Raw genomic sequence first — 57,671 nt, 5'->3', positions numbered from 1 at the left:
TACTGGGGACTATAAATTTTACATTGAAAATGTAGGTGCCGGAAATGCCTATATTACCATCACTTCTGCACAAGAAGCTTCTATTACTATTGACTATCTTGATGAGGGCAAACTTATAGGCCGGCTTAAAGGAACCGGCAGCTATATTGACCTTAATACACTAAAGTTTGACGTCCGGACTGAAAGCTATAGCGCTGTTTTCAAAAGCTCAAAATCTACATCAGGTACCCTTGAATTGACTGCCAAAGAAGGGAAACAATTTACCGGCTCCTTAAACGAATACGGCGAGAAAACAACTGCTGTGCGCCTAGTTAAACAATAGAGAACTGATTTTTTACAACTACTTTCTACACTAATATAGTATTAAACAAATATTCATTAAAATCATTTAGCACAGATGATAACTGTCTGATTTTTATGTATTTATATTTTATATAAATAAGTTTTTTCTATAAAAAATGTAATCTAAAAAAACATTTTTGAAAAGGTAAAATTATAAAAATTATGTGTTTTAAACACATAAGTATTTAAGTATAAATAAATACTTTTAAAGAAATGAAAATAACTTTAATTAAAAGTTTTTACTTAAAAAGTATATATGAAAAAAATTATAGTTCCATTCTTACTTTTTTGTTTTTTATTTTATTTCAAAACACAGGCTCAATCTCTTCAGCCCCAGGTATTCTCAACATCAGGAGAACAATACAAAAATCCATCCTTATTAATAAGCTGGACGATTGGGGAACCTTTTATTGAAACTCTAAAAGACACTAATAACAATTACATTTTAACGCAAGGGTTTCAACAGCCCGGAAACCCGCTCATGGTAGAAGCTATTGTAGAAAACATAGGATGTGAAGGGGGGGCTTCAGGACGTATCACACTCATCGCAAGTGGAGGCATTCCTCCATATTCTTATAGTTGGACTACAAATAGCATCCCTATTGGGGGTAATACCCCTTTTATCGAAAACCTTACAGCAGGTATTTATGATGTCCTTGTAACGGATGCATTAGGTGCTCCGTATACAAACACTTTCAATATTACTAACAATGATGATATCAGCAATGCCGTTCTTATTCCTGATATTCGTAATTGGTGTTCTTCTTTACGTGCTTTTTGCAACATTGGTGCTACCATTGAAGCCAATAACCCTGCCCCTTCCTGTTGGGTAAATGGAAATAATAGCCCTATAGGGCCTAATGCTGACAAATGGTTCAAGTTTACCGCTACTGCTACTGGAAAAGTAGAAGTCATCCTTAAAACCAACTATGTTGATGGAATACAATACGGAATGCTTGCTTTATGGGACAATACGCTTACCAATATTATTACATGTACCCCGCCACAAGGCCAATTAATCAATGTAAGAATTGCCACTAATAATCTAACGGAAGGAGAAACCTATTATATTCAGGTAGATAACAATAACAGGAAATCCTTCTACACAGGTTTTTTTGGTATATGTGTCAGCGAAACTATTAGTCACGACTTTATAGAGGGGGCTATTGACCTTACTAATAATATTGCAGCAGAGGGGGGCACTTGGTGTTCAGATGTAAGGGCATATACTACAGAAGATGGTACTATCGAACCCAATAACCCGGAACCTGCTTGTTGGGTACAAGGAACTACACGGATAGGTCCCAAAAATGATAAATGGTTCAAATTTACTGCTACGGCTACAGGAGAAATAGAGGCCGTTCTTAAAACCAATTTTAATGATGGAATACAATATGGGATGCTTGCTCTATGGGACAGTACGTTTACCAATATGATAGCATGTACTTCCCCACAAGGCCAATTGGTAGATACGAAACTTACTGCCAATAACCTAGTGGAGGGAGAAACCTATTTTATTCAGGTAGATAGTAGTAATCAAAAAAAGGGAGGTACAGGGCCTTTTGGTCTATGCGTCAGTGAAACTATCTCTCCTATGGTAGTATCACAAACGTTAAACGAATCGTCTGTAGCAGTAGAAACCAATATAAAAATAGTCCCTAACCCCAACAATGGCCGTTTCAATCTTATCTTGCACGGACTACCCCAACAAGAGTACTTCAAAATTGAAATTGTAAGTACATTAGGCACTTTGGTTTATAGCGAACAGGTTTATCTAGGCAAGGGCATTACCTCCTATCAAAAAAACATCAACTTGCAACAGCATGCCCAAGGCATTTATGAAGTGCGGATAGACATCCCCGGTGAGCCCCTTAGCTATCAAAAAGTAATCATCAAAAAGTAACCGTATTATTTCATGAAAATGATTAAAACCCTAAAAAATAAGTCATTTCGGATTCCCAAAATGGTAAAAGTGAGAAATCTGGCATATCAATAAAACATTATAAGATTTCTTTCCATCTACCTTATTAATAAGAAAATTCAAAAAAAACATCTTTTAGAAGTCACTAAAAAAACAAAAAAATGAATACAAAACATACTTTTTCTATCTTCTTTATACTCATAGCATTCTCTCTTTGGGGACAGTCCCCACAAAAAATCAATTATCAAGCAGTTGCAAGGGACAACAATGGTGTACCACTTACCAATCAAAACATTGGAGTCCAAATTAACATCCTACAAGGAAGCCCCTCCGGAACACCTACCTATACCGAAACACATGCTATAACTACCAATGAATTGGGGATCTTCACCCTTCAAATTGGTTCTGGTAACCCTACCCAGTTCACACAAATAGATTGGAGTCAAACACCATACTATACCCAGATAGGGTTAGATGCTAATATAAGTGGAAGTTTCACCAATATGGGAGCTTTTGAACTACTTTCCGTACCCTATGCCCTCTATGCACAGGATGCAGGTACTGCTGCAACGTTAGGAAATATGGGGGCTAATGACGGACAAATCCTTAAATGGAACGACACTGCCGGAGCCTGGATAGCTGTAGATGACGTTGACACTGTCAATGATGCAGACCCAGACCCTAATAATGAAATCCAGGACTTGAACCTCACCGGGAATGTCCTTAACATTACCAACAACCCTTTGGCTACCGATATAAACCTTACACCTTATCTCGACAATACCGATGCACAAACACTTTCATTAACCGGAAATGACCTATCCATAGCAAATGGAAATACCGTCACCCTGCCGGTAGATCAGGTTAATGACGCAGACCCAGACCCTAATAATGAAATCCAGGACTTGAACCTCACCGGGAATGTCCTTAACATTACCAACAACCCTTTGGCTACCGATATAAACCTTACACCTTATCTCGACAATACCGATGCACAAACACTTTCATTAACCGGAAATGACCTATCCATAGCAAATGGAAATACCGTCACCCTGCCGGTAGATCAGGTTAATGACGCAGACCCAGACCCTAATAATGAAATCCAGGACTTGAACCTCACCGGGAATGTCCTTAACATTACCAACAACCCTTTGGCTACCGATATAAACCTTGCACCCTATCTCGACAATACCGATGCACAAACACTTTCATTAACCGGAAATGACCTATCCATAACAAATGGAAATACCGTCACCCTGCCGGTAGATCAGGTTAATGATGCAGACCCGGATCCCAATAATGAAATCCAGAGTTTAAGTAGTATTGCCTCAGGCACAAACCGAACTATAAATATTACCGGAGGTACAGGGACTACCATTAGTGTAGCAGATAATGATAATAATGCTTCGAATGAGTTACAAACAATCAGTAAGTTGGGTAATACAGTGACCTTGTCAAACGGAGGAGGCTCTTTTACCGATGCTGTAAACGATGCCGATGCAAGTCCAACCAACGAACTACAAAACCTATCTTCTGTATTAGGACGTGGAAACAGTGCCGGTAATTTGAAAATTACCAACTTGGCTACCCCGACTGTTGCACAGGATGCCACTACCAAAGCATATGTAGATAATTTAGAATCCAATAATATTAATACTGGTACTACGGCCGGAGGTGACCTAAGGGGTACTTATCCTAATCCTATAGTAGATGGGCTACAAAATCGCCCGGTAGCTACCACAGCACCTGCAACCAATCAAGTCCTTAAATGGAACGGAAGTGCCTGGACACCCGCCAACGATGCAACAGGGGGTAATGGTGATATTACCGGGGTAACTGCCGGTAGTGGCCTTACCGGCGGCGGAAGCTCCGGCAGTGTTACCTTAAATGCCAATGTAGGCAACGGGCTTAACATTGCCTCTGACCAGATACGTTTAGGGGGGAGTTTAGTAGCCAATACCACCATTACACAAGGAGCTAACAATATGATTTTTAACTTAAACAGCACAGGTGATTTTAACATTCAGGATAATGGGACTTCTGCTTTCTATGTAAGGGATAATGGACGGGTAGGGATTGGCACTACCGCCCCTTCACAAAAGCTGCAGGTGAGTGGAAACATTGCATGGGGGACAACAGGTTCTTTGTTATCCACAAACCAAGGAGGTTCCATCGAATTAAAAGGGTCAGGTACAGTACCTCTCATTGACTTTTCTAATAGCCCTAGTGATGATTTTGATATGCGGATTATTCTTGGAGGAAATGACCAATTGAACATTACCGGAGGTAATCTGGGCATGACCAATAACCGCATTGTAAATGTTGCAAATCCTGTTAACAATCAAGACGCTGCTACCAAGGCGTATGTAGATACCCTTGTAGGAGGTAATAGCTCATTGGGAGTTAATGGATATACTGTTATTGGTGAGTTGATGATTCAATGGGGGCGTATAGCAGTTGGCGGAAATGGTACAGCAACAGTGATTTTTCCAAGAGCTTTTAGTGCTGTCTATAACGCACAAGCTACAATAACAAACACTCAAAAACCTAATGATGTAGGCGATACCCACAATATCACGCTTCTAAATAACACACAATTAAATATAAGAAATGGTATAAACGATTCCATGAGTTTTTATTGGTTAGCTATTGGTAGAAGATAGCCAGAACCCTGATTTTCCAAATAGCAATATGGTACTTACACCATAGATTTTTTTACATAGCCTATTTTCTTTATATGCAACAGGCATTCATTTTATACTGCCTGTTCAACCTTTTACAATATTGTAAAATATGATTTACAAGAAATGAACATAGAATTTTTTCTATATTAAATATTACTATTCTTCAATTTTAAACGCACAAAAACATAAATAATATGCGGAAAAACCACAGCGTTTTATTCTAACTCTTTTATAAGTTTACAACGACATAAAGTATGCACCCATCAAACATGAAAAAACACTATTTGCTACTACTTCCTTTAATACTGCTTATACAGGCATGCCCGAAAAAAGTAGCGTTTACCAAAAAGGAATTCATTATCAAAAATTCTGATCCGGTGCAAAAAATAACATTGGATGTCCCTGAATCCTGTGAAAACTTTAATACTGGAGTAAAAGTAAATATTGATGCCATGGTAAAATATGCCGGACAGGAAGCTTCGCTTCAAGCTAATTTTGAAAAAATATCTTTGATTAGCGAATTTAGCGACCGACTAAGAGCCATTACGGCTGCACAATGTCGAATCGTACAAACTTCCACAGTTATAGACCCTTCTACTTCTGACCAAACTTTTTATAACGATATTGTTAAAAATTATACCGAGTACCAGAAGGTACGAGATCTTATTGCTTCTTCGCCCACCGAGGGCCAGAAAGATGAGATCACCAAGACCATTTTATCTGTTTACGAGACCATGTACGCCAACAAAAAAGATGAATTAATCAACTACATCGAGAACCTTGAGGTTGAAATTGAGGTTGAAATGGGCGCACAGGTTGCTATCTACGTAAATGATGAGCGTATTGGGGGTCTCAGCGGTGGGCTGGAATCTCCACTAAAGTATGTAATAGATAAGAAATACCTTCTTCCCAAACCGGATGAAACTATTAACATCCGGTTTGTGGCCTCGGTTACGGGTTACAAAGATGTACAGAAAGAGTTTACACTTGCTAAATTGCAATTAGAAAAACAGGACAAAGGAAAAGCTACCATTGTGCTAATAGGAGAATACGACTGACTATATAACTTATGAGGCCTATTCATATCCAATACCAGCTATTATGTGCTATTAGTATATTACTAATTCTCACAAGCTGTAAAAACAATAAGCCAAAATATATTCCCGGCACATTAACACATTACATCCATAAAACAGGATTAAAAGGGGTTACTGTAAATAGCCAATTTATTGCTAACGTTGATAAGAACAATATAGACAAATGGGCAGCAAAAGTAGTAGACCATGCTGCTGGAATATCGATCATAGATAGTATTAACTTTCAAGTATTCAAAGTAGCTGATCAGGCTGGTTTCCAGAATAAAAGAGATCGTATTATTGAAGATTTTAAAAAACGGAACCATATAAAAGTTGGGGATAACATAATTAAAACTGTTTGGTTCCGAAACAATGCATCTTTCCTAGAAACCTACAGTACTGAACGGGCAGACGGAACTTCTTTTGAACCTGTGATTCATTTTCATATAGATGATATAGAATCGGTATATGTGCCAGCTAAAAAAGGTAGCTGGAGTATTAAAGACAGAGAGCTTTATGTAAAAAATGGCTATGGAATAAAAGTGGCAAGAGGGATATGGGATATCATCATTCGTTGTGGCGATAAATGTGATATTGTTGGCCCACCCATAAAAGTAATTAACACCTTATGTGATGAAGCATGGCTATGGGCCGCGGCATGTAATGATGGTTTCAGGGTCTATACGGAGCCTAAGAAAAGCTGCCCTGATGGCAAACAAGAATGCATGCAATGGGTAATTCAGTTAGGATATACAAGACCGGACAATGTCTCTGTTGAGGTAGGAGCTTCAGCAACATTATATGGTGTTACCCTCAGGGGCAAAATTGACAGCAATGATATTGCCTGGGGAGGCACAAAAGCAGATTGGGGAATTTTATGTGCCGAATCGGGGGATATAACCAGCCCAACTACTGAGGTAGCTATCGGAAACACTTCTATTGGAGGTACTGTAGTAGGTTATAGAGAAGATCAAAACCGCCCTGTAATTGGCAATAATCATGGTGCATGGAAAAATTTGAGCGAGTTTAGAACCTTTATTAAGGATGTTATAAACGACCCGGATGCAGGTATGGATACAAGATGTTGGGAAATCAGAGGGGAATTAGTAAGTGATGACGGAACACCCGACGGGCTCACTATAAAAGTTACTGCTGTTAAAGAAATTCCCTGTATCGAATAAAATACTATTTATTACGTTTCCGTTCATTCTCATCTAAAAATATCTTTCGTAAACGTAACGATTGAGGTGTTACCTCTACATATTCATCTTTTTGGATGTATTCTAGTGCTTCTTCTAATGAAAATTTAATTGCCGGTGCCAGTTTTACCTTATCATCCGATCCGGCTGCACGTACATTCGTCAACTTCTTTGTTTTCGTTACATTGACCACCATATCATCCCCACGCGTGTTTTCGCCAATAACTTGCCCGGTATAAACTTCTTCCCCCGGATCTATAAAAAACTTGCCTCGGTCTTGCAACTTGTCTAAGGAATAAGGAATTGCTGTACCTTTTTCCATAGAAATAAGTGATCCCGAAATACGTCCAGCAATATCTCCTTTATACGGTTGAAACTCTAAAAAACGATGGTTCATAATGGCTTCCCCGGCGGTAGCTGTAAGCAACTGGTTCCGCAACCCGATAATCCCCCTAGAAGGGATTAAAAACTTAATGAGCATCCGCTCCCCTTTGGGTTCCATACTTAACAATTCCCCTTTTCGAATTGTGGCCATATCTACTGCACGGCCACTCAAGTTTTCAGGTAGATCAATCGTCAGTTCTTCAATCGGCTCACATTTCACACCATCAATTTCTTTTATAATTACCTGTGGTTGCCCTATTTGGAGTTCGTAGCCTTCTCTGCGCATGGTCTCTATCAATACACTCAAATGCAGTACCCCACGCCCGAATACCATGAATTTATCAGAGCTATTGGTAGGCTCTACACGAAGGGCTAGGTTTTTTTCTGTTTCTTTTTCCAGACGTTCTTTGATATGTCGAGACGTTACATATTTGCCTTCTTTTCCAAAAAACGGAGAATCGTTGATCGTGAAAAGCATGCTCATGGTTGGTTCATCAATTGCAATGGTTGGCAAACCTTCCGGGCTTTCAAAATCGGCAATAGTATCACCAATATCAAAACCATCCAATCCGGCAATTGCACATATATCGCCTGGCTGTACTCCGGAAACCTTCTTTCTCCCTAAACCATCAAAAACATGCAGCTCTTTTATTTTAGATTTCACAATACTCCCGTCTCGTTTTACCAATGAAATATTCATGTTTTCCGTGAGAGTTCCCCGTTGCAGGCGGCCAATAGCAATTCGGCCGGTATAGGATGAGTAATCCAAAGAGGTGATGAGCATTTGGGTGTTGCCCTCCGCTATTTTTGGTGATGGAATGTATTTTACGACCGTATCTAGTAGGGGTTCTATCGAACCGGTCTTGTCCTGCCAGTCTTCCGACATCCAGTTTTGTTTGGCCGAGCCATAGACTACCGGAAAATCCAGCTGCCATTCTTCAGCTCCCAATTCAAACATCAAGTCAAAAACTGCCTCATGTACTTCTTCCGGTGTACAGTTTTCTTTATCTACTTTATTGATGACCACAATGGGCTTCAGTTTTAAAGAAATCGCTTTCTGCAACACAAAACGGGTTTGCGGCATAGGGCCTTCAAAAGCATCTACCAACAACAGCACACCGTCGGCCATATTGAGTACACGCTCTACTTCCCCACCAAAATCGGCGTGACCGGGCGTGTCTATGATATTGATCTTGGTATCTTTATAGCGCACGGAAACATTTTTGGACAGAATAGTAATGCCTCGCTCACGTTCTAGGTCATTATTGTCTAAGATAAGCTCGCCTGTTTCCTGGTTGTCCCTGAACAGCTCGCAATGGTGCAATATCTTGTCTACTAACGTTGTTTTTCCGTGGTCAACGTGTGCAATAATGGCTATGTTTTTTATGGTTTCCATCTGTCCTTCATTTTAAGCGTGCAAAAGTACTGTTTATTTTACCAAAAGATGATAAAAAGACTATTTTTTTAAATAGCTGATTATTAGCAAGTTCTATATCATATAACTTTATATTGTATTTTTACAGGTAACAAATACCAGAATATGAAAAATACCTTCTTTTTGATCTTCTTGGCCTCTTTGTTTTTTGGTTGTAAAACTGAAAATAAAAAAAATGCTGAAACCGAAAAAGAACAATCTATTCTCGAAAAAGTTGCCCATGCTCACGGTTTTGATCATTGGAAAAAGGTGACAGAAATTCATTTTACATTTAATGTGGACAGGGACAGCACACACTTTGAACGAAGTTGGGTGTGGCACCCAAAAACGAACGATGTTGAGTACCGGCATAAAAACGATACTGTAATCTATAATCGACACCGTGTAGATAGCCTTTCAATGGTTGCTGACAAGGGGTTTATTAATGACAAGTATTGGCTCCTTTCGCCTTTTAACCTTATTTGGGACAAAGGTTTTACATATGAACACTCGGAAAAAGCCACTGCGCCTATTAGCATGAAAGAACTGCAAAAACTGACTATTGTGTATGGAAATGAGGGGGGCTATACGCCGGGCGATGCCTATGATTTCTATTTTGGTGATGACTATCTTATACAAGAGTGGACCTACCGAAAAGGAAACACGCCAGAGCCTTCTTTAACTACTACTTGGGAAGGGTATAAAGATTTGAACGGTATTAAGATAGCTACCGTACGGAATCGGGATACGGGCAACTGGAAATTATATTTTACGGAGCTTTCGGTGGAGGTGAAATGATATCTCTTCGCTCATTTCAAACTGAATTCTGCGTAAACGGAATAAGTGTGAGAAAGCTATCAAATAAGTATATCATGGAGAGATTTCTCAGTCATTGTATTCCTTCGAAAGGATGTATGTCTTTCTCTTGAATTAATCGTTTCTGTCATTTCTATTGAAAATAATATAGATTTGTAAATTATAATTAAGGGTAATTGAAACCATAATGAAATTATTAATCCGTATACTCAAAATCATTCTACTTGTTATTGGATTTCTGTTTGTTGCAATTCTAATTATACTGAGAATAGATGCTCATGGAACTAGCTACTTAAATGTTACGAATGAGCCTAATACATATTTAATTACTAATGTCAATATTGTCCCAATGAATCAAGATACTATTTTGGCTAACAAAATGGTACACATCAAAGACGGCATGATTCAAAATATTGCAAACAACATTGAAATTAATGATATCGAAATTATTGATGCAAAAAATAAATATTTAACTCCAGGGCTTATAGATATGCATGTTCATGTATGGGATAAGTATGAACTTGGCCTATACCTTTCTAATGGCGTAACGGCTGTTAGAAATTTATGGGGCATGCCAATGCATTTAAGGCTCAAAAAAGATATAAAAAATGATAAAATTATAGCTCCTATGTTTTTTACTACAGGGCCTAAACTTACAGGTCCGGAATTTATAGGAGACGATAATTTGCAATTAGTAAGTCAAGATGAAGCTAAAGAAAAAGTAATTTCTTATAAGAATAGAGGGTATGATTTTATTAAAACCTATTATGGGCTAACGGAAGACCTATTTGAGGCTATTATTGAACAAACAAAAGCCTCTGATATGGATATTGTTGCGCACCCTTCACAAAATGTACCATACTCATATCATTTTAACTCACAAATAAAATCTATAGAACATGCTGAGGATATTGTACAACAACCTTTAAACTATAAACTAGATACACTAAAATTAAAAGAAGTAATTGATGGTTTTGCAAATTCTAAACATAGTTCTTTTTGCCCAACTTTAACCGTCTACAACAACATATATCAAATGCTTATTGATGATAATATTTTAGCATCAGAGCAACTTCAATTTATGAACCCTTTAATTAAAAAAGTTGATAGTAAAGCTGAATTTGATAGGTGGCATAATACAAAAATAAATGACTCTTTAATTGTTAAGAATATAATGAGTCAGCACGATTTTCATCTAAAAATAATTAAAAATCTTAATGATGCTGGCATAAATATAATCTGCGGTACAGATGCCGGAATAGGCATAACTATTCCTGGTTTTTCAATTCATCAAGAACTTCTATTTTACAAAAAAGCTGGGCTTTCCAATTATGAAGTATTGAAAACAGCAACGGTAAATGCTTCAAAAACTCATTCAAGCATGGGTGGAATAGGAACCGTTGAGGTTGGGAAAATTGCAAATCTAATTTTAATAGATAACAATCCGTTAATAGACTTATCCGCATTACAGAACCCTAAAACTGTTTTTATAAAGGGAAGGAAATTAAATAGAAAAACCCTTGACAATTATAAAAAAGAAGCTAGAAATCGAAAGAACCTGATTGTATCTGCTATTAGATATGCAGAAAACTTGATAATTGAAAAATAGGATGTTGCAACAAAGGGTATTAAAAATATGACAATTATAAAAACACCACCAAAAGCCGTTGCCCTCCCTCACCATAAAAAAAACGGCCAAACCTATCTGGTCTTCATCAAGATCAAGCTTATTTTTTTATAGAAGGAATATAAATGGCCCATGTACCGAAAAGGATGTTCATGATCAAAAACACAACTGCTGAGACTAGGTATCGCGGGTTGGACACTACCAATTGTAATATTCTCATTTACAATTTATTAAAACCCAAAATTTATAGATTTTTACTTTGATAGTAACAAAGAGACTGTTCATTTTATAATTTCTTAATTTTATAGGGGTCATTATTCCATAATTCACAAAAAAGAACTATGAAAACTAGCATTCACAAAGCGAACACAAGAGGAAAAGCTAATCATGGATGGTTAAATAGCCATCATACATTTAGTTTTGGAGGGCATCATAATCCGGATCGAATGAATTTTGGGGTACTCCGTGTTTTAAATGATGATGTAGTAGCTCCCGGCATGGGTTTTCGGAAGCATCCACATGATAATATGGAGATCATATCCATTCCATTGTATGGAGATTTGGAACACAAGGACAGTATGGGCAACGAAAGTGTAATTCGTGAAGGTGATATACAGTCTATGACTGCAGGGACCGGTATTATTCATAGTGAATTTAACCGGAACAGGGATAAAGAAGTGCGGTTTTTACAAATATGGATCCTCCCAAAAGAAAGAAATGTACCTCCCCGATATGACCAAATTTCTATGAAATTAGAAGACCGGCATAACAAATTACAACAGATTGTTTCCCCGAACAGTGATGACGATGGGGTTACTATCAACCAAGATGCATGGTTTTACATAACAGAAATGGATGTGGATAAAGAGTTGGAGTACACACTTAAAAGTGTTGAGAATGGTGTATATCTATTCATGATAGAAGGAGCTATTTTAGCCAATGAGGAAAGTTTATCCAGACGGGATGGTATGGGTGTCTATGGTATAGACAAACTTCAATTAAAAGCAGTTTCACAAGCCAAGGTACTATTAATGGAAGTGCCAATGATAATCAATCAACTTTAAAATACTTGCATTAATTATCAATTATTCCTTCCTTTAAGATCTGACCAAAACGGTACATGTCTTCAAAGGAACAATACAAAGGTACCGGTGCTAAGCGGATAACATTGGGCTCACGCCAATCAGTAATCACACCCTTTTTCATCAAGTAATCAAACAATGAACGGCCTTCACCATGCAAAAAAACTGATAACTGGCACCCTCTTTCTTTAGGGGTGATGATTTCAAAAGATGAAGCTACTTGTTTGTCTATTTCATGCAATACAAACTCTAAATATGCCGTGAGAAGCTTACTTTTTTCTATCAGGTTTTCCATTCCTGCTTCTTCAAATATCTCAAGAGAAGCTAAGTAGGGAGCTAATGCCAACACAGGAGGATTGCTCAATTGCCATGCATCGGCAGTCTCCATAGCATCAAACTCCGGTTGCATTAAAAAGCGGGTTTCTTTTTTGGTACCCCACCAGCCTTCAAAACGGGAAATATCGGTTTTTTTTAAGTGTTTTTCGTTAATAAACACGCCCGAGGCGTTTCCCGGACCACTATTCATATATTTGTAACTGCACCAAGCTGCAAAATCTACGTTCCAATCATGCAATTTCAGTGCGATATTTCCAGTGGCATGTGCCAAGTCCCATCCTACCATAGCGCCCACTTTATGACCTGCTTCAGTAATGGTTTTCATATTAAACACTTGCCCATTGTAATAATTGACCCCTCCTATGAGCACCAATGCCAGTTCATTGCCAACCTCTTTAATCTTTACGAGAATATCTTCAGTACGCCAAAAATGTTCGCCTTCTCGTTTTTTAACTTCTACGATGACTTCTTTAGGGTCAAACCCATGAAAACGTGCCTGGCTTGCCAACATGTATTGATCGGAAGGAAAGGCTTTTTCTTCACATAGAATTTTAAATCGTTGTTTTGTAGGTCGGTAAAAAGACACCATCAGTAAATGTAAATTGACCGTGAGCGTATTCATTACCGTAATTTCTTCCGGTTTAGCACCTACAATTGTTGCTAGAGGTTTTGCCATCCGTTCATGATAATCCCACCAAGGTTTGTCTGCATAGAAATGGCCTTCTACTGCCAAGGTTTTCCAATCGGCCATTACCTCATCTATATATTTTTGGGTACGCTTGGGTTGCAGTCCCAATGAATTTCCGGTGAAATAGATAACTTGTTTGCCATTTACTTTTGGAAAATGAAATCCATCTCGATACTTCTTCAGTTTATCTTGTCCATCTAACTTTTGGGAAAATTCAAGTGTGTTTTCAAACTGCATGATTTAAAATTTTTACCAAAAATACACAATCAAAAAATAAGTAGTTTTGTATAAAACACAGGTATGCATTTTTTATCGGAAGTTATTGAAAAATATGTAGCGGAACATTCACAAGATGAGCCGGAATTGTTGAAAGAGCTCTCGCGGGAAACACATCTAAAAGTCATTCATCCAAGGATGTTGAGCGGCCATCTGCAAGGACGTATCCTAAGTTTGTTCTCTAAAATAGTCCGACCGAATAATATCTTGGAAATAGGGACTTACACTGGTTATTCTGCTATTTGTATGGCAGAAGGGCTGGCAAAAGATGGACAACTGTACACAATTGATATCAATGAGGAATTGTTTGATTTTCAAAGAGCGTATTTTGACCGTAGTGGTTACGGAAAGCAAATCGTTCAGCATGTAGGAGATGCATTGGATATTATTCCCACATTGGATATGCATTTTGATATGGTATTTATTGATGCGGATAAACCAAATTACAGTGCTTATTTTGATTTAGTTATTGATAGGATGACCCCGGGAGGAATTATTCTTTCTGACAATGTGCTTTGGAGCGGAAAAGTTATAGAAAACCCTATAGATGAAAACGATAAAAGTGCAGTAGCTTTGGTGGCTTATAATAAAAAGTTGAAAAACGACCCTCGTATTGAAACTGTGTTACTGCCTATTAGGGATGGGTTAACATTATCAAGAGTACTATAAAATATATTTAGCCATCCAATAGGATATTACTCCTATCAAACTCCCAACCAAAGCACCTACAAGAATATCTGAAGGGTAGTGTACCCCTATAATTATCCTACTCCAGCAAAACAGAACAGGCCATATAAAAAAGAGGTAGCTGAGTTTTAGGTGTTTTCTCAAAAATAATACAATTGTTACCGTTACCGCAAAAGAATTGGAAGCATGTCCGGAAAAAAAGCTATAGTTCACCGGCATTTTTAATACCCTGATAAAAGGGTTTATTGCCATGTCGTTGTTAGGCCGGACTCTTGCTATGTATTCTTTCATAAATTCCGTAAAAAGCAAGGTAACTACTAATGCACCAATAACTGTAAGAGATACAATAAGTGCGTCTCTTTTGGCGTAATATTTTAAAACAACTAAAAGAAACACTACAAAAAGGGGAATCCACGTAGTTGTATGTGTAATCAATAGCCAAAAAGGATCATGGCCTTCTATACCAAAACAGTTAAGGTAAATGAGCAACTCCCTATCATATTGTAAAAACTTGTCAAACATTAGAGTTTACGTTTTACGGAGCCTGTGAAATCATCAATGTCTTTTTTTACTTTGCTGATCTCTTCATTTATCTCTTTCGTAACACTCGTGTCAATTCCTTGATTTTCGGCACTTTTTTGAATTTCATGTTTTATCTCATTAGTGGCATTGCGAAGTTGCCGCATTCCCTTACCTAATCCCCGTGCAATTTCAGGAATCTTATCCGCACCAAACACCATCACTACTATAAAAAGGATGAAGAATATTTCTGCTCCGCTAATGAATAAAAACATAGGCATACTTCAAAAGATTGCTGCAAATATACGGAAGTTTGTTGTGCACATGATGACAAAATCCGGACCTATTCAGCGAGTTGGTTTATATTTTAAAGGCAAGTGCACTACTTTTTTAGTCTCGAAAAATGGTTCTTTAAAAAATGTAGTCAATGGAAATTGCTGTACATTCCTAAATTGTTTCAACTCTTCCTCTAAATCGCCCCCTTTCAAATATAAAATCCCGTTTTTGAGTTCATGTCTTGATGTTTTTTTTACCTTTTTTCGAACCCATGTTACAAAATCAGGCATATTCGTCACCGCCCTGCTTACAATAAAATCAAATTCTTCTTTTACTTTCTCTGCACGTATATGAGCCGTTCTTACATTTTTTAAGCCTAATGCTGAAACAACTTCATCTACTACTTTTATTTTTTTTGCAATTGCGTCAGTTAGGTAAAAGTAAGCTTCAGGAAAAAGAATTGCAAGGGGAATCCCCGGAAAACCACCCCCGGTACCTACATCAAGAATCTCTGTTTTAGGGAGAAAGGGCTGTACCTTAGCAATTCCCAGCGAATGGAGCACATGTCGTTCATAGAGTGCATCAATATCTTTTCGGGAAATCACATTGATCTTGGTATTCCATTCGCGATATAAGCCCTCCAGTTGTTCAAATTGTATTTTTTGCTCAAAAGTAAGGTCAGGAAAATAATAAAGTAGCTGCTCCATCAGTTATACTTAAAGAATAAAACAAAAGTACATTTTTTATCATTTTTTTAATACGTAATACGGGTTGTGTTCTATAAAGAAAGTGTATTTTTGGGAAATTATTGTTTTATTTTATAGAAAAAGAGAAGCATTCATGTCAAATACCATTCGATTTTCAAGAAAAGATACTACCCAATTTTTTCAAACCCTAAACAAAAGGGTAAATAGTTATTTTAAAGAACATAACATAAAGCGGTCAGGTAATTGGAAACTATATGTGAAGACATTTGTTATGTTCAGCCTGTTTTTAACTCCTTATTTTCTGATCCTGACGATTGATATGAACCAATGGGTACAATTATTACTTACAGTTATCATTGGAATTGGCATGGCAGGAGTCGGCATGAATGTTATGCACGATGGCAACCATGGCTCATATTCTTCTCGTGAATGGATAAACAGGTTGATGGGCGCCAGTATCTATATTTTATCCGGAAATGTGTATAACTGGAAAGTACAACATAATGTGCTGCACCATACCTATACCAATATCCATGGACATGATGAAGATCTGGAGACAGGAAGCATTATGCGATTTTCTGAACATGCCAAATGGAAACGGTTCCATAAATTTCAACATTATTATTCTGTTTTCTTATATGGGTTGTTAACTATTAACTGGGCTATTACTTCTGATTTTAAACAAATGCGACGGTACCTAAAGAGAAAACTGTCGTATGGTAAATTTCCGAACCCAACAAAAGAGTGGAGTGTACTTCTTATAAGTAAGTTCATATATGTAGCTGTATGGATTGTACTTCCCATGTTAATTCTAAACATTGCCTGGTGGAAAATATTGATCGGCTTTTTTGTAATGCATTATACAGCAGGGCTTATTTTAAGTATTGTTTTTCAATTGGCACATGTTGTGGAAGATGTAGAAATAGTCATGCCTGATGAAACTGGAACTATGAAAAATACCTGGGCGATCCATCAATTGTTCACAACAGCAAACTTCTCTACTAAAAACAAAATTGTTAACTGGTTTACAGGTGGATTAAACCATCAGGTAGAGCATCACATTTTTCCAAATATCAGTCATGTTCATTACACAAAAATTGCCGAAATTGTTAAACAAACTGCAAAAGAGTTTAATTTACCATACAACGAGTATAAATCTACCAGAAAAGCCATAATTTCGCACTTTAAGCATTTGAAGGAATTGGGACAAAAGCCTTCTTATCAATTATCATAAAAAATTAATTGTTACCAAAGATGAACCAACTATCTGACCGGATTGAAAAAATGTCCACTTCAGCTACTTTGGCTATGGCTGCTAAAGCAAGGGAATTACGTGCGGAAGGAAAAGACATTATAGGATTAAGCCTTGGGGAACCTGATTTTAATATCCCTGAATTTATTAAGGAAGCTGCTATACAGGCCATTCATGATAACTATAGTAGTTACCCTCCGGTAGATGGTTATGCAGATCTAAAACAAGCTATTATTCACAAGTTTAATCGTGATAATAACTTAACATATAAGCCGAGCCAAATTGTAGTTTCTACGGGTGCCAAACAATCGCTGGCCAATGTAGCTATGGTTATGCTCAACCCGGGAGATGAGGTTATTTTACCCGCTCCTTATTGGGTCAGTTATTCTGATATTGTAAAAATTGCTGAAGGTATTCCGGTAGAAGTCTCGACTTCTATTGAAACCGATTTTAAAATGACCCCTGAGCAATTGGAAGCTGCCATCACCCCTAAAACTAAAATGCTTTGGTATAGCTCGCCTTGCAACCCCAGCGGTTCTTTTTATAGCAAAGAAGAATTGGAAGGGCTTGCTGCCGTATTGAGAAAATATCCGAATATTTATGTGGTTTCTGATGAGATCTATGAGCATATCAACTTTACGGATTCCGGCCACGCAAGTATTGCCTCCATAGATGGCATGTATGATCGGACAATCACCGTAAATGGTGTTTCCAAAGCTTTTGCTATGACCGGATGGCGTATTGGTTATATCGGTGCACCCGAATGGATTGCCAGGGCTTGTAATAAAATACAGGGACAGATTACCAGCGGGGCCAATGCCATTGCACAGCGTGCTACCATTGCAGCATTGGAAGCCCCTAAAAGCAAGATACAGCATATGATTGACGAGTTTCATAAACGACGTGATATTGTACTGGAGCTTTTAGGAAAAATAGAAGGTTTTAAGGTAAATGTACCGGAAGGTGCTTTTTATGTATTCCCTGATATTTCTTATTTCTTTGGGAAGACCCTGCGTGGTAAAAAAATTAACAATGCTTCTGATTTTGCAATCTATTTATTGGAAGAAGCCAATGTGGCCACCGTTACCGGAGAAGCATTCGGCAACCCAAACTGCATCCGAATTTCCTATGCTGCATCAGAGAAAGAACTCCGTGAGGCAATAAAGCGGATTAAAGAAGCATTAGCTTAGTTTTTATTATATTTTCTTCCAGAAATAAGGTGTTATCACAATAAGTACGGTAAAGAGCTCTAGCCTTCCTAGCAACATTAAAAAAGTGCTCCACCATTTGCCTAAAGTTGGTAACGACGCATAATTATTTAAAGGCCCCATATCACCAAATGCCGGCCCTACATTTCCTAAGGATGATGCTGCCGTGCCTATGGCCGATTCAAAATCCAGTCCCATAAAACCAAATACCAATGCCCCTATGATAAATAATAGCATATACAAAATAAAAAAGGCAAGAATGTTATAAATGATTTCCTGGGTAACCGATCTGTTATTATAGCGAACAGGGATAACAGCATTGGGATGTAACGTTCGTTTGAATTCTAACAACCCATTCTTTATCATCAACATATGCCTTACTACTTTTACACCACCGGCAGTTGATCCTGCCGACCCCCCCATAAACATCAACCCAAAAAAGAACACTGTTAAAAAAGCAGTCCACGCAGTATAATCTGCTGTTACAAAACCTGTTGTTGTCACAACAGCCAAGACTTGAAACAAGGAATGCCTAAAGGCACTTTCACCGGCACCCCATACCATTGGATGGTACTCAGAAATAGAAACATTCGCTTGAAAATAGACCACCACAGCGGCTATAATAGCAAAGATAAAAATGGCCCTTCTGTAAAACCGGAACTCATCATCTTTAATGATTTTTTGAACTTTTCCTTTAAAAGCAAAATAACTCAAGATAAAATTGGTTCCCGCTAAAAACATAAATAACATCACTATATATTGGATAATGGGCTTGTCATTCCAGTATGCTAAACTCGCATTCTTGGTAGAGAATCCTCCGGTAGAAAGTGTCGACATAGAATGGTTGATGGCATCAAAAAAAGACATGCCCGCTATTTTCAATAAAATAGTTTCTGCTATTGTATATCCGAAATAAATGAGCCATAAACGTTTAGCAGTATCCGTAATCCGAGGGTGGAGTTTATCAGCACTTGGGCCGGGGGCTTCTGCAGCAAATAACTGCATCCCTCCTATGCCAAGCAATGGTAAAATAGCAATGGCCAATACAATAATTCCCATACCGCCAATCCAATGGGTAGTACTGCGCCAAAATAAAATTCCTTCCGGTAAAATTTCTATGTCGTTTAGTATGGAGGCCCCTGTGGTGGTATAACCGGACATTGTTTCAAAAAAAGCATTGGTCACACTCGGAATTGCTTCCGAAAAAATGTAGGGCAACATTCCGGAAAATGACATAAATATCCATCCGAAAGTAACAATGATATAGCCTTCTTTCTTTTTTACTTCTCTTTTGTGGCCTCGAGTAATATACATCAAAAGAGTTCCCGATAAAACAGTAACAATACCTGCTAATGAAATATCAAGGGTGACACCATCATTATATATTCCACTAACCAAAGCTGCCATCAACATGAAGCCCCCGTTAAAAAGGAGCAACAGTCCCATGATGTGAAAAATAATTTTAGAATTGAGCCTTGTCATCAATTAGAGGAATAGTTTTTCTACTTTAGCAATGGACCTTGGTAAACTGCAGACTACGACCCTATCTCCCGATCTTATTTCAAAATCACCCAAAGCGATCAGTCCTTCTCCATTACGTATCACCCCACCAATAATAGCAGAGCGGGGAAAGTCAATATCTCTTATGAGTTTTCCGGTAACTTCGGAAGAAGGCTTCACAATAAATTCCAAGATTTCTGCATTCAGGTTGTTCAACCGGGTCAATGCTACTACCTCACCTTTACGGACATAACGGAAAATATTATTGGCAGCAAGTAGTTTTTTATTGATCAAAGTATCGATACCTATGGAGTGAGAAAGCTGAAAATAATCCATATTCTCCACCAATGCAATCGTTTTTTTTACATTCTTGGATTTGGCCACCAAGCATGACATAATATTGGTTTCTGAATTTCCGGTAACCGCTATAAAGGCATCCATTTCATTGATATTTTCCTCCTCCATTAACTCAACGTTACGTCCATCGCCATTAATGACCAGTGCATCAGGAAGTTCATCTGCCAGGTCAAAAGCCTTGTTTTTGTCTTTTTCAATAAGCTTTACTTTGAACTTATTACCGCACAAATCTCTGGAAGCTTTATAGCCTATCTTGCTTCCACCAAGAATCATTACGTTTTTGATCTCTTCTTTTGTCTTTCCTGTAAGCTTGTACAGTTCATCCACACCCTCTTTGGAAGTGACAAAATATGCTTGGTCACCTTCCTTAAAGATCGTATCTCCTCTAGGAATCAGTGTGTATTGCGTTCCAAAGCGTTGAATAGCTATCGGGACAAAATGTAGTTCAGGAAAAATTTTTGCTGCTTCTTTTACAGATTTCCCAACAAATGGTGCTGTACGCTGTAAATACGTCCCTACCATAATAAGGGCACCTTCTTCAAATTCATAACTGTCATTAAATGCAGATTGGTCTAACAGCAATTGAATTTCTTCCGCAGCCAATTCTTCAGGAGAAATCAATTCATCAATCCCCAGCTCAGAAAACCGTATTTTATCTTTATTTTCGATAAACTCTGTATTGGAAATGCGGGCAATAGTACGTTTACAGCCCAACTGTTTGGCCAGTACACAAAGGGTAATATTAGTCGTTTCGGAAGAAGTAACACCAATTACAAGGTCTGCGTTGGCAACTTTCGCTTCTTTCAATATACTTATAGATGTAGCATTTCCTTTTAATACTTTGATATCCAGATGTGTATCTGCGTAAGCGAGGCTTTCCTTATTAGTATCGATGAGTGTGATTTCCTGAGATTCATACGAAAGGAGTTTAGCTAAATGGAAACCTACCTCACCAGCACCTGCAATTATTATTTTCATGAAAATTAAGCGCTATATGCACTGCAAATATACGGGAAAATTAAATTCACCCCCAGTTTCTCCTTAATTATAAAATAGATGATTGCCATAAACACCATTATAGTATCTTTGCTCCAACAATTTTTTAATGGCAAAAAAAGTTACTCCATATAAAGATTCTTCTTTGGGTAAAAAAGAACAGGTTACCCAAATGTTCGATACTATTTCCGGGAATTATGACGGGTTGAACCGAGTAATTTCCTTTGGAACTGATATCAGGTGGCGAAGAAAGGTCGTGAATATTGTAAAGAAGCATCACCCTAACCGAATATTGGATATTGCAACCGGAACAGGTGACCTAGCTATTAACCTTTCTAAAACAGGCGCTAAAGAAATTATAGGTTTGGACATTTCCCCCGGAATGCTTGAGATTGGAAAACAAAAAATAATCAGGAAAAAACTTTCCGGCACCATTAAAATGGTTCTAGGCGATGGTGAAAAGCTTCATTTTGATGACCATTCATTTGATGCCGTTACTGTTGCTTTTGGTGTTAGGAATTTTGAAAATTTAGAGGTAGGCCTCAAAGAAATATATCGGGTATTAAAACCGGGAGGTGTTTTTGTAGTACTGGAAACCTCTGTTCCCACTAAAGCACCTTTTAGACAAGGGTATAATATATACACAAAAAAAATAATGCCTTCCATTGGAAAATTATTTTCAAAAGACCGATCCGCTTATGCTTATTTATCTGAATCTGCTGCTGCTTTCCCTCATGGAAAAAACTTCAACAATATTTTAAGGAAAATAGGGTTTATTAATGTGAAACATTATCCTCAAACATTTGGAGTCGCTACTATCTATACCGCCACGAAATAATTACATGAAATTCTATCAAATGAAAAAATGTTTTTTCCTCTTAGTGATTTTCTTGATTGTTCTTCCTTTAAAAGCCCAATTTAAAAGAGACCCTATCATTAATCTGGAAAATTTTGATAAGCAACGTGTTCACTGGGGTTACTTTTTGGGATTTAACCAATATGATTTTAAATTTAATTATAAAGAAAACTTAGGAGATGTTTTAGTTTCTAAGAGTATAGGGTTTAATGTAGGCTTAATAGGTGATCTTAGGATTAATGACTACTTTAACCTCCGGTTAGAGCCCGGATTATATTATACACAAAGAAATTTAGGCTTTCCCGGGTTTACACAAGGTGATGACTTTCTTCGAGAAGTAAAGTCAACTTACATTCATGTTCCATTGCTCATTAAAGCTAGTGCCAAACGCTACCGGAATTTTAAACCCTACGTGGTAGGCGGCGTATCTACTTCCATCAATCTTGGAAGTGGTGAAAAAAGTCCTGATGATAATAGTAATGGCACATTTAGGATGAAAAGCACTACCTATTATTATGAGGTAGGTTTCGGGATTGATTTCTATCTTTTCTATTTTAAGTTCTCTCCTTCTATAAGAGGTGTTTTTGCCATTAACGATGAACTAGTTCCTGATGCTGATCCTAATAGTCCCTGGACAAGTAATATTGATAAAATGGCCTCTAGGGGTATTTTTATAAACTTTACTTTTGAATAATTGTACTTGTCCTTCTGAACTCACTCAATAATATAGCTGTTGCCGTAGCTACATTTAAGCTTTCTGTTTGTTGTAAATCTCCATACCTCGGAATTGCAATATGGTTCTTCACATGTCCAAGAACAGTCTTCGAAATACCAATTGCCTCATTGCCCATCACCAATATCCCTGATGCTGGCAAGGATGTTTCATATACATTGTCCCCGTCCATTACTGCTGCATAAACGGATAAATCTGTACTGTCCAGAAATTGTTCTAACTTAGTATAGGTCACATTTATACGAGCTAAAGATCCCATAGAGGCTTGTACAACTTTAGGATTGTAGCAATCAACTGTTTCGTAGCTACACACCAAATCCCTTACTCCAAACCAATCACAAAGCCGTATAATAGTCCCTAAATTTCCTGGGTCTCTTATTGTGTCTAAAACTAAGATCAATCCTGCTTCCTGTATTTTTTTTAGTGTAGGGATTTCAAAGACAGCCACTACTTTATTTGGGGTTTTCAGTGTACTTATCTTTTTTAAGTCCCTTTCAGAAATTAGGGTTGGCTTAACCGCTTCCAAATCAATCAAATGATCTTCAGTAACATAAATTGAGTGTACTTTCATTCCTGAACTCAATAATTCATTGACTACCTTAACCCCTTCAGCCATAAACAACCCATGAACATTTCGGTACTTTTTTTGATGTAAGCTCGTTATTAGCTTGATTTGGTTTTTACTAACCATTCAAATAGTGTATTTTTGGTTCAAAATCAATAAAGTTTGCTGTCCGGATTGAGAAATTTTTTCACAAAAATAACCGTATTCTTTTTAATACTTATTTTGGCATCATGTAATGCTGTAAAAAGAGTAAATGATGGTGAACTATTGCTTGTAAAAAACACCATCCTAGTCAACAATGAAAAAGAAACAGCCCCTAATATAGAAAACCTCTTATACCAACAACCTAACACCACTGTGTTTGGTATTCCCGTAAAATTACATATTTATAATTTTGCCAAAGAGTATCCTGATACTACCTTTCAAACATGGTTACATAAAAAACCAAAAAGGCTTAAACGGTTAAATAGATCACTATCTGAAAAACAAGTCACAGAATTACAAAATTATTACTCCGGCATTAATAATTGGATAAAAAATACTGGGGAGGCACCTGTTATCATTGACATCAATAAAACAAAAAAAGCTCTTAAACGGCTGAAACTGTATTACGACAGTCAGGGTTATTTCAATAGCTTGGCAAATTATGAAATAGATACTACAGCACAAAAAGAAAAAAGGGCGGAAATAAATTATAAAATCCAAACAGGAAATGCCTACTTTCTGGATTCCATTACGAAAAATATTGCTTCAAAAGATATTGATTCTATTTATGAACTCAATAAAAAAGTCTCATTAGTTAAAAAAGGACAACAATTTAACTTGTTGAATTTCGAAGCGGAACGAGAACGCTTATCGACTATTTTTTCTAATTCAGGAATTTATAAATTTCAGCCTACTTCTATTGTCTTTGATATTGAGAGAGATACCATTGCTGCTAATAATGATTTTAAAATGCCCGTAGAGGTACAGATCAACAATTATTTAGAACGTATAAACGACAGCCTTAAAGAAATTGCATACAAAGTTCATAAAATTAAAAATGTACATATTTATGCCGATTATGATTTTTCAAAAGGAATAGATTCCTTAAAAACGATTAATTATGACAACTATACTATCCATTATAGTGGAAAACTACGATATAAACCTAAGGCGTTAACGGATGCAATGGCCATTATTCCCGGTGAAATATACAGGGAATCGGATCGCACACTTACCAATCAGCAAGTCAGTAACCTTCGTACATTTAAATATCCAAACATTGATTACTCCTATGAAAAGAATACAGCTGATGTGCTGAATGCTCATATCTATTTATCTCCCAGGCCTCGATTTTCTTTAGCTTTCAATACAGATGTATCGCATTCCAACATTCAGGACATTGGTGTTTCATTCAGTACTTCCCTAATAAGCAGAAATATATTCAGGGGAACTGAAACACTCGAAATTGCTGCAAGAGGCACCTTGGGTTCTTCCAAAGAAGCCAATGACGCAGATGACAGGTTTTTTAATATTTCTGAAATTGGAGCAGATGTACGCCTCAACTTTCCGAGGATCTTCTTTCCTATCAATACAGATAAGTTTATTCCAAAATCCATGTTCCCCGAAACACGTATCTCTATCGGTACAAGTGTTCAGAAAAATATTGGCCTTGATAAACAAAGCCTAAATAACATCTTACGATATACATGGAACCCTAGTAAAACAAAGCGTAACATCTTCGAAATGGTCAATCTGGAATTTATCCGGAATGTTAATATTGATAACTTCTTCAATGTATATGAGGACACCTATAATCAACTAAATACCATAGCACAATCTGTCAATTATCCTTCAGGGGACAATCTACAAATACCTTTAGAAGCAGATCGATTTATTGTAGATGTACTTAACAATAATGTACCTGATATTTCACAAGGTTCTCAAGCATTTAGAGATGTCAGAAGTATTGAAGAACGCAAAATACGGCTTACCGATAACAACTTAATCTTTGCTTCCAGTTTTACACATACCAAAAACAACCGTCAGAGTTTTGATGATAATGATTTTTCCCAATTTCGAATACGGTTAGAAGCTGCCGGAAATTTTCTCTCCGGAGTCTCAAACATTATTAATTTCAAAAAAAATAAACAAGACAAAGAGCTTATTTTTGGCGTCCCCTATTCACAGTATGTAAAAACAGAACTCGACTATGTGAAGCACTGGTCAGTAGGTCAAAAACAAGTATTGGCTTTTCGAAGTTTTTTGGGATTTGCTATCCCTTACGGAAATTCAGACAACATCCCTTTTTCTGAAAGTTATTTTGGTGGTGGATCAAATGATAACCGTGCATGGGAAGCCTATTCCTTAGGCCCTGGAACTACCAGTAACTTTAATGATTTCAATGAAGCAAACCTAAAACTCGCCTTTAACTTGGAATATCGGTATAATCTTTTTGGAAGCCTCAACGGAGCCTTCTTTGCAGATGCCGGAAACATTTGGAACGCCTTAGACGATGTAGCTGATGAGCGTGCAACTTTTGAAGGCTTTTCATCGTTAAAAGAAATTGCCCTGGGAACTGGTTTTGGCCTTCGTTACGACTTCAATTTTTTTATCTTACGGCTCGATATAGGCTTTAAAACCTATAACCCCGCTAATCCTGACGGAAGCAGGTGGTTTAGAGAATATAACTTCGGAAACGCTGTATATAACATAGGGATCAATTATCCTTTCTAAGCAGTATAAATTTACTACTTTTGTACCCTGTTATTTAATTTAAGCCAATTATGAAACACAACATAAAACCCGGCGTTGCCACTGGTAAAGAAGTACAGGAAATTTTCGGTTATGCCAAAGCAAAAGGGTTTGCATTGCCAGCTGTAAATGTCATCGGGTCCAGTAGTATCAATGGTGTTTTAGAAACAGCTGCTTCGCTAAATGCTCCCGTAATTATACAATTCTCTAACGGAGGGGCACATTTTAATGCCGGAAAAGGACTTAGCAATGAAAACCAACAAGCAGCCATTACCGGAGCTATTGCCGGAGCTAAACACATACATCAATTGGCCGAAGCATATGGTGCTACAGTCATTCTCCATACCGATCACTGTGCAAAAAAACTCCTTCCATGGATTGATGGGATACTCGATGCTAGTGAAGCGCATTATGCTATTACCGGAAAACCTTTATACAGTTCACATATGATTGATCTTTCTGAAGAGCCGATCGAAGAAAACATTGAAATATGTAAAACCTACCTAGCAAGGATGAGCAAAATGGGAATGACCCTAGAAATAGAGCTCGGTATTACCGGAGGTGAAGAAGATGGTGTAGATAATACGGATGTGGACAGCTCTAAGTTGTATACACAACCTGAGGAAGTAGCCTATGCATATGAAGAGTTAAAGAAAGTAAGCGATCAATTTACTATCGCTGCTGCCTTCGGAAATGTACATGGTGTATACAAACCCGGCAATGTGAAACTGACCCCAAAAATCTTAAAAAATTCACAGGAATATATTCAGGAAAAGTATGGTACAGAAGCCAATCCCATTGATTTTGTATTCCATGGAGGATCTGGATCTACATTAGAAGAAATACGGGAAGCTATTAGTTATGGTGTTATCAAAATGAATATTGATACCGACCTTCAATATGCTTTTTTAGAAGGTGTTCGGGATTACATCCAGGGAAAATCTAATTATTTGCAATCGCAAATTGGAAATCCTGATGGCGAAGATCAACCCAACAAAAAATATTATGATCCCAGAGTGTGGCTTCGTGAAGGAGAGAAAACGTTCTGCACACGTTTGAAAAAAGCCTTTGAAGATCTTAATAACATTAACACATTATAATAGATTTTATTTATTATTTTTAAAATAATCAAACACGACAATAATGGCTTGGTTTAAAAGAACAGAAAAAGGTATTCAAACTGCTACCGAGGAAAAAAAAGACACCCCGAAAGGGCTTTGGTACAAATCACCAACAGGAAAAATTGTTGAATCAGAAGAACTTGCAAAAAATTTCTATGTAAGCCCTGAAGATGATTACCATGTGCGCATTGGCAGTAAAGAATATTTTGAAATATTGTTTGACGGTAATAAATTCAAAGAACTCAATCCAAATCTTATTTCTAAAGACCCTTTAAAATTTACAGATACTAAAAAGTATATAGATCGCTTGAAAGCTGCACAAGAAAAAACAGGGCTAAAAGATGCCGTACGCACTGCCGTTGGAAAATCAAAAGGGAAAGACCTTGTAGTTGCCTGTATGGATTTTAGCTTTATAGGTGGTTCCATGGGAAGCGTCGTAGGTGAAAAAATTGCACGTGCCATCGATCACTCATTACAGAAAAAGATCCCTTTTTTGATGATTTCTAAATCAGGGGGTGCCCGTATGATGGAAGCAGCCCTTTCTCTTATGCAATTGGCAAAAACTTCGGCCAAACTGGCACAATTGGACGAAGCGAAGATTCCGTATATCTCACTTTGTACCGATCCCACAACTGGAGGCACCACAGCTTCCTACGCCATGCTGGGCGATATAAACATTGCAGAACCTGGTGCTTTAATTGGTTTTGCAGGCCCACGTGTAGTAAAAGAAGCTACCGGAAAGGAACTACCAGAAGGGTTCCAAACTGCTGAGTTTGTCTTAGAACATGGGTTTTTGGATTTTATATCCCACAGGAGAGACCTTAAAAATAACATCAACCTTTACCTTGACTTGGTGCAAAACCAACCTATTAGAGAATAGAATAATTAAGAAGAGCATATAAAAAACCTCATAGGTTTTAAAACCTATGAGGTTTTTTATATCAACTTATCTTTCTACTTACCTAAAACGGCTTAGGTTAATTTCTTCTGTTTCCCCATTTGGTTTTGTCAATATGGCGACATCGTCACATGTGCCATCTCCAAAATCAATACTTGCTGTAAGATTATTGCGTGTCATCTCCAACACACCGCTTACAATAAAACGACATGACAGCTCTCTTCGTAACGGCGTCGTGATTTCTTTCGTATAAGTAATGCCCTCTCTGCTTACAAATGTTCCGTTCCCGATAATTAAAAAGACATTATCAGCCCATACCCCGGAACCATATCCTGCTATCCACTCACGTGTTCTTGTTCCTGAAAAGCTTGCCGAAGAACCATCAGGCCACGTAGCTTCAAAACTTCTTTCTACAACCGATTGCGGCACTCCATTTTCATTAGAACGTGTTCTTCTAATGGTGGCTGATCCTTCTACAGCAATTCCATTGAACACAAAATCCTCCAATGAATAGGTAATTATCCTTGTCTGTAACTCCGGATTATTTTCATAACTCATGTGAATCGTTCCACTGAAAACATTTCCATTGGGCAATTCGCAATCGCCTTCAAACTCAATGGTCTTTTCAACCATATTGTTAGTCACAACTTTTGTAATAGTAACGCAATCAGGTAAGAAATCAGACATAAAAGGGCCTCTACCGCTCGATGAAAGCTCATCTGCAGCAAAAACATCCTCTACAACATTCGTCACTTCTTCCGAAATCAAGTCAGTTTCATCAGCCAACCTGACTTCTTGTGCCACAATAGTTTCTTCCGGAGGAGAAAGAACATCGTCGTCGGTGTTAGAATCACAGCTTGCCAATAAACCAAAAGTTGCAATCGTTAATAAACCTAGCTTTTTGAGATTGTTTTTCATAATACATATTTTTTATGGTTAATCTGAAGATAAGACCACATAAATGATAAAAGGTTTAAATTGAAAAAGAAAAAACAGAAACTATTTACATAATAAAAATATTCCTATCTTTGCGAGCTGATAGAAAACCTATCCGTAATACATAAAAATCATTTAAACAATATTGGCATGTATCTAACAAAAGAAGTTAAAGAAGACATTTTTAAAAAGCACGGTAAGTCTGAGAAAGATACCGGTTCTGCAGAGGGGCAAATCGCGTTGTTCACACATCGCATTAACCACCTCACAGGGCACTTAAAGAAAAACCGAAAAGATTTTAATACCGAACGATCGCTCGTTAAACTGGTGGGTAAAAGAAGGAGTCTGTTGGATTATTTGAAAAAGAAAGATATTGAACGGTACCGTTTCATTGTAAAAGAACTCGGATTAAGAAAGTAATAAAAGGGAGGCCTCGTGCCTCTTTTTGCTTATATAAGTCATTTCTAATGCCCCCTGACAGTTAGAATGGCACTGTTTTATAAAAAGCTGAAACTATTAGTTTTTCATTGGGTCACAACAACTACAACAACACAACACCCATTGTTTAATTAACTATATATTTTATGATTCCTGAAGTAAAAAAAGAAATTATTGATTTAGGAGATGGAAGGACCATTTCCATAGAAACAGGAAAATTGGCCAAGCAAGCCGATGGATCTGTGGTGGTGCGTATGGGTGATGCCATGTTGTTGGCAACGATTGTATCTGCAAGAACTTCTAACCCTGACATTGACTTTCTACCTTTAACGGTAGATTATCGTGAAAAATTTGCCGCTGCCGGACGTTTCCCCGGAGGTTTCTTTAAACGAGAAGCCCGACCTAGTGACTCAGAAATACTTACCATGCGCTTGGTAGATCGTGTACTCCGTCCACTGTTCCCAAAAGATTATCATGCGGAAACCCAAGTGATGATCCAATTAATGTCACATGATGACGATGTAATGCCCGACGCTTTGGCAGGGCTTGCAGCTTCGGCATGTATTGCCTTATCTGATATCCCGTTTGAGTATCCGATCTCTGAAGTTCGGGTGGCAAGGATCAATGGTGAATTCATTGTCAATCCAAGCAAAGCACAATTGGCAGAGGCCGATATGGACATCATGGTGGGAGCTTCTATGGATTCTGTGGCGATGGTAGAGGGTGAAATGAAAGAAGTCTCGGAAAAAGAAATGGCAGATGCTATCAAATTTGCACATGAAGCCATTAAAGTACAGTGTGAAGCACAGGCTCGATTGGTAGAAAAAGTAGGCAAAAAAGAAATTCGTGAATACGATACTGAAAAAGAAAATGAGGCCATGGCGAAAAAGATTTATGATTTCGCCTACGAAAAATGTTATTCCATTGCTAAAGAAGACACCTCAAAACAAGAACGTGGCGAGAAGTTTTCCGAAGTAAAAGAGGCTTGCGAAACCCTCTTTACTGAAGAAGAACTTGAAGAAAACGGCGACCTTATCGGAAAGTATTTTGGAAAAGCACAAAAAGAGGCTGTCAGAAACTTGATTCTTGATGAGAACATTCGTTTGGATGGTCGTAAAACAACTGATATCCGCCCGATATGGTGTGAAGTAGATTACTTGCCGTCCACACATGGCTCTTCTATCTTTACCCGTGGGGAAACACAGGCATTAGCTACGGTTACCCTTGGAACTTCCCGGGAAGCCAATGTTATTGATTTACCAACCGACCAAGGAGAGGAAAAATTTTATTTGCACTACAACTTCCCACCTTTTTCTACCGGAGAGGCACGCCCCATCCGTGGTACTTCCAGAAGGGAAATCGGTCATGGAAACCTTGCACAACGCGCCTTAAAGGGAATGATCCCAAATGATTGCCCATATACTGTACGTGTAGTTTCCGAAGTATTAGAATCTAACGGGTCCTCCTCAATGGCAACAGTTTGTTCTGGGACTATGGCATTGATGGACGCTGGTGTACAACTCAAAAAACCAGTATCGGGGATTGCCATGGGGTTGATTACCGATGGTGAAAAATACGCCGTGCTTTCTGATATTCTGGGCGATGAAGACCACTTAGGCGATATGGACTTTAAAGTAACCGGAACTGTTAATGGGATTACTGCCTGCCAAATGGATATTAAAATAAAAGGCTTGTCATACGAGATCCTTGAAAAGGCCTTGGAACAAGCAAAAGATGGACGCCTACATATCCTTGATAAATTGACAGAGGCCATTCCAACAGCCAGAGGAACAGTTAAAGACCACGCTCCTAAAATTATCAAAATGGAAATTCCAAAAGATTATATTGGTGCCGTGATCGGGCCTGGAGGGAAAAATATCCAGGCATTACAGGAAGGAACAGAAACCACCATTGTCATTGAAGAAGAAGGTGATCTGGGGATTGTAGAAATATTAGGTGTAAACCCTGAAGGTATTGAAAAAGCCATTAAGGGTATTAAAGCAGCTACTTTTGAACCGGTAGAAGGCGAAACCTATAAAGTAAAAGTAATTAAAGTACTTGATTTTGGTGCCGTAATTGAATTTATGCCCGGAAAAGAGTCTTTATTGCATATCTCTGAACTGGCATGGGAACGTACCAACAATGTGACTGATGTGGTAAATGTAGGTGATGAAATTGAGGTGAAATATATTGGGCTTGATCCTAGGACCAAGAAGCAAAAAGTTTCGCGAAAGGCTTTATTACCAAGACCTCCACGTCAGGAACGTAAACCACGTCCAGAAGATAAAAAAGATTAATTTCTTTCTATTTAATACAAAAAGCACCAAAAGGTGCTTTTTGTATTATTATACTTAATCTGTTTTTGATATGAGAACTCTATTAGTATTTACCATACTGTTAATATTTATTGGTTGCCGTAACTCAAATACTAACACCAACAAGGGTGGAAAAGAAGTTTCTAACCCTATTGAAGTAGAAAGTAACTTAGATAACGCCCTTACAACAGAAGCCATAGAACTGGTAAAGAAACTGGAGGGAATATATTACACACTACGAAAAGACGGCACTAATCTCTTTTATGAAGAATCTTGCAGCTACAATCCATATGATGTTAAGATTACAGAAGTTGCAGAGGAGTCAGGGTATTGGGATATTTATTGGTTGGACGAGTCTTTTTCCATTCATGCTGTAAAGGAAAAAGATGGCGACATTTATATCACCTCGAAAGAAGACATAGAAAATACTTTTATTTTTTCTAAAAACACAAATGACCTTCTTTGGGATTTTGCTATGATGGGTTCAAAAGAAACTACTCCTATTGTAAAAATAGAAGATGTAGAAAACTTTGAAATGAAACCCTGTACAGATGCTGAAGAAATAATGAAACGGATACCCACCACTTGGTATCAAATAAGTGAGCTAGATGGAAAAGAAGCTATTTACGAACCATGTATGGAAGCTCCTATTGGCATTACTATTGACGCTAATTCAATTGATTTTTGGAGTGGGAGTGATCCTTACCGGATTGTCTCTATGAGTAAACTTTTCAATCGGATAACCATTAAATATCAATCCATTCACAATGAAGATATAGGTTCCATAATAATGCATAATTTATATGGTGATGTAATTCAGTTTGGTAATGGTACAAGCAAGGATCATCGTTATGTGAACGAACAAGCATTGGATATGTATCCAATTATAAAGGAAGAATGTGAATAAAAGTTCGCCTCCTTTACAATTGAATAATACAATTACACGCTAAATCACATTTCATTAAATAAATTATCTTTATGCCATAGAAAGACGGCCACGACATTCCAAAATTGGTGATTATCCGCAGGTGTTCTGTTAGATTACAAAACCTATTCAAATTATATATTCCTATTTGCAATTATTGGACGTTCTTCGACAACTCAAAATTACATTTTGAGTTGATAACTGAAGGATATGCTGATAATGAAGTCGATATAAAAATATTTGTACTTTTAAAGCTATAAAGGATAAAATCTAAGATGACTAAAAAGGGTAATCTAATTAGAGAAAAGGTTTTTAAAGGCCTCAATTTGATATATAAAAAGCTTTTGGAATTAAAAAAACAATGTAATCTTACTTTTGTCATATCAGATAAAGGGAGATTTTCAAACTTCACGCCAAAGATTACTAATCTTCTGAATAAATAATTACCCCTTAAAAAACTCAAATGAATAAAAAGAACCTTCCATTACTATTAATTGCTGCAAGTTTACTACTGATAACCTTTAACATTCTAAATGTTTTATTCACTTCAGAAGAAATGGACTTAAGGTTTTGGATGCAGATATCATCTAATATATTTCTCATTTTAGCGATGATTGTCACTATTAGAGATCAGAAAAAGAATTCTGAATAATTGAATTACTCAGAGTTAAATTTTTAGCAGAACCTTCACAGGTTTTAAAACCTGTGAAGGTTTGTTTTTCACTATTCAGTTAAATGGTTTTTCCCAAACAAACAATACTTAAACCTTTATAGTATTGATAATCAATTGTTAAAATGCCTATTTATAACCTCTGCCACTTATCGATCCCTAGCGTTCTTATAAAGTAGCGGCATAAAAGAAAATAATTATTTTTGAAATATTTTTCATTTTTTATTTAAAAAATTTTGATTATTTAAAATTTGTTTTTACGTTTATAAAAAGAAATATAAGGCTACATAACATTTGTGGTCTATATTACATAATATTGCCCTCCACCACCTACAAATTAAAAATTACAATTAATTTAATATAGTATAGAAGCTGCTAACGCCATTCACAGTTTTTATACTTACTGAATAGAGAATGGTATAACTTAAACTTATTTTATTATGAAAACATTAGATTTAAATCGAATGGAAAATTTACAAGGGGGAGATGTAGAATGTGATGGAATGTCAGCTGCGCTAGGTGGTGCCGCAACCATTTTTGGAGCAGCTTCTTGGTGGTCAGGAGTTGGTGCCGGTATTTCTGTTGTCCTTGGAGTAGCGTCACTTGTAGCTTATGCCGCAGGCTGTTAAATATTTAATTAAAGGGTTTTTGTGAAAAATCATAAAAGCCCTCCTTATTAATTTAAAATGTAATAAAATGGCAAAATTGATAATCGAAAGAGAAAACAACTTTATGATACGATTTCGTGCTCTGAAAGTTTATGTTGATGGTGTATTTGTGGACCACATTGAACCAAATGATAAAAGTAAAGTAATTGAGATAGCAGACGATGATAAAGAAGTTAGACTAAAAGTTGATTGGTGTTATTCGAACAAACTACACTTAAATAAATCTAAAAGTGAACCACCACAATGTAATAAAGTAAGAGTGACTAGCCAAATACAAAATGGACTTTTCATTTTAATTTTTTCCTCGCTATTTATAGGAGGCATACTTTGGATTCTAAAGCTAATTGGCCCTTATTGGTATCTGATATCATTCTTACCGATGTTGCTTATTGTGGGTTGGCAAATTTTTGGAAGAAACAATTACTTAAGGCTAACTAAGATATCTAAATGAATTATAAGCTCTTGATATAAAAGAATGAAAGGTTTGTATATTTTTTTACTCTTGTTAATTTCTATCATTTTTTTAGGTTTATTATCAAAGTATTTATTAAACGTAGATACTTTATTGGTCGAATCTTTATCTGACCGCTTTACGAGAGAACAAGTAGAAAATATTTTAAATTTTCAACAAAAATGGGAATGGATAGGCTATGTCTTTCTTCCTATACTGCTATTATTAAAAATAGCAATTATCGCTGCTATTATAGACGTTGGGTGTTTCTTTTTTGATAAAGAAATTAAATACAAGAAGCTTTTTAACATTGTGGTAAAGGCAGAGTTTGTTTTTCTATTGGTCATTGTATGTAAAACACTTTGGTTTTATATCTTCCAACCAAACTATACCTTGGAAGACCTGCAATATTTCTACCCGTTTTCAGTATTGGGCATTATAGGGTATAAAGGGTTGGATGTTTGGTGGGTTTATCCTTTTCAACTAGTCAACCTATTTGAACTGGCCTATTGGGTAATTTTAGCTTACCTCTTGGGCAAAACACTTAAAATTAAAACAGAAAAAGGGTTTTCTATTGTGGCTAGCAGTTATGGCATAGGGTTATTTATATGGGTCATAAGCGTAATGTTTTTCACTTTAAATATGAGCTAGCCCGTGAGAAAAAGAGCTTTAAAGTTTGGCATATTTGGTATTGTTTTCCTACTAATTTCTTTTTTGGGATATAATGTAGCTTCTATAACCAAAGAACAAAATGCTTTTAAAGAACGTATCCGGGACATGCCTGAGTTTAGCTACCAAACTATGGATAACACCGTGTTCTCAAAAAACAACTTAGCACCTCATTTACCAACGGTATTTATATACTTTAATAGTGAATGCCATTTTTGCCAGTATGAAGCACAAGACATTAGCGATAATAAAAATGAACTTAAAAACATACAGTTAATTTTTGTATCAACAGAGCCTATAGAAAAAATCAGGGCTTTTTCAGAGACATACTCCCTCAATAACGAAAAAAACATCACTTTTTTACATGATAGCACTCATCATTTTTCTTATCAATTTAACGTTACATCAACTCCTTTTACATTGATGTACGATGTCGACCAAAACCTTATAAAAATGCATAAAGGGCAATTAAACGCCAAAGGGATCATAAAAACCTTAAACAGTATAATTGATAAAAAAGGAAGCACAATTGACTGAAAAACACATAAAACAAACCTTTATTTTACAACACGGTCAAAGCGACTGTGGAGTAGCATGTCTGCTATCATTAATACAATATTATGGTGGTAACGGTTCTCTGGAAAAATTAAGGGAACTAAGTGGCACTACCAGACAAGGGACAACCCTTTTAGGCTTGTATCAAGCCGCCAGCCAACTAGGGTTTGACGCAGCCGGGAACGAAGCCGATATACAAGCTTTGATAGACCACAAGCAACCCGTTATCCTCCATGTTGTTATAGATGAACGTTTGCAGCATTATATAGTATGTTACGGTTATAAAGACGGTTTATTTATTGTTGGCGACCCTGCTAAGGGTGTGGTTACCTATACCAAAGAAAAATTACAACAGATATGGAAATCACAAACATGTTTGACCCTTATACCTAATAAGGATTTTATAAAGGAACAAGCTGAAAACCAGAATAAAAAACAATGGTTTGCCAGCCTCTTAAAAGAAGATTACCGGCTTATTGGTTTTAGTATCTTATTAGGTTCCGGAATTGCCATTCTAGGAATGGCAATGGCGATATTTTCACAAAAGCTCATTGACGATATATTACCTTCAAAAGATTTCAACAAATTGATAACAGGAATCTTTTTGGTCGGTTTTTTACTTATGGTCAGGTTTGCTTTCACAGCCCTACGGGAATATTTTTTAATCCGACAAACCAAAGATTTTAACAACCGGATTATCGATAGTTTCTATACCGCTTTATTGCATTTGCCTAAATCCTTCTTTGATACCCGTAAAATAGGAGAATTGGTAGCCCGGCTGAATGACACACAACGTGTACAAAGGGTCATAAGAACTGTCATTGGCAATGTGGTTATTGATGTATTGGTCACGATAGTCTCTTTAGGATTCTTGTTTTATTATTCATGGCAAACAGGGCTCATTGCATTTATAAGCCTGCCACTCTATTTCTTTTTGATCTATAGTTTTAACAAACGAATTATATATGCACAAAAGGAAGTAATGCAAAGCTATGCACATAGCGAAAGCAACTATATTACCTCCATGCAGGGCATTGCCACCATAAAAAACCATAACCGACAAACTGTTTTTCAAAAAATAAATCAACTGGTGTACGGAAATTACCAAAATAAAATGTTTGGCCTTGGGAAAATTAATGTGCGCCTTTCCTTATTTTCAGGGATCTTTAGCGTCCTATTTTTGATAGGTATCTTAACCTATACTGCTATAAGGGTATATAATGAAACCATGTTGTTGGGAGAATTAATGGCCATATTGGGCATTGCCGGCTCTTTGTTGCCTTCAGTAGCCAATTTAGCACTTATTACAATACCTATCAACGAAGCCAAAGTGGCATTTAACCGAATGTATGAATTTGCAGCAATGGAAAAAGAATTACCGGGAAATGCCAAAATAGCTGCCTTTGAGTCCTTAAACATGGAAAAACTCTCGTTCCGTTTTGCAGGAAGGAGCCAACTGTTAAAAAATATAAATTTTTCCATTTCTAAAAACGAATGTATTGCAATTGTGGGCGAAAGTGGCAGCGGGAAAAGTACTTTAGGACAAATACTCCAGAAATTCTATCCTTATGAAAGTGGTTCCATTACTATAAACAAACAACACGCGCTAAAAGATATTGACATGGAAGAATGGCGTACTATATTAGGTGTTGTACCCCAGGAAATTACCATTTTCAATGGAAATATCATCAACAATATCCTTTTAGGCAAAGAAGATACCCCTGAAAATATCACAAAATTTATCCAAAACTATGGCTTTGAAGAATTTATAAAAAAACTCCCTCAAGGATATGCTACCGTTTTAGGGGAAGAAGGCATCAATTTATCAGGTGGTCAAAAACAAATTATTGCTTTAATGCGGGCACTTTATAAAAAACCTAAATTGTTATTATTAGATGAGTTTACCTCAGCAATGGACCGGAAAACAGAAAAATTCGTTCTAAGTTTATTGAACAGACTAAAATCTGACATGGCTATTATTTTCATTTCCCACAGGTTACATTCATTGAAAAAAATAGCAGACAGAATATATGTTATAGAAGAAAGGCAAACATCTGATTTTGGAACTCACGAACAGCTTATGAATTCAAAAAACTTTTATAGTGATTTTTGGATAGAACTCGATGTAGAAAATCACATAAAAAAACCATTAACCAAAACTTCTTCTACATTAATATAAACTATGACTATATATAAACAACCCTCACAGGTTTTAAAACCTGTGAGGGTTTTTGTTAACACAATCAACATATAGTTGCTATTCTCCCATAAACGGATAACGGTAATCCGTTGATGGCACAAATGTTTCCTTAATGAGCCGCGGGGATACCCAGCGCAATAAATTTTGCATAGAACCTGCTTTGTCATTCGTTCCTGAGGCTCTGGCACCACCGAAAGGTTGTTGGCCTACTACAGCTCCTGTTGGTTTGTCATTTAAGTAGAAGTTTCCGGCACAATTTTCCAAAGCTCTTGTTGCTTCTTCCAATGCATAGCGGTCTTGTGAAAACACTGCACCGGTAAGTGCATATTCCGAGGTAGTATCAACCAATTCCAACGTTTTTTGCCAATCAGCATCTTCATAAACATAAACCGTTACTACCGGACCAAACAATTCGGTCGTCATGGTTTTATATTGCGAATCTGTTGTCAAAATAACCGTAGGTTCTATAAAGTATCCTTTGGATTTGTCATAGCTGCCACCGGCAATAATTTCTGCTTCTTTATCTGCTTTTGCTTGATCGATATAACTGGCTAACTTATCAAAAGCCCCTTCGTGGATTACCGCAGTGACAAAATTGCTCATGTCCTCCGGTGAGCCCGGCTTATTAAAGGAAGCTATATCTTCTTTTACATGCCCCAATACTTCATCAGCAAGTGATTTAGGTAAATAAACCCGTGATGCCGCACTACATTTTTGTCCTTGAAATTCAAAAGCCCCTCTGACAATGGCAGTTGCAACTTGTTTTGGGTTGGAGGAAGGGTGTGCAATGATAAAATCTTTCCCTCCTGTTTCTCCAACAATTTTCGGATAGGTCTTATAGGTATGAATATTGGCACCTATTTTTTTCCATAATTCTTTGAATACAAATGTAGAACCTGTGAAATGGAGACCAGAAAAATCGGGACTTGCCAGTACTGTATCTGTAATCATTACAGGGTCGCCATATACTACATTGATAACCCCATCAGGTACGCCGGCTTCTTTGAAAATATCTACTACGACTTTGGCTGAGAATATCTGGCTATCGCTTGGTTTCCAAACAACAACGTTCCCCATCATGGCAGCACTTGCCGGAAGGTTCCCTGAAATCGCTGTGAAGTTGAAAGGGGTAATGGCGTATACAAAACCTTCTAATGGACGGTATTCCACACGGTTCCATATCCCTTCACTCGACTCGGGCTGCTCTCCATAAATCTGCGACATGTATTCTACATTGAAACGAAGGAAATCAATCAATTCACAAGCAGCATCAATTTCTGCCTGGTGTATCGTTTTTGACTGGGCAAGCATGGTAGCTGCATTAATTTTCGCGCGGTAGGGGCCTGCAATCAGTTCAGCAGCTTTCATGAAAATGGAAGCACGTTGCTCCCATGATACAGCCGCCCATTTTTTTCGGGCTTCTAAAGCAGTGGCAATTGCTTTTTCCACATGTTGTTTTTCTGCTAAATGGTATTGCCCTACAATATGTTGATGGTCATGTGGGGGCGACATGGTATTTGTATTACCAGTCCGTACTTCCTCGCCGCCAATATACATGGGCACATCTATTTTGGCATTGTAATATGTTTTATATTGCTTTAAAACAGCTTCTCTTTCGGGGGTTCCGGGCGCATACGATTTTACAGGTTCGTTAACGGCCACAGGAACATGAAAAAAACCTTTTCCCATACTAATTTATTTATGATTTTAAAATGTTTTCAAAGGTACTAAATGCCGTTTGCTTAGAAAATAAAATGGTCAATTAATTAAGTGCAAAAGGGGCACAAAGTTTAAAGACAGGAATAATGACACGGAATTTTCTGGTAGATGTAAAGTTCACCATATTGTAATGCCCCCGCATGGCTCCAATAGGAGAAGTAAGCAAACACCCTGAACTGTAGCTATGGGACTGTCCGGGTTTTAATACCGGTTTTTTACCGATAACCCCTTCTCCATCTACAATTTCAACTTCATTCAAAGAATCAAAAATTTTCCAATGACGCGCTGTTAATTGCACAGAGTCCTTACTTTGGTTTTCAATAGTGATACGGTAACCAAAGGCAAAATGCATCCTATAGTTTTTGTAGAATGTACCTTCAAAACTAGTTTCCACAGAGATTTTAATCCCTTTAGTTACTTGTGTGATCATAGAATATCCTATAACTTACGCTTTTTCAAAAATACAAATTTTATATCGCCAACATATTGGTTTTATATATTTTTTTACATTTTGGCTTACGTTAAATCCTTTATTATCATACAATAAGGAAATTCTTTAATTTGAAATGTTTACAGAACTTGCACTACCAATGCCTATAATACTATCATACATTTCTCCAAAATTCCGATAGTAAACAATCACAAGGTAATTGTTTTCTGTTGCAAAATGATTTCCGGATATTTTAACGTGATTTATACTTCCTTTATCATCTACCGTAACATACTTATAATTGTAAAACCCCTGTTTCAATATGATGGATGTTTCCAGTAGCTTTTCTTGTTCATTGAATTTCAATTTATTCTCGCTTGTAAGCACATAATTATTAAACTTTCCATATACATATACATTGTCTAGTCCTATGAAATTATCATATTCCAAAGCAAAATGTACTCGTGCATAATCTGATTCAATATGGCTATCAGTTCCTTCAAGGGTACGGATCAGAAAATCGCCATTCAGATCAGGGTTATATGCGTAGGGTAATGTATTTCTGTTTCTGTTCCTGTCCACATATAAGTAGTGGTTATATATATCCTCTAAAGACACCTTAAGAATTCCATTCCCTGCAGTACGGATTTCTTTATTGTCAAAAAACAAAAATTCATTTCCCCCATCAAAAGCAGTCTCTTTATCATACCTATACACCAACTGATTACCTGAATAAAACTGTGGTTTTATATCTGTAATAGCTCCGGGCCAATAGCTGTTTTGAAGAATGGCCACTTTTACTTGTTGTTGTGGGTTTACCAGTGGTTTGCCCCGGCTATCAATAACAAATTGAACTACCTGCTTCTCATTGATAACACTCAAATTCCGGGACCTTTTCAAAATAACCTCAACAGAAACAAGGTCCTTATATACCACAAACCTTCTGGAGAACATCAATGCATCATTGGCATTGTATATTTTCAAGATATAATTACCAGATAGTTTTATACGGGTCAGGTTATTAGGAAAGGTAAGTTGGTAATTAGAATAAGGCTGTAGCGTATTATACGAGTTTTGATAATTGACAATACGTTGGTTGTCCAACCCATTCAAATACTGCTGTTTAGAAAGGTTGGAGGGTGTCCAATCATAATTGCAATGCACTATCTTATAATAGTAATCTGCCTCACTTGCTGTTATATCATCAAAAGAAAGTGTAAAAGTTTCGCCAATCCGCACAACCGGAAACTGATCGCCCTCCCGGTCACCTTTAAAAACGATGGATTTTATATAATCCGGTGGGGTTATTTCCTCTTCTTTCTGTGCATGAAGAATTGTTGAAAAGAATAAAAGAAAAAGAATAATACCTTTTTTCATGCTTTATTTTTGTGATATTGCTCGTAAATATAAGCAAAATACATGCCTAAAAGGTTTAACATTTCATATCAAATAAATTTATGTAAATATTAGGCATACAACCTATTTAATTCATAAATTTGCACCGATTTTTGAATCAGCACAATTTCTATTAAAGATTACATAAACATGTCCAACGACATTCGTATTAAAAGGGGCTTAAATATTAAGCTGAAAGGTGAAGCAGAAAAACTTGTTTTTGAAGCACCAAAATCCAAAAATTTTGCAATCAAACCCACTGATTTTCATAATATCACCCCAAAAATGGTGGTTAAAGAAGGGGCTCCCCTCAAGGCAGGGGATGTTATTTTCTTCTCGAAATACAGTGATAAAGTAAAGTTTGTTTCCCCTGTAAGCGGAACACTCAAAGAAATAAAAAGAGGTGCCAAGAGACGTATTTTAGAAGTAGTTATTGAAGCAGATAATAAAGATAACTACAAAGATTTTGGGGCCATTAAAGATGTTAATAAGCTTTCTTTAGAGGAAGTTAAAATACACCTTTTAGAAAGTGGTTGCTGGCCTTTTATTAAACAACGTCCCTATGATGTTATAGCAAATCCTGATGATTGTCCAAAAGCTATTTTTATATCAGGACTTAATACCGCTCCATTAAGTGCTGATATTGAGTTTATCCTAAAAGATCGTAAAGATGATTTTCAAGCAGGGATTGATGCAATCTCAAAATTAACCGAGGGAAAAACACACCTCTCCATAGATCGTGATTCCACTTCATTTCTCTCAGAGATTAAAGGTGTTGAAGTCCATAAAGTAGGAGGCCCACACCCGGCAGGAAATGTAGGTGTTCAAATTCATCATATTGACCCTATCAATGCAGGAGAACGTATTTGGGTAATCAATCCTGAAGATGTTGCCATAATAGGAAAACTGTTCCGTACAGGAAAGTTTGATGCTACCCGTATCATTGCAGTAGTTGGCTCCCCGGTTGAAAAACCAAGATATTACAAAACTATTATAGGGTCAGAAGTAAGCACCTTTGTGAAAGACGCAGGAGTTGAAAACACTACTCCAATCCGAATGATTAATGGTGACGTCCTTACAGGAACAAGAACAGCTCCAGACGGTTATTTGAGTTATTACAATAACACTTTTTCTATCCTTCCTGAAGGAAATCAATATCGTTTGTTCGGATGGCTTCCGTTTAAAGACAACTATATTCACAGTATGTCCAAGACATCTTTTTCATGGTTATTCCCAAATAAACGCTATCAAGCAAATACCAATTTAAATGGGGAAGAACGTGCCTTGGTAGTCACCGGAGAAATGGAGAAAGTATTGCCTATGGATATTTTTCCCATGCAATTGCTAAAAGAGTGCATGGCCGGAAATATTGAAAAAATGGAGAACCTAGGTATTTATGAAGTTGCTCCCGAAGACTTTGCTTTGATAGATTATGCTTGTACCTCGAAAATTGAGGCACAGGAAATCGTCAGGGAAGCATTAGATATAATGATTAAAGAGGTTGGTTAAAAATATAGAACTATGAGTTTTTTAAGAAAAAAAATAGATCAACTAAAAAAGCCTTTTAATAAAGGAAGTAAATGGGAAAAGTTTGCTCCGGCATTTAATGCGTTAGACACTTTCTTGTTTGTTCCCAATCATACTACTAAAAAAGGTGCTCATATCCGTGATGCTGTTGATTTAAAGCGGACTATGATCACAGTGATCATTGCTTTAATCCCAGCACTTATCTATGGCATATATAATACGGGATATCAACATTTATACCAATTAGGAGGCGAATTCACTACTATGGATGCTATTATACATGGTACGTGGAAAGTTTTGCCTATGATAGCTGTTTCTTATGGAGTAGGTCTTGCTATTGAATTTGCATTTGCCATATACAGAGGGCATGAAGTTAATGAAGGGTATTTGGTAACCGGAATGTTGATTCCTATGATTATGCCTGTAGATATTCCCCTTTGGATGGTGGCTGTATCTACAGCATTTGCAGTTATCATCGGAAAAGAAGCGTTTGGAGGCACCGGAATGAATATATTAAACCCTGCACTTACTGCTAGGGCTTTTGCATTCTTTGCATATCCAACCTATATGTCAGGAAATAAAGTCTGGGTTTCTGAAGCTACCAATGTAGATGCTATTTCGGGCGAAACTATTTTAGGGAAATTAGCCGCTGGAAATGAAGTAACATATGCAGCTATGGATATGTTTAGTGGAGCTATCCCCGGATCTATAGGAGAGACTTCTACTTTATGGATACTTGCAGGAGCTGCTATCCTCATTTTTACTGGTGTAGGTAGCTGGCGCATTATGCTAGGAGGGGTTATAGGAGCTGCTGCCATGGCTTTCTTTTTAAACTCATTGCCAGATTTAGGAATTCATTCAGGGAATGCACTGACCAATTTTCCATGGTTTCAACACTTGATTGTGGGTGGATTTGCATTCGGTATTGTCTTTATGGCGACCGATCCGGTCTCTGCAGCACAAACCACCAAAGGAAAATGGATTTATGGAATATTAGTAGGTATATTATGTATCCTTATCAGGATTTTAAACCCTGCATATCCTGAAGGTGTTATGCTGGCTATATTATTAATGAACGTATTTGCGCCTACTATTGACCATTACGTTATTGAAGCTAGTGTTAAAAGAAGAAAAAAGAGATTGTCTGCAAAAATTAAAACTGCTTAACTATGAACAGGGACAGTAACGCATATACGTTTATATTCGCTATCATAATGGTTGTGGTAGTAGGTGCTACTTTAGCTATTGCTGCCACTTCACTAAAATCAAGACAAGATGATAATGTGCGAAAAGAAAAAATGCAAAATATATTGAGCACTATCGGTGTAGATGTTGACAGAGAAGGCGCCGAAGCAATGTATAAGGAATATGTAAAACAAGAACTTTCATTGACGGCTGATGGAAATATTGATGAAGCTGTAAATGCTTTTGACATCGATTTAAAAAAAGAACTAAAAAAAGCCCCCGATGGACAACGCTTCCCCTTATATATTGCTTATGTAGAAGGTACCCGTTTTTATATTGTACCACTTAGAGGTGCAGGCTTATGGGATGCTATATGGGGATATATCTCTTTACGGGAAGACTTAAACACCGTTAAAGGGGCGGTTTTTGACCATAAAGGAGAAACTCCAGGCCTAGGTGCAGAAATAACACAAGATTGGTTTGAAAAACGTTTTGTTGATGAAAAGATCTTTGATGAAAATGGAAACCTGCAAGGAATTACTGTGCTAAAAGGAAATGACGATCCACAAAATAAGGAAGATCATGAAGTAGATGCTATTTCCGGAGCTACCATTACCGGAGATGGGGTTACCAATATGATAAAAGAGCGATTAGCACACTACCTACCCTATTTTGAAAAAGAAAAAACACAATTAGTTTTAAAATAATTTGTCATGGCTAAAGATACTAACAAAGAAAAAGATGCTACCATCCTCTTTGTCGCAAAAGAAAAGGAGCCATTATTTTCTAAAAAGAACAGAAAACTATTATCTGATCCATTAAATGATGACAATCCTATTACTGTGCAGGTTTTGGGCATTTGTTCTGCATTAGCAATCACAGTACAATTAAAACCTTCTATTGTAATGGCCATTGCAGTAATGGCTGTAATGGCATTTAGCAATGTTATCGTTTCTCTGATCAGAAACTTTATCCCCAACAGGATCCGAATTATTGTTCAACTTGTAGTTGTTGCTGCACTTGTAGTATTGGTTGACCAAGTCTTAAAAGCATTTGCTTACGATGTAAGCAAAGAGCTCTCTGTGTTTGTTGGACTCATTATTACAAACTGTATTGTAATGGGACGCTTGGAAGCATTTGCATTAGGAAATGGGGTATGGAAATCTTTTTTAGATGGTATTGGAAATGCAGCCGGTTATGGGCTAATCCTCATTATTGTTGCTTTTTTCAGGGAGCTTTTAGGTTCCGGAAAATTATTTGGTTATGAAGTTTTAGGGCACAAAGGTGCTACATTGGCTGAATCAACAGGCCTATATGCACTCGGCTATGAAAATAATGGTTTGATGTTGCTTTCGCCTGCAGCACTTTTAACAGTAGGTATCCTTATTTGGATACAACGTTCAAGAAATAGAAAACTCATAGAGAAACATTAAGTTTCAGTAAAGAATATCAAGGTATGGATTACTTAAATTTATTTGTGAAAAGTATTTTTATAGAGAACATGATTTTTGCCTATTTCTTAGGTATGTGTTCCTATCTGGCTGTATCAAAAACAGTAAAAACAGCGGTAGGCCTAGGTGCTGCCGTTATTTTCGTATTGGCCATTACAGTGCCTATTAATTATCTTTTAGATAATTATTTATTACGCCCGGGAGCTTTATCATGGCTGGGAGCAGAATATGCCGGTATGGACTTAAGCTTCTTAAGCTATATCATGTTTATTGCTGTTATCGCTTCTATGGTACAACTGGTAGAAATGGTTGTCGAAAAATTTGCTCCGGCATTGTATGGAGCCCTTGGTATCTTTCTGCCATTAATTGCTGTTAACTGTGCTATCTTAGGAGGCTCCTTGTTTATGCAACAAAAGGATTTTGGGGGTATCTCAGAAGCTGCTGTTTATGGGTTAGGTTCTGGCGTAGGGTGGTTTTTGGCTATTCTTGCAATTGCAGCTATTAGAGAAAAAATAACATATTCAAACGTTCCTGCCCCATTACGAGGTCTAGGGATCACATTTATTATAACGGGGCTCATGGCGTTAGGCTTTATGAGTTTTATGGGAATTAAATTATAATCATAGAGATAAAAGAAGATGGATTATTCAGTAATCATAGCCACATTAGTTGTTTTCTTGTTATTAGTACTTGTTTTAGTAGCTATTCTACTTGGAGCAAAAGCAAAATTAGTTCCTTCCGGGCCAGTTACTTTACACATAAATGGTGAAAATGATGTAGAAGTATCTTCAGGAGGGACGCTTCTTTCAACACTAGGCGATAACAAAATCTTTCTTCCATCTGCTTGTGGCGGTGGTGGGACCTGTATCCAATGTAAGTGCAAAGTACTGGAAGGTGGTGGTGAAATACTTCCTACGGAGGCACCTCATTTCACCCGAAAAGAAATTGCCGAAGGGTGGCGCTTGGGTTGTCAGGTAAAAGTAAAACAAGATATGGTTATTGAAGTTCCGGAAGAAGTTTTTGGTATTAAGAAGTGGGAAGCAGAAGTGGTACGAAACTACAATGTAGCCTCTTTTATCAAAGAATTTGTTGTTCGCATTCCGGAAGATATGGGTTACGAAGCAGGTGGTTATATCCAAATTGAAGTACCGCCTTGTGAGATAAAATACAGTGACATCGATATTACCGCCCACCCTGAAGAACATGATGATCCTAAAAAATTCCAAATGGAATGGGATAAATTCAACTTATGGCCTTTGGTAATGAAAAATTCGGAGACCATAGAACGTGCATATTCCATGGCTTCTTATCCTGCAGAAGGTCGTGATATTATGCTGAATGTACGTATTGCCACCCCACCATGGGACCGCAATAAAAATGGATGGATGGACGTAAACCCAGGTATTGCTTCTTCTTATATTTTTTCAAAAAAACCAGGTGATAAAGTAACAATTTCAGGGCCTTATGGCGAATTTTTCATCAACCATAGTGATGCTGAAATGTTGTATGTAGGTGGTGGTGCAGGAATGGCTCCTATGCGTTCACATTTATATCATCTATTCAAAACATTAAAAACTGGGAGAAAAGTAACGTATTGGTACGGAGGACGTTCCAAACGGGAACTGTTCTATACGGAACACTTTAGGGCATTAGAAAGAGATTTTCCTAATTTCAAGTTCTACATAGCACTTTCAGAACCACTACCTGAAGATAACTGGAAGGTAAAAGACGGATTGGATGGTGAAGGTGATGGCTTTGTTGGTTTTGTACACCAAGTAGTAATAGATAATTATTTATCTGAGCATGAAACCCCAGAAGACATTGAAGTATATTTCTGTGGCCCACCTCTTATGAATAAAGCTGTTGAGAAAATGGCAGAAGATTTTGGCGTGCCACCTGAAAATGTACGCTTTGACGATTTTGGAGGATAAACTCAAAATATAAAAAACCGATAGCCTATACAAACTATCGGTTTTTTGATTAATGTGACAAACCACTAAACCAATGAAGGCACTCACAGAACAAGAGCTACATAATCTTGCTATGAATGTAACAGGAAAGGAGCTTGAAAAAAAAGGTTTTGAATTCTTATCTGTTAATAGCAAACTAAAAAAAGACCCTCAGTTTGTTTGTATAAAAGGAAAGAAACTTTATTTCGTTATTGTAAAAGCCATCACATATCCTAAAGATCCTAAAAAATTTGATATTATCTTTATGGAAACTATTAAGACACATGCATTAAAATTTAAAGCAAAAATATTGTATGCAGGTGTCGGTATTGCCAATGCCTCTGATTACGAAAAACCCATATATAAACATGAAGAGTTTGTTATCAATTACCAAGGTATTATCGAAATATGAGTTGTTAAAATCAGTTTTTACCCTCTTTATATCTATAAGTATTATAGGCTGTACAAAACACTCAGAAGTTATATATAGAGTAGAACAAGGGTATGCATTAGGGACCACTTATAACATTAAATATGAAGTGAAAAATGATTCTATCAATCTTAAAGATGCTATTGAGGATATCTTTAAGCATGTGAACAAATCTATGTCCACATACCTCCCTACTTCCGATATTTCTAGGATCAACAAGGGTGACTCCACCATAGTAATTGACACTTTGTTCAAAGAGGTTTATATTGTATCCAAAGATATTTGGAAAAAGACCGATGGGACTTTTGACCCTACCGTAGGGAGTTTGGTAAATGCGTGGGGATTTGGTCCGGAAAACCCGTTGAACGATATAACACAAAAACAAGTAGATAGTATCTTAACATTTGTTGGGTTTGATAAAGTAGCTCTCACCAACGATAATCGAATTGTAAAAAACCACCCAAGTATTTTTCTTGATTTTAATGCCATCGCTAAAGGATACACCATAGACCTCATAGGGAGGCTTTTTAATGAAAAGGGTATCGAAAATTACCTGATTGAGTTAGGTGGAGAAATACTGACAAAAGGGAAAAATTCTAAATTGGTGAAAGACTGGGTCGTAGCTATTGATCATCCATTGCAAACAGAAGAAAAACGTACCCTAATTGCCAAAGTGAAACTGGAAGATAAGGCAATGGCTACTTCAGGAAATTATAGAAAATTCCGAATTGATAAAAAAACAGGAGCACATTATGTGCATACCATCGATACCAAAACAGGCTATCCTAAAAAAAGCAATGTGCTGAGTGTGTCTGTTATTGCACCTACTTGTATGGAGGCCGATGCCTATGCAACCGCTCTTATGGTAATGGACTTGGAAAAAGCAAAGCAATTATTAAAACAGCTGAATGGTATTGATGCGTATATTATCATTGCAGATAAAGATGGTGATATTGAAAAATATACTACCAAAGGATTTCAAGAATTATTAATTGATTAATTGATTATTTAAAACAAATAGGAATAATCTCTTTAGGTGCCAATCCATATTTTTTTACTTCCCCTTCACTTAACTTTTCAGCATAGGCTACCTCCTCTACCTTGAAACCAATGCTCCGTAACTTATCAAAATAATCCCTCCCGTACACTCGTACATGATCGTATTGTCCAAATATCTTTGCTCTTTCTTTTGGATCTGTAATGCTGTCGTCTTCAAATGTTTTCTCCCTATTTAAATCTTGTGGGATTTGAAAAATGCCCCATCCCCCAGGCTTCATAACCCGATACAGCTCTCGCATGGCTTTTGTATCATCTTTGATATGTTCCAGAACATGGTTACAAAAAATAATATCAAATTCATTGTCCTGAAAAGGGAGGTTACATATATCAGCTTTAATATCGGCTAATGGTGAGTTTAAATCGGTAGTAGTATATTCAATATTTTTCATCTTTCTGAACCGCTTGTAAAAAGCTTGCTCCGGGGCAAAATGCAATACCTTTTTGGAGGCGGAAAAAAAGTCTGTTTCGTTTTTTAAATACAACCACAATAACCGGTGCCGTTCCAGGGAAAGTGTTCCCGGAGAAAGTACATTCTCACGTTGTTTACCATAGCCATAAGGTAAAAACGTCCGATAGCTTTTTCCATTAATAGGGTCAATATATCTCCCTCCTCGGTATAGAATATCTAATAAGGGTTTCAGGAAATAGCTTATCCGGATTAAAAATGTGCGTGGAAAAAAACGGAGAAAAAATTTAAAGAGTTTCTTCATTAGTTACTATCTGCTGCCGAAATGGCACTTCTTCATCGCTAGTTATTCCAAGGGCTTCATAAATATATTGAAATGTGGACAACAATTCAGGTTTACCATTGACGATAGCAACATTGTGTTCAAAGTGTGCACTAGGCTTCCCGTCAGCCGTTAAAATTGTCCACCCGTCCCGTAATTGTTTAATACGGCGTGTTCCCATATTGATCATAGGTTCTATGGCCACTACCATCCCTTCAACAAATTTTTTGCCCCGACCACGTTTTCCATAATTGGGCATTTCAGGATCTTCATGCATTTTTTTTCCTATTCCATGGCCTACCAACTCCCTTACGACACCATAACCGTGTTTTTCACAATATTGTTGAATGGCATGACCAACATCCCCTACTCTATTTCCCACTTTAAACTCTGCAATTCCAATATACAATGATTCTTTGGTGACTTTGAGAAGGTTTTTAGTAGCTTCATCCACCTCTCCTACTTCAAAAGTATAGGCGTGGTCTCCATAAAAACCATTTTTTAATACACCACAATCAATAGAGATAATATCACCTTCTTTTAGTGGCGTATCATCAGGAATTCCATGAACCACTTGTGCATTTGGGCTCATGCATAAACTATTAGGAAAATCATAAAGCCCTAAAAACCCCGGAACTGCATCATGATCCCTAATAAACATTTCTGCTAGCTTATCTAGATACAATGTGGTAACCCCCGGCTTTATCTCCTTTGCCAACATTCCCAATGTTTTGGAGACAAGAAGGGCACTTCTCCGCATCAATTCTATTTCTTCAGCTGTTTTAAGCTGTATCATACTATACATTAAAAAGCAAAAGTACTTATATATTTTTAAATAGTTAAAGTTCTGTTATAAACCAAATACCATAACCATTATTAATATATTTTTAGCATCATAATACCGTATTAATGGAAGATAACACAAATAATCTTTGCCTTACTTTAATAGCAGTGATGTTTCTTTATGGAACCCTCTTAACAGGCCAAAACACACCTCATAAAAAAATGTTTGAATATGGTAATATATCAACAAAAAACATAGAATATTCTCCAAGTTTTTCAAATTCGGGAGACGAGCTTTATTTTGTAAAAAGCGAAGGTGAATGGGGAAAAGGCAACCTTAAAAATTCTATTTATTATTCCGTTAAGGAAAATGGAAAATGGTCAACTCCAAAAATAGCACCTTTTTCAGGTGTATACGATGATAGTGGCCCGCATCTTTCAAAGGATGGTAAAACTTTATTTTTTATTTCAAAGAGACCTTCTGATTCCCCTGTGGTTTCTGCAGATATATGGATGGTAGAAAAAGCTAAAAATGGATCATGGAAAAGCCCTGTCAGATTAGATGATTTTATAAATTCTGATAGAAATGAATACAGTCCCCGTACTGATAAAAATGGTAATTTATATTTTGCTTCTAATCGTTCAGGAGGTTATGGCCAAGGGGATCTTTATGTAGCTAAAAAGATAGGTGAAAAATATATGTCTCCTATTAATTTAGGTAACTCACTTAATACAGATACAGGAGAATGGAACCTTGAAATAAATGACACAGGGGATTTAATTCTTTTTGAAGCCTCACAACGAAAACAAAACCTCACACCATATGGAGATCTTTATATAAGTTTTTTAATTTCAAACAGATGGACTATCCCCCAACATGTAAAAGAGTTAAACACTACCGGTAGTGACCTATATCCCGAATTAATAAATAATGATGAAATGTTATATTTCACGAGCAGTGACAGCCTTAAAAGCACAGACACTCAAATCTACTATACAGCTTTTAAGTCAATTCATAAAAAATATAAAGAACAGGCTGTTTTGCCCAAACAGTATTTATTTGTAGTAAATAGATCCGGGCATAATGTCACTATTATCGATTTGGATAATAAAAAATTAATTAAAAAGATTCCTGTAGGAATTGGCCCTCACGAAATAAGTATCACCAAAGATAATAGGTATGCCTTTGTTGCTAATTATGGGCGGTTTCCAAAACCACATGACAAGGCGATTCCAAGTAATGAGTTAAAATGGATGAATAACCCTCAAAATACAATTGTTAAAATTGATTTAAATGATTTTTCAACTAAAACCTTCAGCATCCCGAAAAGCTCTTCACATCATGGGATAGTAACCAATGCAGATGGTTCATTGGTATGGGTCACTGCACAAAACGAAGGACTTGTAAAAGAGCTTGATGGAAATACTGGAGAGGTGCTCCATCAATACAAAACAATGCCTGGGTCTCATATAATAAAAAGCTCCTCTGATTTTTCTAAATTATTTGTGTCAAATATTGAATCTAATTCAATTTCTATTATTAATTTAAATACAAAAGAAGTAACCCATATAGATACTCCAAAAGGTCCTGAAGGAATGGAACTATCTCCGGACGGCCTTCATTTATGGGTATTGTGCCATTCAAACAATAAAGGGTTAATTATTAACACAAAAACCCTGAAAACAGAAAAAGTGATCGATACCTATGGAAAGTTTCCTATTAAGTTAACATTTATAAATGATGAAGTATGGGTTGCAAATGTATTTAGTAGAAATATTACTATCTTTAATACACATACATATGAGCTAATTACCCAAATTGAATTGGAATCAACTCCTTTAAGTATTGCCTCAACAGAGAACGAGGTTTATGTTACTTTACCCAGAAAAAATCTTATTAAAGTTTTTAACCCAACCACAAGAAAAGAGATAGGGGAATATAATCCGGGAATTGAACCGGATGGGATGGCAATTCTTAATGATATAAATCAACAAATAAAAAGCTAGCATTTATATTAAAGGAGATTGCGTCATCTCCTTTGGTTGGGAAATTCCCATCAATTTTAAAATGGTGGGTGCTATAGCACTCAAAATACCATCACGAATGTGCTTTATATCCTTATCTACCAAGATTACAGGCACAGGGTTGGTGGTATGCGCTGTATTTGGGGTCCCATCAGGGTTTATCATAGTATCACAATTGCCATGATCGGCAATAATAATGGACGTATATCCATGCGCTGATGCAGCCGTAACCACATCCCTTGCACATTTATCAACCGTTTCACAAGCTTTTATAGCAGCTTCCATACTACCAGTATGACCTACCATATCCGGGTTGGCGAAGTTAAGGCATACGAAATCTACTTCCTCTTTTTGAAGTTCCGGAACAATTGCATCACGTATTTCATACGCACTCATTTCAGGTTTTAAATCATATGTGGCCACTTTGGGGGAAGGACACAGTATCCGTTGCTCTCCTTCAAAGGGTGCTTCCCTACCTCCATTAAAGAAAAAAGTAACATGTGGGTATTTTTCAGTTTCTGCAATCCGTATTTGTTTTTTTCCTGCTTTTGAAAGCACTTCTCCCAATGTTTCCTCTATATTGTCTTTATCATAAATGATTTGGATGTCCTCAAAAGTATCATCGTAATTCGTCATCGTCACATAATACAATGAGAGTTTATGCATGTTTTGTTCATGGAAATCCTGCTGGCTCAATGCCTGTGTAAGTTGCCTGCCCCTATCTGTCCTGAAGTTGAAAAAGATAACAACATCCCCTTCTCTTATTCGGGCTATGGGTTGATTATTCTCGTCTTGAATAACTATAGGCTTAATAAACTCATCCGTTATACCATTATCATAATTTTCTTGTATGCCTTGTAACACATTTTTATAAGGTGCTCCTTTCCCATTTACAATAAGGTCATAAGCTAATTTTACGCGTTCCCAACGCTTGTCCCTGTCCATGGCATAGTATCGTCCTACAACGGATGCCAAACGGGCTTTCGTTTTAACTAGGTATTTTTGTAAATCTTCAATAAACCCTTTACCGCTTTTTGGATCTACATCCCGGCCATCTGTAAATGCGTGAACGTACACCTTTTCTAGCCCAAAAGCTGTTGCTGCATCTATGAGGCCTTTTAAATGATTTATATGTGAATGCACCCCTCCATCGCTTACCAATCCTAAGAAATGGACGCTCTTATTATTCTTTAGTGCATATTCAAAGGCTCCTTCAAGTGCTTTTTCGTCTTTCAAGGTGTTCTTTTCAATAGCTACATTTATCTTAACCAAGTCTTGATACACAATCCTTCCGGCACCAATGTTCATATGCCCTACTTCACTGTTCCCCATCTGCCCCTCAGGAAGGCCTACATGCATACCGTCTGTTAGCAAGCTGGCATTAGGATATTTCTCATATAGTGAATCTACAAAGGGGGTATTTGCCTGTGCTATAGCCGATACATTAGGATCTGGAGATTTCCCCCAACCATCAAGGATCATTAAAAGAACCTTCTTATTCATTTGCTGTATTTTTTTCAAAGATAAGAAGTATCCTATTAAGCCTTCTAGGTTGAAAAACCAAAATCCTGTAGAACTTAGCTTGATGAAGCTTCTAACAAAAATTGCTTACGTCGGGGTTTATTGTTAAAAAGTAAACCCAGTTACCATTCTATAAACGAATGCATACAGTACCGTAAGAATGCATAAAAAGCAAAGCCACGCTATCGATTTCATAATAGGCACGGTAGGGTTCCCCCCTATTCCCCTAAAAGCACCTTCATAAATTTCTTTAAAGAGTAGAAATATTCTCATATACTATGTATTTTAATTAAGTATGATTTAAAATTACCATATACTTAAAGTAGTACATAAGAAAAGGGGGTGCCAAATAAGCTATAATTATCAATGCATAACAAAAAGAAGGGAGTGTCTAGTAGTGGGGATATTTACAGTAAAGGTATGCAACTTTTTAATTTAAAAAGAGAGCATACGCTTATCTGTACAATTCTATAGGTAAAAAACACTTCTTGCGCTATATTATAATAGTTTTGGGTTAATATCCAAAATATGCTCTTTGTAATATGACTGAATGAAATCGTCACTAAAATAACTATCCCCCATTAGCTCTTGTGCTCTGAATATTTGCTTTATATCCAGCTTCTTATATGCTTTTAACATCGGAACAGAAATCGGGGCATAACTGTAATGCCAAGGCTCGTATTTAAACCCTTTTCTATTTGCATTGTTTGTATAAACAAGATAATAGCCATAATCATTTGCATGCTCATCCATCCATTCTTTAAACGTACAGTAGGGCCCATCTCCATGAAATTTTTCCGGCACCAGCACATCACCCTTTTTTTCACCATTCCCGTCAATCATATCAATATCTGTTCCCCAATGATGTCTGGATGTTCCAGGAATTGTGGAATATGCAATAATTTTTTGTATGGTTGCTTCAGGTGATAGTCCGGCGGCAGTATATTGTTTATATTTTCGCTCATAAATCGATTTTTGTTTGAAATAATCACGATAACCGGAAACTACTTCTATGGCAATCCCTTCTTTTTTTGCTGCAGCTTTCATTTTGAGAAAAGCCTCATAGGCTTCTTTTCTAAGACCTATTTTATCACCATACAATACCGGGGCTCCTTTTCCAATCAATTCATCTTCAGAAAATTGTTGCATGCCATACAGGAAAGTTGGAGATATTCCAACAGCAATAGATACAGAGGCCGTTGTTTTTACAAAAGTGCGTCGTTTCATTTGCTTAATTCATTTATGGGTTCCTTTTTCAAAAACCATATCCATGGCATAAATTTAAGATTATTAAAACAAAAAATCACCCTGAATAAAATTCCGGATGACTTATAACAACACTATCAACTATACTCGATAATGGTTACCTGTTTATATAGATATACCCTTGCGTAGTAATACCTTGTTCTTTAAGTTCTAAAATATAATAATAAACTCCTGTGGGCAAGCCTTTATTTTTGTTGACAGCCGATGATACATTTGCAACACCGTTAAATGTATTGGCATATCCATCTACCTCATACACCAATGATCCCCATCGGTTATATATGCTCAATGTATTGTTAGGTTGCATTTCTATACCTTCAATAACAAAATAATCATTTAGCCCGTCACCATTTGGAGTCATTAAATAATTATCGGCGTCTAAATCACCTGTAACCGCTGAACCTACCGTAATTACAGCATATGCATCAGGAACAAACGATGCAGAAGTAATACTTCCCGAAGAAAAGCTTCCTGAGACATTTGTATTCCCTAGGTCTACCCATTGATTCTCCGAAATACTCCATCCCACTACCCTCAGATGTTGAATTGATGTTGCAAGTGATCCTACATCACTATTCGCATCCCAGGTAAGTGTCACTGTTACAGGACTGGAACCTTTAAGATCCCAGAACTCTTCATTACTTACAGCCTTCAGCAATAGCTGTTTTTGAGAAGTACTAAAATTAGTATTAAAATACATTGGAAAATTAGGGTCTTCATAAAAATAAGCCCCTTTAAAAAAACTTTCTTCTCCTCTTGGTGATATAGTCATTGGACGCAACATTTTATCATCGCCCAATGGAAATGTAAACGTTTCTTTTCCATAAATAGAAGCATATCCGTAAATATGCTCATTATCACTCTCGCCAAAAAACATGGCATCATTTAAAAAATCCAATGAAATAGTACGATCTCCTTTTGGTGTATGGATCCTACCGGAAATAAAATTTTCTACATGCGTTATTCCTACAGACGTCTCTAAAAAGAGGCCTTCAGGTACAGCTACCTCCATATCATAAAAGATCGGTCTTGATGTTCCTGAAATAGTAAGTGCTCCATCACTATAGAAGCCGGCTAATCCTACATTATTATCAAAACTCCCATCATCAATCAAATTTGTATGAAACCCTACTTGACCTTCTTCATGTATTTGAATACTTCCATAGTTATGGAATGCTGATTGTGCATGTAGTATAACACTCCACATGAATATAAGGATGTATTGTATTAGATTGTTTATTGTTTTCATGTCTATTAGAGGCTTTTATTAATAATCTAGTACTACAAAATGCCACTCACGGTCTTTAACTTTATTCTTTTTATCATCTTTATCCCCTTCAGATATCACCACATCAAAGCTGCCAGTGCTCTGAGTATCAATATGTATAAAGATTTTCTTCCTTGATCCATGCGTTTCTTTTACCGTCAGTTGAACTGTATAATCCGCAGTACTACGAGGCGTATTTAAAGTTACTCGATACCTTCCTTCAGATTGTCTTGTTACGGAAGCATTCTGAATCCGCAATGCAGTACCATCATCGGCTATTTTTCCAAAAGCTTTTATAGGACTTTCATAAAACGCACCTCCATCGGTTCCTGTACTAATGCTATTATTAGCGTCTGTACTGATGGTTCCTGGATCTCCCTGTGGGCCTTGGGGACCTGTCTCTCCCTGTGGACCCTGTGGACCTGTTTCTCCTTGTGGACCCTGTGGACCTGTCAGCCCTATCGGACCTTGAGGGCCTGTTTCACCTTGGGGACCCTGGGGGCCTGTCAATCCTATCGGACCTTGCGGACCTGTTTCTCCTTGAAGACCTTGGGGACCTGTCAATCCTATCGGACCTTGCGGACCTGTTTCTCCTTGTGGACCCTGTGGACCTGTCTCTCCTTGTGGACCTTGTGGACCTGTTTCACCTTGAGGGCCCTGTGGACCGGTCTCTCCTTGAAGACCTTGAGGACCTGTCAATCCTATCGGACCCTGAGGACCAGTTTCACCTTGGGGACCTTGCGGACCTGTTTCTCCTTGTGGGCCTTGGGGACCAGTTTCACCTTGGAGGCCTTGTGGACCTGTTTCACCTTGAGGGCCCTGTGGACCGGTCTCTCCTTGAAGACCTTGAGGA

General features: G+C 37.1%; 52 protein-coding genes (1 of these 52 running past the window's edge). 33 read left to right on the top strand and 19 right to left on the bottom strand.

Going from position 1 to position 57,671, the window contains the following annotated elements; translation table 11 throughout:
- The 5 genes from WBG21_RS05505 to WBG21_RS05485 all read left to right on the top strand — a co-directional run.
- Positions 1–322: the end of a hypothetical protein gene (locus WBG21_RS05505; RefSeq protein WP_340075631.1), read on the top strand. It extends 854 nt beyond the left edge of the window; 322 of the gene's 1,176 nt are visible here — the last part of the coding sequence; the start codon falls outside the window, past its left edge; the stop codon is at positions 320–322.
- 276 nt (positions 323–598) lie between these two features.
- A complete protein-coding gene (locus WBG21_RS05500; protein WP_340075629.1) occupies positions 599–2,245 on the top strand; it encodes a T9SS type A sorting domain-containing protein in 1,647 nt (548 codons plus the stop codon).
- A 179-nt stretch (positions 2,246–2,424) separates the two neighbouring features.
- Entirely contained in the window at positions 2,425–4,926 is a 2,502-nt protein-coding gene (locus tag WBG21_RS05495) for a beta strand repeat-containing protein (RefSeq protein WP_340075627.1), read from the top strand.
- A 290-nt stretch (positions 4,927–5,216) separates the two neighbouring features.
- The gene (locus WBG21_RS05490) at positions 5,217–6,005 is read left to right on the top strand and encodes a hypothetical protein (protein WP_340075625.1); all 789 of its coding nucleotides are present in this window, start codon (positions 5,217–5,219) and stop codon (positions 6,003–6,005) included.
- An 11-nt stretch (positions 6,006–6,016) separates the two neighbouring features.
- Positions 6,017–7,204 carry a hypothetical protein gene (locus tag WBG21_RS05485; protein WP_340075623.1) on the top strand — a complete coding sequence of 396 codons (1,188 nt, stop codon included), beginning with the start codon at positions 6,017–6,019 and terminating at the stop codon, positions 7,202–7,204.
- Positions 7,205–7,208: 4 nt separating this feature from the next.
- Here WBG21_RS05485 and typA read toward each other — a convergent pair whose 3' ends face one another.
- On the bottom strand, positions 7,209–9,002 hold the full coding sequence (gene typA / locus WBG21_RS05480) for a translational GTPase TypA (protein ID WP_340075621.1): 1,794 nt from the start codon (positions 9,000–9,002) through the stop codon (positions 7,209–7,211).
- 144 nt (positions 9,003–9,146) lie between these two features.
- Here typA and WBG21_RS05475 point away from each other — a divergent pair, with 144 nt between their 5' ends.
- From WBG21_RS05475 to WBG21_RS05465, 3 genes are all read left to right on the top strand, one after another.
- Complete coding sequence (locus tag WBG21_RS05475) at positions 9,147–9,818, top strand: hypothetical protein (protein ID WP_340075620.1); 672 nt, start codon at positions 9,147–9,149, stop codon at positions 9,816–9,818.
- A 205-nt stretch (positions 9,819–10,023) separates the two neighbouring features.
- Entirely contained in the window at positions 10,024–11,445 is a 1,422-nt protein-coding gene (locus tag WBG21_RS05470) for an amidohydrolase family protein (RefSeq protein WP_340075618.1), read from the top strand.
- 359 nt (positions 11,446–11,804) lie between these two features.
- Complete coding sequence (locus WBG21_RS05465) at positions 11,805–12,527, top strand: pirin family protein (RefSeq protein ID WP_340075616.1); 723 nt, start codon at positions 11,805–11,807, stop codon at positions 12,525–12,527.
- Between the two features lie 10 nt (positions 12,528–12,537).
- Here the strand turns inward: WBG21_RS05465 and kynU are convergent, their stop codons facing one another.
- A complete protein-coding gene (gene kynU, locus WBG21_RS05460) occupies positions 12,538–13,806 on the bottom strand; it encodes a kynureninase (RefSeq protein WP_340075614.1) in 1,269 nt (422 codons plus the stop codon).
- A 63-nt stretch (positions 13,807–13,869) separates the two neighbouring features.
- Between kynU and WBG21_RS05455 the strand changes: the two genes are divergently transcribed.
- A complete protein-coding gene (locus WBG21_RS05455) occupies positions 13,870–14,514 on the top strand; it encodes an O-methyltransferase (RefSeq protein WP_340075612.1) in 645 nt (214 codons plus the stop codon).
- On the opposite strand, the gene WBG21_RS05450 is transcribed toward WBG21_RS05455, so the two are convergent.
- From WBG21_RS05450 to rsmG, 3 genes are all read right to left on the bottom strand, one after another.
- Entirely contained in the window at positions 14,509–15,054 is a 546-nt protein-coding gene (locus WBG21_RS05450) for a phosphatase PAP2 family protein (RefSeq protein WP_340075610.1), read from the bottom strand. The two genes, WBG21_RS05455 and WBG21_RS05450, sit on opposite strands and share 6 nt — an antisense overlap.
- Positions 15,054–15,326: a Sec-independent protein translocase subunit TatA/TatB gene (locus tag WBG21_RS05445; RefSeq protein ID WP_340075747.1), complete on the bottom strand. Its 273-nt coding sequence runs from the start codon at positions 15,324–15,326 to the stop codon at positions 15,054–15,056. Before WBG21_RS05445 ends, WBG21_RS05450 begins: the two co-directional genes overlap by 1 nt.
- Positions 15,327–15,398: 72 nt before the next feature.
- On the bottom strand, positions 15,399–16,034 hold the full coding sequence (gene rsmG, locus WBG21_RS05440) for a 16S rRNA (guanine(527)-N(7))-methyltransferase RsmG (RefSeq protein ID WP_340075608.1): 636 nt from the start codon (positions 16,032–16,034) through the stop codon (positions 15,399–15,401).
- Positions 16,035–16,167: 133 nt separating this feature from the next.
- Here rsmG and WBG21_RS05435 point away from each other — a divergent pair, with 133 nt between their 5' ends.
- Together WBG21_RS05435 and WBG21_RS05430 are read left to right on the top strand one after the other, a co-directional pair.
- Positions 16,168–17,268, top strand: coding sequence for a fatty acid desaturase family protein (locus WBG21_RS05435; RefSeq protein WP_340075606.1), 1,101 nt, complete (start codon positions 16,168–16,170; stop codon positions 17,266–17,268).
- Between the two features lie 20 nt (positions 17,269–17,288).
- Positions 17,289–18,476 (top strand): pyridoxal phosphate-dependent aminotransferase, encoded by a 1,188-nt coding sequence (locus WBG21_RS05430; RefSeq protein ID WP_340075604.1) that lies wholly within the window; start codon positions 17,289–17,291, stop codon positions 18,474–18,476.
- A 6-nt stretch (positions 18,477–18,482) separates the two neighbouring features.
- On the opposite strand, the gene WBG21_RS05425 is transcribed toward WBG21_RS05430, so the two are convergent.
- Together WBG21_RS05425 and trkA are read right to left on the bottom strand one after the other, a co-directional pair.
- Positions 18,483–19,940 (bottom strand): TrkH family potassium uptake protein, encoded by a 1,458-nt coding sequence (locus WBG21_RS05425; RefSeq protein ID WP_340075602.1) that lies wholly within the window; start codon positions 19,938–19,940, stop codon positions 18,483–18,485.
- 39 nt (positions 19,941–19,979) lie between these two features.
- Positions 19,980–21,329, bottom strand: a complete 1,350-nt coding sequence (gene trkA, locus WBG21_RS05420) for a Trk system potassium transporter TrkA (protein WP_340075600.1) — start codon at positions 21,327–21,329, stop codon at positions 19,980–19,982.
- 127 nt (positions 21,330–21,456) lie between these two features.
- Between trkA and ubiE the strand changes: the two genes are divergently transcribed.
- Positions 21,457–22,185: a bifunctional demethylmenaquinone methyltransferase/2-methoxy-6-polyprenyl-1,4-benzoquinol methylase UbiE gene (ubiE, locus tag WBG21_RS05415; protein ID WP_340075598.1), complete on the top strand. Its 729-nt coding sequence runs from the start codon at positions 21,457–21,459 to the stop codon at positions 22,183–22,185.
- A 19-nt stretch (positions 22,186–22,204) separates the two neighbouring features.
- A complete protein-coding gene (gene porT / locus WBG21_RS05410) occupies positions 22,205–22,897 on the top strand; it encodes a type IX secretion/gliding motility protein PorT/SprT (RefSeq protein WP_340075596.1) in 693 nt (230 codons plus the stop codon).
- Here the strand turns inward: porT and WBG21_RS05405 are convergent.
- Positions 22,884–23,627 (bottom strand): TrmH family RNA methyltransferase, encoded by a 744-nt coding sequence (locus WBG21_RS05405; RefSeq protein ID WP_340075594.1) that lies wholly within the window; start codon positions 23,625–23,627, stop codon positions 22,884–22,886. The genes porT and WBG21_RS05405 overlap by 14 nt on opposite strands.
- 48 nt (positions 23,628–23,675) lie before the next feature.
- Between WBG21_RS05405 and tamL the strand changes: the two genes are divergently transcribed.
- Genes tamL through accD form a run of 3 tightly spaced genes read left to right on the top strand, consistent with a single transcriptional unit; the run spans position 23,676 to position 28,238 of the window.
- A complete protein-coding gene (tamL, locus tag WBG21_RS05400; protein WP_340075592.1) occupies positions 23,676–26,219 on the top strand; it encodes a translocation and assembly module lipoprotein TamL in 2,544 nt (847 codons plus the stop codon).
- Between the two features lie 50 nt (positions 26,220–26,269).
- The gene (gene fbaA, locus WBG21_RS05395; protein ID WP_340075590.1) at positions 26,270–27,337 is read left to right on the top strand and encodes a class II fructose-bisphosphate aldolase; all 1,068 of its coding nucleotides are present in this window, start codon (positions 26,270–26,272) and stop codon (positions 27,335–27,337) included.
- A gap of 43 nt (positions 27,338–27,380) precedes the next feature.
- A complete protein-coding gene (gene accD / locus WBG21_RS05390; protein ID WP_340075588.1) occupies positions 27,381–28,238 on the top strand; it encodes an acetyl-CoA carboxylase, carboxyltransferase subunit beta in 858 nt (285 codons plus the stop codon).
- Between the two features lie 78 nt (positions 28,239–28,316).
- On the opposite strand, the gene WBG21_RS05385 is transcribed toward accD, so the two are convergent.
- The gene (locus WBG21_RS05385) at positions 28,317–29,174 is read right to left on the bottom strand and encodes a hypothetical protein (RefSeq protein ID WP_340075586.1); all 858 of its coding nucleotides are present in this window, start codon (positions 29,172–29,174) and stop codon (positions 28,317–28,319) included.
- 168 nt (positions 29,175–29,342) lie between these two features.
- On the opposite strand from WBG21_RS05385, the gene rpsO reads away from it, so the two are divergent.
- The 8 genes from rpsO (at position 29,343) to WBG21_RS05345 (ending at position 38,062) form a co-directional block, all read left to right on the top strand.
- Complete coding sequence (gene rpsO / locus WBG21_RS05380) at positions 29,343–29,612, top strand: 30S ribosomal protein S15 (protein ID WP_340075585.1); 270 nt, start codon at positions 29,343–29,345, stop codon at positions 29,610–29,612.
- 164 nt (positions 29,613–29,776) lie between these two features.
- Positions 29,777–31,927, top strand: a complete 2,151-nt coding sequence (locus tag WBG21_RS05375; RefSeq protein ID WP_340075583.1) for a polyribonucleotide nucleotidyltransferase — start codon at positions 29,777–29,779, stop codon at positions 31,925–31,927.
- Positions 31,928–31,997: 70 nt separating this feature from the next.
- Positions 31,998–32,852, top strand: a complete 855-nt coding sequence (locus WBG21_RS05370) for a hypothetical protein (protein WP_340075581.1) — start codon at positions 31,998–32,000, stop codon at positions 32,850–32,852.
- A gap of 1,128 nt (positions 32,853–33,980) precedes the next feature.
- Entirely contained in the window at positions 33,981–34,169 is a 189-nt protein-coding gene (locus tag WBG21_RS05365) for a hypothetical protein (protein WP_340075579.1), read from the top strand.
- A gap of 67 nt (positions 34,170–34,236) precedes the next feature.
- Complete coding sequence (locus WBG21_RS05360) at positions 34,237–34,659, top strand: hypothetical protein (RefSeq protein WP_340075577.1); 423 nt, start codon at positions 34,237–34,239, stop codon at positions 34,657–34,659.
- A gap of 114 nt (positions 34,660–34,773) precedes the next feature.
- On the top strand, positions 34,774–35,310 hold the full coding sequence (locus WBG21_RS05355) for a hypothetical protein (RefSeq protein WP_340075575.1): 537 nt from the start codon (positions 34,774–34,776) through the stop codon (positions 35,308–35,310).
- A 3-nt stretch (positions 35,311–35,313) separates the two neighbouring features.
- Positions 35,314–35,865 (top strand): peroxiredoxin family protein, encoded by a 552-nt coding sequence (locus tag WBG21_RS05350; protein ID WP_340075573.1) that lies wholly within the window; start codon positions 35,314–35,316, stop codon positions 35,863–35,865.
- Positions 35,837–38,062, top strand: a complete 2,226-nt coding sequence (locus WBG21_RS05345; protein WP_340075571.1) for a peptidase domain-containing ABC transporter — start codon at positions 35,837–35,839, stop codon at positions 38,060–38,062. Before WBG21_RS05350 ends, WBG21_RS05345 begins: the two co-directional genes overlap by 29 nt.
- Positions 38,063–38,140: 78 nt before the next feature.
- Here WBG21_RS05345 and pruA read toward each other — a convergent pair whose 3' ends face one another.
- The 3 genes from pruA to WBG21_RS05330 all read right to left on the bottom strand — a co-directional run bounded on the left by pruA (position 38,141) and on the right by WBG21_RS05330 (position 41,609).
- Positions 38,141–39,772 (bottom strand): L-glutamate gamma-semialdehyde dehydrogenase, encoded by a 1,632-nt coding sequence (pruA, locus tag WBG21_RS05340; protein ID WP_340075569.1) that lies wholly within the window; start codon positions 39,770–39,772, stop codon positions 38,141–38,143.
- Positions 39,773–39,845: 73 nt separating this feature from the next.
- Positions 39,846–40,232, bottom strand: coding sequence for a Co2+/Mg2+ efflux protein ApaG (apaG, locus tag WBG21_RS05335; protein WP_340075567.1), 387 nt, complete (start codon positions 40,230–40,232; stop codon positions 39,846–39,848).
- Between the two features lie 126 nt (positions 40,233–40,358).
- Positions 40,359–41,609 (bottom strand): type IX secretion system plug protein, encoded by a 1,251-nt coding sequence (locus tag WBG21_RS05330; protein WP_340075565.1) that lies wholly within the window; start codon positions 41,607–41,609, stop codon positions 40,359–40,361.
- A 168-nt stretch (positions 41,610–41,777) separates the two neighbouring features.
- Here WBG21_RS05330 and WBG21_RS05325 point away from each other — a divergent pair, with 168 nt between their 5' ends.
- The 8 genes from WBG21_RS05325 to WBG21_RS05290 all read left to right on the top strand — a co-directional run bounded on the left by WBG21_RS05325 (position 41,778) and on the right by WBG21_RS05290 (position 49,169).
- Positions 41,778–43,136 (top strand): Na(+)-translocating NADH-quinone reductase subunit A, encoded by a 1,359-nt coding sequence (locus WBG21_RS05325; RefSeq protein WP_340075563.1) that lies wholly within the window; start codon positions 41,778–41,780, stop codon positions 43,134–43,136.
- A gap of 12 nt (positions 43,137–43,148) precedes the next feature.
- A complete protein-coding gene (locus tag WBG21_RS05320; protein ID WP_340075561.1) occupies positions 43,149–44,321 on the top strand; it encodes an NADH:ubiquinone reductase (Na(+)-transporting) subunit B in 1,173 nt (390 codons plus the stop codon).
- Positions 44,322–44,323: 2 nt separating this feature from the next.
- Positions 44,324–45,046 (top strand): Na(+)-translocating NADH-quinone reductase subunit C, encoded by a 723-nt coding sequence (locus WBG21_RS05315; protein WP_340075559.1) that lies wholly within the window; start codon positions 44,324–44,326, stop codon positions 45,044–45,046.
- Between the two features lie 6 nt (positions 45,047–45,052).
- A complete protein-coding gene (locus WBG21_RS05310; RefSeq protein WP_340075557.1) occupies positions 45,053–45,772 on the top strand; it encodes an NADH:ubiquinone reductase (Na(+)-transporting) subunit D in 720 nt (239 codons plus the stop codon).
- A 23-nt stretch (positions 45,773–45,795) separates the two neighbouring features.
- Positions 45,796–46,410, top strand: a complete 615-nt coding sequence (gene nqrE / locus WBG21_RS05305) for an NADH:ubiquinone reductase (Na(+)-transporting) subunit E (protein WP_340075555.1) — start codon at positions 45,796–45,798, stop codon at positions 46,408–46,410.
- A gap of 18 nt (positions 46,411–46,428) precedes the next feature.
- Positions 46,429–47,721 carry an NADH:ubiquinone reductase (Na(+)-transporting) subunit F gene (gene nqrF, locus WBG21_RS05300; protein WP_340075553.1) on the top strand — a complete coding sequence of 431 codons (1,293 nt, stop codon included), beginning with the start codon at positions 46,429–46,431 and terminating at the stop codon, positions 47,719–47,721.
- 73 nt (positions 47,722–47,794) lie between these two features.
- Positions 47,795–48,151, top strand: coding sequence for a Na(+)-translocating NADH-quinone reductase subunit F (locus WBG21_RS05295; RefSeq protein WP_340075551.1), 357 nt, complete (start codon positions 47,795–47,797; stop codon positions 48,149–48,151).
- Positions 48,108–49,169 carry an FAD:protein FMN transferase gene (locus WBG21_RS05290; RefSeq protein ID WP_340075549.1) on the top strand — a complete coding sequence of 354 codons (1,062 nt, stop codon included), beginning with the start codon at positions 48,108–48,110 and terminating at the stop codon, positions 49,167–49,169. Before WBG21_RS05295 ends, WBG21_RS05290 begins: the two co-directional genes overlap by 44 nt.
- A gap of 4 nt (positions 49,170–49,173) precedes the next feature.
- Here WBG21_RS05290 and WBG21_RS05285 read toward each other — a convergent pair whose 3' ends face one another.
- On the bottom strand, positions 49,174–49,938 hold the full coding sequence (locus tag WBG21_RS05285; RefSeq protein ID WP_340075547.1) for a class I SAM-dependent methyltransferase: 765 nt from the start codon (positions 49,936–49,938) through the stop codon (positions 49,174–49,176).
- A complete protein-coding gene (gene map / locus WBG21_RS05280) occupies positions 49,922–50,752 on the bottom strand; it encodes a type I methionyl aminopeptidase (RefSeq protein ID WP_340075545.1) in 831 nt (276 codons plus the stop codon). The genes WBG21_RS05285 and map overlap by 17 nt, the downstream gene beginning before the upstream one ends.
- A gap of 113 nt (positions 50,753–50,865) precedes the next feature.
- On the opposite strand from map, the gene WBG21_RS05275 reads away from it, so the two are divergent.
- Positions 50,866–52,746 carry a YVTN family beta-propeller repeat protein gene (locus WBG21_RS05275; RefSeq protein WP_340075543.1) on the top strand — a complete coding sequence of 627 codons (1,881 nt, stop codon included), beginning with the start codon at positions 50,866–50,868 and terminating at the stop codon, positions 52,744–52,746.
- A gap of 3 nt (positions 52,747–52,749) precedes the next feature.
- Here the strand turns inward: WBG21_RS05275 and gpmI are convergent, their stop codons facing one another.
- From gpmI to WBG21_RS05250, 5 genes are all read right to left on the bottom strand, one after another.
- The gene (gene gpmI / locus WBG21_RS05270) at positions 52,750–54,267 is read right to left on the bottom strand and encodes a 2,3-bisphosphoglycerate-independent phosphoglycerate mutase (protein ID WP_340075541.1); all 1,518 of its coding nucleotides are present in this window, start codon (positions 54,265–54,267) and stop codon (positions 52,750–52,752) included.
- 123 nt (positions 54,268–54,390) lie between these two features.
- Entirely contained in the window at positions 54,391–54,558 is a 168-nt protein-coding gene (locus WBG21_RS05265; RefSeq protein WP_340075539.1) for a DUF6747 family protein, read from the bottom strand.
- Between the two features lie 225 nt (positions 54,559–54,783).
- Positions 54,784–55,512, bottom strand: a complete 729-nt coding sequence (locus WBG21_RS05260) for a M15 family metallopeptidase (RefSeq protein WP_340075537.1) — start codon at positions 55,510–55,512, stop codon at positions 54,784–54,786.
- A gap of 136 nt (positions 55,513–55,648) precedes the next feature.
- Positions 55,649–56,800: a gliding motility-associated C-terminal domain-containing protein gene (locus WBG21_RS05255; protein WP_340075535.1), complete on the bottom strand. Its 1,152-nt coding sequence runs from the start codon at positions 56,798–56,800 to the stop codon at positions 55,649–55,651.
- Between the two features lie 18 nt (positions 56,801–56,818).
- Positions 56,819–57,671 (bottom strand): collagen-like domain-containing protein (locus tag WBG21_RS05250; protein ID WP_461782244.1); only part of this gene is annotated, 853 nt, incomplete at its 5' end.

Origin of the sequence: Leptobacterium meishanense, assembly GCF_037645805.1 — a bacterium.
Classification (GTDB): Bacteria; Bacteroidota; Bacteroidia; order Flavobacteriales; family Flavobacteriaceae; genus Leptobacterium_A; species Leptobacterium_A meishanense.
This window is presented reverse-complemented; position numbering and strand designations above follow the sequence as displayed.

Coding starts and splice junctions, on each gene's coding strand:
- apaG (WP_340075567.1), bottom strand. CDS start 40,232: ATGATCACACAAGTAACTAAAGGGATTAAAATCTCTGTGGAAACTAGT.
- nqrE (WP_340075555.1), top strand. CDS start 45,796: ATGGATTACTTAAATTTATTTGTGAAAAGTATTTTTATAGAGAACATG.
- WBG21_RS05260 (WP_340075537.1), bottom strand. CDS start 55,512: ATGAAACGACGCACTTTTGTAAAAACAACGGCCTCTGTATCTATTGCT.
- ubiE (WP_340075598.1), top strand. CDS start 21,457: ATGGCAAAAAAAGTTACTCCATATAAAGATTCTTCTTTGGGTAAAAAA.
- trkA (WP_340075600.1), bottom strand. CDS start 21,329: ATGAAAATAATAATTGCAGGTGCTGGTGAGGTAGGTTTCCATTTAGCT.
- WBG21_RS05320 (WP_340075561.1), top strand. CDS start 43,149: ATGAGTTTTTTAAGAAAAAAAATAGATCAACTAAAAAAGCCTTTTAAT.
- fbaA (WP_340075590.1), top strand. CDS start 26,270: ATGAAACACAACATAAAACCCGGCGTTGCCACTGGTAAAGAAGTACAG.
- WBG21_RS05490 (WP_340075625.1), top strand. CDS start 5,217: ATGAAAAAACACTATTTGCTACTACTTCCTTTAATACTGCTTATACAG.
- WBG21_RS05405 (WP_340075594.1), bottom strand. CDS start 23,627: ATGGTTAGTAAAAACCAAATCAAGCTAATAACGAGCTTACATCAAAAA.
- WBG21_RS05465 (WP_340075616.1), top strand. CDS start 11,805: ATGAAAACTAGCATTCACAAAGCGAACACAAGAGGAAAAGCTAATCAT.
- WBG21_RS05295 (WP_340075551.1), top strand. CDS start 47,795: ATGAAGGCACTCACAGAACAAGAGCTACATAATCTTGCTATGAATGTA.
- kynU (WP_340075614.1), bottom strand. CDS start 13,806: ATGCAGTTTGAAAACACACTTGAATTTTCCCAAAAGTTAGATGGACAA.
- WBG21_RS05370 (WP_340075581.1), top strand. CDS start 31,998: ATGAGAACTCTATTAGTATTTACCATACTGTTAATATTTATTGGTTGC.
- WBG21_RS05485 (WP_340075623.1), top strand. CDS start 6,017: ATGAGGCCTATTCATATCCAATACCAGCTATTATGTGCTATTAGTATA.
- WBG21_RS05325 (WP_340075563.1), top strand. CDS start 41,778: ATGTCCAACGACATTCGTATTAAAAGGGGCTTAAATATTAAGCTGAAA.
- WBG21_RS05445 (WP_340075747.1), bottom strand. CDS start 15,326: ATGTTTTTATTCATTAGCGGAGCAGAAATATTCTTCATCCTTTTTATA.
- WBG21_RS05330 (WP_340075565.1), bottom strand. CDS start 41,609: ATGAAAAAAGGTATTATTCTTTTTCTTTTATTCTTTTCAACAATTCTT.
- WBG21_RS05265 (WP_340075539.1), bottom strand. CDS start 54,558: ATGAGAATATTTCTACTCTTTAAAGAAATTTATGAAGGTGCTTTTAGG.
- WBG21_RS05290 (WP_340075549.1), top strand. CDS start 48,108: ATGAAGAGTTTGTTATCAATTACCAAGGTATTATCGAAATATGAGTTG.
- nqrF (WP_340075553.1), top strand. CDS start 46,429: ATGGATTATTCAGTAATCATAGCCACATTAGTTGTTTTCTTGTTATTA.
- WBG21_RS05435 (WP_340075606.1), top strand. CDS start 16,168: ATGTCAAATACCATTCGATTTTCAAGAAAAGATACTACCCAATTTTTT.
- WBG21_RS05495 (WP_340075627.1), top strand. CDS start 2,425: ATGAATACAAAACATACTTTTTCTATCTTCTTTATACTCATAGCATTC.
- rpsO (WP_340075585.1), top strand. CDS start 29,343: ATGTATCTAACAAAAGAAGTTAAAGAAGACATTTTTAAAAAGCACGGT.
- WBG21_RS05365 (WP_340075579.1), top strand. CDS start 33,981: ATGAAAACATTAGATTTAAATCGAATGGAAAATTTACAAGGGGGAGAT.
- WBG21_RS05285 (WP_340075547.1), bottom strand. CDS start 49,938: ATGAAGAAACTCTTTAAATTTTTTCTCCGTTTTTTTCCACGCACATTT.
- WBG21_RS05470 (WP_340075618.1), top strand. CDS start 10,024: ATGAAATTATTAATCCGTATACTCAAAATCATTCTACTTGTTATTGGA.
- WBG21_RS05425 (WP_340075602.1), bottom strand. CDS start 19,940: ATGGGACTGTTGCTCCTTTTTAACGGGGGCTTCATGTTGATGGCAGCT.
- rsmG (WP_340075608.1), bottom strand. CDS start 16,034: ATGGAGCAGCTACTTTATTATTTTCCTGACCTTACTTTTGAGCAAAAA.
- WBG21_RS05450 (WP_340075610.1), bottom strand. CDS start 15,054: ATGTTTGACAAGTTTTTACAATATGATAGGGAGTTGCTCATTTACCTT.
- typA (WP_340075621.1), bottom strand. CDS start 9,002: ATGGAAACCATAAAAAACATAGCCATTATTGCACACGTTGACCACGGA.
- WBG21_RS05275 (WP_340075543.1), top strand. CDS start 50,866: ATGGAAGATAACACAAATAATCTTTGCCTTACTTTAATAGCAGTGATG.
- gpmI (WP_340075541.1), bottom strand. CDS start 54,267: ATGAATAAGAAGGTTCTTTTAATGATCCTTGATGGTTGGGGGAAATCT.
- accD (WP_340075588.1), top strand. CDS start 27,381: ATGGCTTGGTTTAAAAGAACAGAAAAAGGTATTCAAACTGCTACCGAG.
- map (WP_340075545.1), bottom strand. CDS start 50,752: ATGATACAGCTTAAAACAGCTGAAGAAATAGAATTGATGCGGAGAAGT.
- pruA (WP_340075569.1), bottom strand. CDS start 39,772: ATGGGAAAAGGTTTTTTTCATGTTCCTGTGGCCGTTAACGAACCTGTA.
- porT (WP_340075596.1), top strand. CDS start 22,205: ATGAAAAAATGTTTTTTCCTCTTAGTGATTTTCTTGATTGTTCTTCCT.
- WBG21_RS05375 (WP_340075583.1), top strand. CDS start 29,777: ATGATTCCTGAAGTAAAAAAAGAAATTATTGATTTAGGAGATGGAAGG.
- WBG21_RS05430 (WP_340075604.1), top strand. CDS start 17,289: ATGAACCAACTATCTGACCGGATTGAAAAAATGTCCACTTCAGCTACT.
- WBG21_RS05455 (WP_340075612.1), top strand. CDS start 13,870: ATGCATTTTTTATCGGAAGTTATTGAAAAATATGTAGCGGAACATTCA.
- WBG21_RS05500 (WP_340075629.1), top strand. CDS start 599: ATGAAAAAAATTATAGTTCCATTCTTACTTTTTTGTTTTTTATTTTAT.
- WBG21_RS05475 (WP_340075620.1), top strand. CDS start 9,147: ATGAAAAATACCTTCTTTTTGATCTTCTTGGCCTCTTTGTTTTTTGGT.
- WBG21_RS05255 (WP_340075535.1), bottom strand. CDS start 56,800: ATGAAAACAATAAACAATCTAATACAATACATCCTTATATTCATGTGG.
- WBG21_RS05385 (WP_340075586.1), bottom strand. CDS start 29,174: ATGAAAAACAATCTCAAAAAGCTAGGTTTATTAACGATTGCAACTTTT.
- WBG21_RS05310 (WP_340075557.1), top strand. CDS start 45,053: ATGGCTAAAGATACTAACAAAGAAAAAGATGCTACCATCCTCTTTGTC.
- WBG21_RS05360 (WP_340075577.1), top strand. CDS start 34,237: ATGGCAAAATTGATAATCGAAAGAGAAAACAACTTTATGATACGATTT.
- WBG21_RS05315 (WP_340075559.1), top strand. CDS start 44,324: ATGAACAGGGACAGTAACGCATATACGTTTATATTCGCTATCATAATG.